Genomic DNA, 54,993 nt, shown 5'->3' with positions numbered 1-54,993 from the left:
TGCGCAGGATGCGCATGTGCAAGGGCGACCACATCCAGCCAATCAGCGAGCGGCACCCGGGCATCTACGCCGCCGCGCAGCGCCTGAAGATCAGCCGGTTCCTGCTGGAGATACTGCTCTACAACTATCACCGGCTGCGGGCGCTGGTGTCGGGCGAAACGGTGTTCTCGCTGTTCCCCAACTACTTCCTGCCGTTCACGCTTTTCGGGCGCCACCGCGATTCGATCGTGGTCGTGCACGACCTGCAGTACAAGGCCTACCCGCAGTATTTCAGCCGCACCAAGCGCCTGTGGCTCGACTGGTGCTTGCGGCGCGTGGCGCGCAGCGCGGCAGACGTGGTGTTCATCAGCAGAAGCAGCCAGCAGGATTTCGAGCGCTACTTCGGACGCTGCGAACACCCGACCGTCATCTTCAATCCGGTGGATGCAACCCGCTCGCCCGGCCCGCCGGGCCCGGTCAAGCCGGGGCGCGCGGCGGCCATTGGCGAGCGCTACCTCATCGCCTCGTACCACTACTACCCGCACAAGAACTTCGACGGCACGCTGAAGCTGTTCGAGCGCATGAAGCGCGAGGGCCTGGTCGATTGGCTGGACGTGACCGGCAACGGCGCGGCTGAGGTGACGAGAATGGTAGCTCGCATGGACCCTGCCATCCGCAGTTGCGTGCGCCACAGGGGAATGGTTTCGCGCAAGGAGCTGACTCAGCTTTACTGCGGCGCCGCGGCCTTCATTTCGCTGTCGGCCTTCGAGGGCTTCAACCTCTCCGCCGCCGAGGCCGCCACGCTGGGCGTGCCGCTCCTGCTGTCGGACATTCCGGTGCACCGGGAGCTGTTCGGCGACTATGCCTTCTTCATCGGCAACGGCTCCACCGACCTCGGCGGCTTGTCGCGCTACCTGGCCGAGCACCGGGCCAAGCAGCCGGCCTGGCCGCTCGCCGAAGCCTGCGCGCCGGGCACGGTGGCAAGGCGCTACCTCACGCTCAAGCATGAAGCCGTTTCGCTCGCGGGAGCCATGCAATGACCTGGCTTGCAGGCGCTCTTCGGCGGCTTCTCCCGGCATGGCTGCTGTGCGCGGCTTGCGCGGCGTCGGCCGCGCCGCCGGTGGCGGGCTTCGGCGTGATGGTGCATTACCTGCCCGACAAGCAAACCATTGCCGATGTGGCGCGATTCGATGCCGAAGCGCTTGCAGCGTCGCTCGCACGCATGCGGGCCTCCTACCTCATCCTGACGTTGGGCCAGAACAACGGCCAGTTCATCGCGCCCAATGCGGCGCTGGAGCTGCTGTGCCCCGGCAGCATCGAGAACCGCCCGCCGCGCGACCTGCCGATGGAAATCGGCCGCGCCTTGCAGCGCCGCGGCATCGGGCTGGTGCTGTACCTGCCCTTCCGCGCGCCGCAGGGCGACGCCTACCTGATGGATTGCCTGGGCGATGTTTCGGAGCAGAAGCCGCCGCCCGCGCGCTTCATCGCCGGATGGACTGCGGTGGTCCGGGAATGGTCGGAACACTACCGCGCGCTGGCCAAGGGCTGGTGGTTCGACGGTGTGTACAACACCAGGGGCATGTCGGCCGAAGACTGGAACGGGCTCTGCGCCGCCGCGCGCACCGGTGCGCCCAAGCGGTGGCTCGCCTTCAACTCCGGCGAGGGGCCGCAGCGCTTCAGCGCCAAGGCCGCACCGTGCCAGAACCTCATGGCCGGGGAGCTCCTGCAGCCTCCGGCGCCTTCGGGGCCTTCCACCACCCCTGCATCGGGCCTGGCGTTCCACGTGCTCACGCCGCTCGGCGCGTCGTGGGGCCAGACCACTGCGCCGCGCTTCACGGCCGCCCAGGTGCGCGACTGGATCGCCGACGCGAAGGCGCGCGGCGGGCTGTTCACGCTCGACCTGCCGCTGGACGCGGACTACCGCTTTCTGCCCACGCATGTCGCGCTGGTGCGCAGCGCCACCGCGCCGCGGCCCTGAGCACCGACCCACTACCAACGCCATCTTTTTTCCATAGCCCATGACCAACGCTCTCGCATTCATCGTGGTGGAAGACCGCCAGAACAAGACCCTGCTGCTGTGCCGCGAGTCCGCGGCCTTGGCGGAGGAGCACCTCGTCGTGCTGGCGGGCACCGACGCCGGTCCCGACTACGAGCGCCTGTGCAGCCACTATGTGCACCTGTCGAGCAACTCGCCGGAGTTCGAGAAGATCTGCTTCCGGCGCTACTTCCTCTTGGCCGAGTACCTCAAGGCGCATCCGGAGTGCCGCGAGTTCGTGCTGATCGACAGCGACGTGCTGCTGTTTCGCGGCGTTGGCGCGCACATCCGGCGCGTGGCCGGAAAGGCGGATTTCTCCGGCTCGTACGTGCGCCCCCGCGACGGCTGGGACCCGTGCCAGATATCGCCGCACGTGAGCTACTGGACCGCGATGGGCCTGCAGCGCTTCATCGCTTTTGTGCTCAACACCTACGCCACGCCCGCCGGCCGCCGCAAGCTGCGCGCGATTGCGGCACGGTTCACCGCCCGCGGCGTGCGCGGCGGCGTGTCCGACATGACGCTGCTCCACCTCTGGGCCCAGGCGAGCGGCAATGCGGACCCGATCAACCGCGTGTTCGGCGGACGGATGATCGACCACAACATCAACGGCGGCCACAACCTGCTGCTGAACGAATTCCAGGCACGGGGCGGCGCCAAGCGCATCGTGTACGTCGACGGCCAGCCCAGCGTGGTAACACCAGCCGGCGAGCTGGTGGGCGTGATGGCCCTGCACTTCCAGGGTAGCGCAAAGATGGCCATGTCGCACGTGCTGCATGGCCGCGTGCGCACGGCCGCCGCGCTGACGTACGCGCTGCAGGCGGCGCGCCGCGCCAAGAACTGGGCCTTCGGCCGCGGCCTGCTCGTGCAGCGTGCCGCCGGCGCCGGCCCATTCGCGGGCGCCTCAGCGCCGAAATGACGCACCTGGTACGCAACAGGCGCAGGCCATGAACCTCCTCGATCGCTCCATCACGCTGCCCGGCTTTCGCGCCGTGCAGCTGCGCGGCCTGGGTGCGCTGGCTTCGCGGCTGTATGCCTACATGTCGGGCTTCCTGGCCGTCTTTCTGATGGCGGCGTATGTCTCGCCCTCGGAGTTCGGCGAGTATTCGATCTACCAGTCGGTGCTGGAAGCGGCGCTGGTGGTGGGAACGCTGGGCAGTTCGCTCCTGTTCTCGCGCGAAGCCGCCAGCATGCCGCCGGGCGTGAGCCGGGGCGACGTGCTGCGCACGCTGGCCATCGGCATTCCGCTGGCTACGCTGCTGGCCGCGCTGATCCTCAAGGTTCAGCACCTGCCGGTGGCGGGCGTGCCGTTTGCGCTGATCGTCTGCACGCTGGCGGTTTTCTCGTTCATCAGCCTGCGCCTTTCCTACAGCCGGGGGCTGGGCTACGCGGGGCTGCTCAACCTGGAGACGGGCATCCGCTCGAGCATTCTGGTGCTGGGCATTGCGGCTCTCATCGTGCTGGGGTTCGAGCTGGGTGCCTGGCATCTGCTGCTCATCAACCTCGTGGCCTTTTTGCTCGTGGGCGCGGCCAGCATGCGCACGGGCTGGGCCGCGGGTCCGCCGCGCGGCCGACCGGCGCTGCGCCTGCAGTCGCAGGGCGGCGCCACCGTTTATTCGCTGCTGATGTTCCTGCTTCGCAAGTCGGACCTGCTGGTGGTCGCCTTCTTCATGCCGCTCGGATACGTGGGCGCTTTCAAGGTCGCCTTTCTGCTGGCGGAAGCACCGTCGCAGTTCGTGCAGGCGTTTCTCTATACGAAGACGCGCGCCATGCTGGGTGCCGAGGCCGGCAAGCTCGATGCGTCGACGCTGCAGCTCGCCAGGCAATCGTTCCTGCTGGGCTGCGTGCTCTTTGCCGGCCTGGCCGCGCTCATCACGGTGGCCGCGCCGCTGCTGAAGGTGGGGCACGAGGCGCTGGAGATCTTCTTGTGCATTGCGCCGTACTTCCTGCTGCGCACCTACACGATCCACCACGAGATGCTGCTCGCACTCAAGAGCCCGGTGGCCGCGCTCGGCGGCTGGGCATTGCTCGAAGTGGCGCTGCGGCTTGTGTCCTACGGCGCGGTGGTGTCGATTTTCCCCGGCAAGCCGCACTACGTTTTCTTCATCGCCTTCTTCACTGACTTTCTTCTCTATGAGGTGCGCATGCGCGCGCTGTTCGGCTTCTATCCGATCGTGCGGCTGGTCCGCGGTTCCTTTGAAAGGGCATCGTGAAAATTCTGCTTTATTCGATGAACTTCACGCCAGAGCTGGTCGGCATCGGCAAGTACTCGGGCGAGATGGCGCAGTGGCTGCATGCAAAGGGCCATGACGTGCGCGTGATCGCATCGCCGCCCTTCTTTCCGAACTGGGCAGTGTTCGAGGGGCATTCGGCCTGGGCCTACCGCAAGACGGACTGGAACGGCATCACCATCTGGCGCGCACCGACCTGGGTGCCGGCCCGGCCGCGGGCGCTCGCGCGCCTGGCGCATCTGTTCTCGTTCATGGTGTCGAGCTTGCCCTTGCTCTTCGCGCAGATCCGCTGGAAGCCGGACGTGGTCTTCGTGGTCGAACCGCCCCTTTTCTGCGCGCCGTCCGCGCTCCTCTTCTCGCGGGTCCTGGGCATCAAGTCGTGGCTGCACATTCAGGACTACGAGGTGGACGCCGCCTTTGGCATGGGCCTGGTGCGCGGCGCGCGGGTGCGGCGCTTCGCGCTCTCGATCGAGCGCTGGCTGCTTCGCCGGTTCAACCGCGTATCGACCATCTCGGCCGCCATGCTCGACAAGGCAAGGGACAAGGGCATCGACGAAACCCGGCTGGTGCTGCTGCCCAACTGGGTGGATGTGCGCTCGATCTTCCCGCAACCCGCCGGTGCATCGGATGCAGACGGCACCACCGGCTACCGGAACATGCTCGGCATTCCGGCGGACGAGGTGGTGGTGCTCTACGCGGGCAGCCTGGGGGCCAAGCAGGGCATCGAGCTGCTGGCCGATGCGGCGCACCGCCTGGTTGCGGCGGCGCATATCCACTTCGTGTTCTGCGGCAACGGCCCGAGCCGCGAGCCGCTGAAGGCCGCCTGCGCAAACCTGCCGCGCGTTCACTTCATCGACCTGCAGCCTGCCGAGCGGCTCAACGAACTGCTGGGCATGGCGGACATCCACGTGCTGCCGCAGCGCGCCGACGCCGCGGACCTGGTGATGCCGTCGAAGCTCGCCGGCATGCTTGCGAGCGGCAAGGCCGTGATCGTCACGGCCCATGCGGGCACCGAGCTGAGCAACGTGGTGTCCGGCCGCGGCATGGTGGTTGCCCCCGGCGATGCGGACGCACTGGCCGACGCCATCGCGCAGCTCGCGGTGTCTCGCCCGCAACGCGAAGCCATGGGCGCGGCCGCCCGTTCGTTCGCCGAAACAGAGCTGGACCGCAACGCCATTCTCCAGCGCCTGGACCGCGAGCTGACGCGCTGCGTGGCCGAGCCGCTCGCGGTTCCCGCCCCCACCGGATCCCGGCCATGACTCTTTCAAAGCTGCCTGCAAAGGCTCCCCAAGTGCCAGCCCCCGAGGGCCGGCGTATCTCGATGCAAACGTGAAACCTCCTCCAACCCTAACAACTCTCTAGGAACCTTCATGTCCGACACCGCGCCTCACTCTTCCGACTCCCCTGACTACGCTCGGGCGTCCGAGCGCCGCACGGTTTATCCGTCCGGCGTCTGTCCTCCAGCCGAACCGCTGTGGCCGCATTTCCTGACGGGGCAGGAAGATGCCCCGGTCCGCGTGCTGCTCGTCGACGACGACGAGTTCATGCGCCGCGTGATTGCCCAGGAGCTGCTGTCGGACATGCGCATCCAGCTGGAGGCGCAGGCCGGCAGCGTGCGCGACGGCCGCCGCCTGCTGACGACCCACGAATTCGACGTGCTGATGGTCGACCTGCGGCTCGGCGACGGATCGGGCTTCGAGCTCATCCGCGAGGCGCGCAAGCTGCATCGCTACTGCGAAATCATCGTGATCTCGGCCATGGAAGACGACGCCCATGTGATGCATGCCTTCGAGCTTGGCGCCACGGGCTACCTGCTCAAGCACGCCTGGTTGCAGAGCTTTGCGCAGGCCGTGCTGCAGGTGGTGAACGGCGGCGCGGCCATCACGCCCAAGCTGGCGCGCCGCCTGCTCACGCGCATGAACCAGCAGACAAGCGAACCGCCTCACGTCGAGGCGCCGCAGCGCGAGGTGACGCTGACGACGCGCGAGCGCGAGGTGCTTCGCTGCGTGGCGCGAGGCTGCGTGTCGAAGGAGATCAGCATGAGGCTCGGGATCTCAGGGCAGACGGTCAACGCCCACATCAAGAACATCTACAAGAAGCTGCAGGTGCATTCGCGTGCGCAGGCGGTGAGCTTTGCCACCAACACCGGGCAGCTCTGAGCGGGCCGGCCTTCACCTTTCATCAAGGACGTTGTCATGAACACCCCCACCATCCATCCCGTCGTGCTCTGCGGAGGCAGCGGCACGCGCCTGTGGCCGCTCTCGCGCAAGACGCTTCCCAAGCAGTTCGCACCGCTGATCGGCGACAAGAGCCTGCTGCAGATGACGCTGGAGCGCCTGTGCAGCCTGAACAGCAACATCACCTGCATCGCATCGGAAGAGCACCGCTTCCTGGTGCGCGAGGCCGTCGAGAAAGCCGGTGCCACCGGACGGCAGATCCTGGAGCCGATGGCGCGCAACACCGCGGCAGCCATGGCGGCGGCGGCACTGCTCGCCGGCAAGGACGACCTGCTTCTGTTCGCCCCCTCCGACCACCATATTCCCGACACGCCGCTGTTCGCCGAGACGATACGGCGCGGCGTCGTCGCGGCGCTGGCCGGGCATATCGTGACCTTCGGCGTGATGCCTTCCTTTGCGAGCACCGCCTATGGCTACATCGAAGCCGGCGCGGTGTCCGCCGACCGATTCAGCCGGGCCGTGGTGCGCTTCGTCGAAAAGCCCACGGCGTCGGTGGCCGAATCGCTGGTCCTGCACGGCGGCTACAGCTGGAATGCGGGCATCTTCCTGGTGCAGGCGAGTACGCTGGTCTCGGCCTTGAACGCCCATGCGCCCGATATCCTGCTGGCCTGCCAACGCGCAACCGCCGGTGTTTCGAGCGAGGGCAGCTTCGACCGCCTGGATCCCGAGGCCTTCCAGGCCTGCCGCAGCGACAGCATCGACTACGCGGTGCTCGAAAAGCAGCAGAACATTGCCGTGGTGAAGTTCGAAGGCGCCTGGAGCGACGTGGGAAGCTGGAACGCGGTGGCCACGCTGCACCCGGAAGACGGGACCGGCAACCGCCTGAGCGGCCAGGCCAGCACGCTGCGTTCGCGCAATACCTTCATTCATGCGCCGCACCGGCCGGTAGTGGCGCTGGGCACCGAGGACCTGATCATCGTGGACACGCCCGACGCCGTGCTGGTGGCGAAGGCGGATTGCGCCGAGCAGGTCGGCGAGGTGGTGCGCATGCTCGCGCAGCAAGGCAAGCCCGAAGCGACCGAACACCGGCGCGTGGTGCGGCCCTGGGGCGCCTACGACAGGCTCGACTTCGGCGACCGCTTCCAGGTGAAGCGCCTCACGGTGAACCCGGGCGCCAAGCTGTCGCTGCAAATGCACCACCATCGCGCCGAGCATTGGATCGTGGTGCGCGGCACCGCCAAGGCCACCTGCGACGGCCAGGTCAGCCTGGTGCGGGAGAACGAATCCATCTACCTGCCCTCGGGCGCGATCCACCGGCTCGAAAACCCGGGCAAGACCATGCTCGAGGTGATCGAGGTGCAGACCGGCAGCTATCTGGGCGAGGACGATATCGTGCGCTTCGACGACACCTACGGCCGCTGCGCCTCCATCAGAACGCAGCCCGAAACCGCGACGGCGATGCCGCCCGAGGCGCTGGCTGCAAGCGGCAGCGTGAGCGCGGGTGCACAGCTGGCGGCACACCCCTGAAACGCGCGGCAACAACGCCACCGGAGGACGGGGCTGTTGCCATCACGTAGCATCCGGCCCATGAGCTACACAGTGAACCTGATCGACTTCCCCGATGCACCGGCCGAAGTCATTTCCGCGGCGGAGTCGCGCTTCCGGCGCGAACTCGACAAGCTGCTGGGCGACAACGTGGCGCAGGCGCTGAAGGCCTTCGAAAACGCCAGCGAGTCGAGTGCCGACGAGCTGACGAAAGACGAGATCGCTCTGGCCGCAAACTGGGCCAAGGCCTACGACGCCGCCAAGACCGCGGGCTTTCGCGCGCTGGGCGAGGCCGACGAAGCGTATTTCGAAGTCCGGCCGGACTGACGGCCGAGGCAGCCACCCGTTTCAGGCAGGCCCTTCATGACGAAGCGTTGGCCTGCCTTGATCTTGACGGCCGCAGCCCTGCTCGCGGGCTGCACCGCGCCGGCCACGAAACCTCCCGTCGCCTCGGCTCCGGCCGCCAGTGCGGTGCAGTGGCAGTACGTGCGCTCGACCTCGTACGAGGCAGGTCAGCCCGGCCTGGGCGTCAGCCACCGGTACCAAAGCAACGTGGGCTGGGTTGACGTCTACGTGTACGGCATGAAGCGCAGCGACTGGGCCGCCGGCGTTGCCGACCCGAAGTTCGACGAGCACTTCAAGGCCGCCGTGGAAGAGGTCCGGCTTGCGGGCGCGAGAGGTGTCTATGCCAAGGTGGAAGTCGGCCCGGTGCGCGATGAGCTGATCGACGGACAGGCCTTCCGGCGCGTGAGCTTTCGCGTGGTTCACGCCCAGAGCCAGAAGACCTACGAGTCGTTCACCTTTCTCACGGGGCGCAACGGCCGGTTGCTGAAATACCGCATGTCCTTCGCCACGCCGGCGCCGGCCAACCTGGATGCCATTGCCCGCGAGTTCATCGAGCGCAACCTGCGCAGCGGGCCGGACACGCCACGGGCCATGCACCCGCTCCTCAGCATTTGAGACGGCGCAAATATACTGTACGTTCATACAGTGTTTCCTCTAGAATTACTCGTCTCCCAGAGCAACATTCGAGGCGACACCATGACCACCGCCAGCCCGCCAGCGCCTTCTGCGCGGATCCTGTTTTTTTCGCCGCTGAGGCGCCCGCAGCCGCGCCCGCATGCGGGCCGCATTTCGACCTGGCCTTTTCGCGTGGTCTCCGACAAGGAGCGCGACGACGACGGCAAGAACATCCGCCTGCAGGCGGCCCGCGTCATCCGCACCACGGCCGAACAGTGGTGGCCGCCTGCAGAGTGAGCCAGCCGTGGGCGAGCGAACGACACCGCCGCTGGCAGCACAAGCGTTCCTTATCGGCTTGTTCCCCGACGTGGCGGTGCAAGCCGCCATCAAGGCGCATTGCGCCGAATGGTGGTGGCCGGTGGGCCACTACTTTCCGCCGGGCCATCGCCTGCACCTGACGCTGCATTGCGTGGAAGACCGCGGCCATACCCTTGAAGCGCTGCTGCGGGAGGCCTTGGCCGAAGTGCCGACGCGGCCGCTGGAACTCACGCTCGACAGTTCATGCACCTGGCGCAACGACGTTTCAGTGGTGCAGCCGGCGGAGCATGAAAGCCTGCGCGCGCTTCACGACGACATCGTGCGGGCGGTGCGCAGAACGGGTCTTGCAGTACCCGCCAAAAACTGGACACCGCACGTCACCATCGCCAGGCAAACCGAGCGTGCCGCGCGGCCGATGCGCCTTGCTCCCATTCACTGGAAGGTGCGGGACTTCAAGCTGATTCGCTCGCATCGCGGCAACTTTTTTCACCACGAACTGCTGGCGTCCTATCCCATGCGGCGCTAAGCCTCGCCGGCCGCAAGTCCGCCCAGCATGTCCTGCGCATCGTCGTCGAAACCCGCAATGGGTTGCGCCTTTGCAAGCGCCAGCCACACACCGAACGGAATGCGGTCGAAGGCGCGGTGCACTGCCGCGCGCGCCACCACCAGCCGTTCGCCTTCGAGCACCAGCACGCCGCACTCCTGCGGAATTTCGTCGGGCGAGGCGATGCAGCGGCCACGCGCATCGTTGCCCAGCACATACCAGCACTCACCGCCCAGGTCGAGGTAGGCGGCGCGCTTGTCGGGCTTGCGCAGGTCGCCCAGCAAGTCGGCGCGGCTCACCTTCACCTCGTGCACGATGGGGTGCGCATAGGCTTCCACGCTGGTATTGCGGATTGAAAACACATCGGGCTTTGCAATGCACCAGCGCGGCTTGCCGCCCTCTTCGAGCGGCGGCAGGCGCGCCCGCAGGCCGAGGCCGCGCCAGGCGATGCGGCCGCCGCGCGTCATTTCGCGTGCCACGCGTTCAACCAACGCCTCGTGCGGCGAGAGCGCTGCACGGTTGATGGTGAGCGTGGTGGCAATGCGCGCAATGCCGGCGTCGGTGACGCGCAGAGTCTCGTGGCCGTGCGGCGTGCGAACGCGCTCGAGAAATCCGCCGGCCAGCAGCTCGACCTCGATGGCATCGCAGCAGGGCCAGCCCGCCGATCGATAGATTTCACGCAACCGACGCGCGTGCGCCTTTCCGAAAGGCACTTCGCCGGTTTTCTGCATGGGCGGCGGCGGATCGATCACCGGCGGCGGAAAGCCGGGGTCGGTGAACGGCGGCTCCACGGGCGGTGGATCGCCCTCGGGCGGCGGACCGGGCTGCGGTGGCGGCGGCATGGGAACGGGTACATCGGGCGCAGGCGGCGGCGGACCGATCGGCAAGGCGACGACGGGATCAAGTGCAAGTGCGGACATGGAAGAAGCAGGTTAGCGAAAAGTGGCCGGTTGCGCGAGCCATGGAACGATCGGTTGCATGCGGTGCCGTCAATGAAAATCGCGGCTGGTATTGCTCTGCGCCAGCCGGCCCATGAGCGGCGTCAGGTCCTTGAAGCCGGTGGCAATCAGGTGCTGCACCTTGCCGCCGGTCTCGTCGTCGCGCTGCCAGGTGCCCTGCACCGCCAGCAGGTGCGACTTGAGCAGCGGCTCGCGCCAGGATTCGATGACATGGCTCCAGACGATGACGTTGACGTTGCCGGTCTCGTCTTCGAGCGTGACGAAGATGGTGCCGTTGGCCGTGCCCGGGCGCTGCCGCCCCTTGACGATGCCGCAGGCGCGCGCGGTCTGGCCGCTGGGCAGGCTGCGCAGCTCTTCGGCGCTCATGAGCTTCATGCGCGCAAGGCGCGGGCGCAGCAGCGCGATCGGATGTCGCCGCAGCGTGAGGCCGAGCGCCGCGTAGTCCCCCACGATTTCCTCGCCCTCGGGGGCCGCGGGCAATTGCAGGACCTGCTCGTTGATCGGCACGCCCTTGAGCAAGGCCGGCGAACGTCTCTGCGCGGTGGCGTCCCACACCTGCTGGCGCCGATGCCCCGAAAGCGACATCAGCGCATCGGCGGCGGCCAGCGCAGCCATGTCCTTGCCGTCGAGCTCGGCGCGCAGGGCGAGGTCTTCGGTGCTGGTGAAAGGCGCTTGCGCACGCGCTGCGAGCAGGCGCTCGGCGCCCTCCTTGCTGAGGCTCGAAACCCGGTTCAGCCCGAGCCGCACGGCGGGCTGGTTCTGGTTGCCGAGGCGGTCGGCATAGCGCGCATCGGTGCCCGGCGGCATGCGCGGCGCGTCGGGGGCGCGGGCTTCGAGCGTGGTGTCGATGTCGCTGCACGTGACATCGACCGGCCGCACCTCCACGCCATGCCGACGCGCGTCTTGCACGAGCTGCGAGGGGCTGTAGAAGCCCATGGGTTGCGAGTCAAGCAGGGCCGCCAGAAAGCAGGCGGGCTCGTAGTTCTTGAGCCAGCTGCTCACGGTGACCAGCAGCGCAAAGCTCGCGGCGTGGCTTTCGGGAAAGCCGTAGTCGCCAAAGCCGAGGATCTGCTTGAAGATGGCTTCGGCGAACTCGGCCTTGTAGCCGTTGTCGGTCATGCCCTTTACGAGCTTGTCGTGGAACTTCTCGAGGCCGCCCTTGCGCTTCCACGCCGCCATCGCGCGCCTCAATTGATCGGCCTCGTCGGCGGTGAACTTGGCCGCGATCATCGCGATCTGCATCACCTGCTCCTGGAAAATCGGAATGCCCAGCGTGCGTTCCAGCGCGGGCTTCAGTTCTTCCTTCTCGTAATGGATTGGCAAGCGCTTGGCCACCCGCTCGCGCTGCTTGAGATAGGGATGCACCATGCCGCCCTGAATGGGCCCGGGCCGCACGATCGCAACCTCGATCACCAGGTCTTCATAGGTGCGCGGCTTCAGGCGCGGCAACATCGACATCTGCGCCCTGCTCTCGATCTGGAACACGCCGATGGTGTCGGCGTCGCAGATCATGTCGAACACTTTCTGGTCGTCGTTGGGGATGTGGTGCATCTCCATCATCGAGCCCCGCCAGCGGTTCATGTGGTCGAGCCCGCGGCGTATGGCGCTGAGCATGCCGAGCGCGAGCACGTCGACCTTGAGCATGCCCATGGCTTCGAGGTCGTCCTTCTCCCACTGGATGACGGAGCGGTCTTTCATCGATGCCTTTTCGACCGGCACCAGGCGCGTGAGCTTGGTGTGCGTGAGCACAAAGCCGCCCACGTGCTGGCTCAGGTGGCGCGGAAAGCCCTTGAGACGCTGCGTCATCTCGATCCATTGCACCAGCTTGAGCTCGTCTTCCTGCACGCCGACGCGCGCGGCCGCCTTGAACAATTGTTCGCCCAGCACGGTGTCGTCGAACCAGTAGTGGTCTTTTGCAAATTCGTCGATCAGGCGTTCGTCGATGCCCATGGCCTTGCCCACGTCGCGCAAGGCGCTGCGTGCGCGGTAGCAGATGACGACAGCCGCAATGGCTGCGCGCTCGCGGCCGTATTTCTCGTAGATGTACTGGATGACCTCTTCGCGCCGCTGATGCTCGAAGTCGACGTCGATGTCGGGCGGCTCGTTGCGGTGCCGGCTCAGGAAGCGCTCGAACAGCAGGTGGCCTTTTTCGGGATTGACCGCGGTAATGCCCAGGCAGTAGCAGACGACCGAATTGGCCGAGGAACCGCGCCCCTGGCAAAGGATGTGCTGCGAGCGCGCAAAGCGCACGATGTCTTCCACCGTGAGAAAGAACATCTCGTACTTCAGCTCGACGATCAGCGCGAGTTCCTTTTCGACCTGCTCGCGCACCTTGTCGGGAATGCCCTCGGGAAAGCGGACCGCCGCGCCCTCCCAGGTCTTGCGCACCAGTGTCTGCACGGGCGTCTCGTGGTTGCCCACGGTTTCGAGCGGGTACTTGTAGGTCTCGCGGATCACATTGGGATCGAACCGGCACCGCTCGGCCACCACCAGCGTGTTCGACAGCATCTCGGGCAGATACAGCTCGGCCAGCCGCACCCGCTGCCGCAGATGCCGCTCGGCATTCGACTGCAGTGCAAAGCCGCACTCGGCCACGGCCCGGCCTTCGCGCACGGCCGTGAGCACGTCGTGCAGCGGCTTGGCCGAGCGCGCATGCATGTGCACGTCGCCGGCCGCCACCAGCGGCACGCCCGTGTGCTCGCCCGCCTGCATCAGCGTGACGAACCACAGGTCGTCGTCGAGCTCGTTGAGCATTTCCACCGCCAGCCACAGGCTCTCTCCATAGAGCGCCTTGGCGGCCAGCAGGTCTTCATGCAGCGAGGCGACGTCCATGGCACCGCCCGGTGCCCTGTGCGGCACAAAAAGAACCTGGCAATGCTGCAGCGAAGCCACGTCGCTCTCGTCCCAGCGCACGCGGTACTCGCCCTTGGGCAGCTCGGTGTTGCGCGCGGCGGTGATGAACTCGCACAGGTTGCCCCAGCCTTCGGTGTCGTTGGCGATGACCACGAGCCTGAAGCGCTCGAAGCGGAACTCGCTGCCGAACAGCAGCCGGAACCCGGGGTTGCGCGGGAGCGGCGGCTCTTCGGGATGGTCGCGCTCGTGCTCCTCCAATTTGGCCGGCAGATCGCGCAGGCAAATGAGCGCGCGCACGATGCCGGCCACCGAGCATTCGTCGGTAATGGCAAGGGCCGTGTAGCCGAGCTGGTAGGCACGCTCGACCATCTCTTCGGGCGTGGAGGCGCCGCGCTGAAAGCTGAAGTTGGTCAGGCAATGCAGCTCGGCATAGTCGGGCAGCGTGGGCGGCGGCTTCTTGCGCAAGGGCAACGGCAGCGCATGCACCTTGGCGGAGTTGCGTCCGCGCAGCTGCTTTTCGCTCAGGTCAGGCATAGAACCCCTGCAGGTACCAGCGCACTTCGCCCTGGGAAAAGCGCGCGGAGAGCCGCTCGCGAAAGATCCACACCAGTCCGGCTTCGGGGCTTTCGGCCACGTAGTAGTCGCGCATTGCCGGCTGCCCGCCGTCTTCCTTGCCGCCCCACCAGCCGGCTTCGACGCGCTGCGGACCGATCAGCTTGCTGAGGGGGCCGCGGTAGCACGGGCGCTCGCCCTCCATCTTGAGCAGCAGCGGCTCGGGCAAGAGCCACGGCGGGTAGAGCGCATCGGGCTGCGAAGCCGCGGCCTTCGCCTTTGCGGTTTCCTTTGCTTCCTTGCGGGTCTTGTCTTGTGGCGCATTGTCTTTCTGCAACGCTGGCCGCCACGCCTGCTTGCGCTCGGGCCGGTGGTCGGCCTGCGCCACGGGCACCACCACCTGCTGCGGCCCGAGGCGCACGCTGAGCCGCTCGACCATTTCGTGCAGCTTGTCGCCCTTGCGGTTGTCTTCGGGCAGGAAGCTGGTGCTGGCGCCGGCCCACGGATCGGTTTCGAGCGTGCGCAGGCGCAGCCAGCTTGCGGGCGCCGCAAGCGTGGTGAGGGCGAGCTTTTCGGAGAGCAGGCGGCGCAGGTGCGCCATGTCCTGCGTGGGCTCGGCCGTGCGCACGATGACCTGCTGGTGCGGCGGCAGGTTCACGCCGTTGAAGCGCTTGAGGTCGAGCGTCCATTGCAGCTCGAGCGCACGCGCGCCGCGCTGGCGGGCACGCAGCCAGAACTGCAGCGCCGTGAGCAGCCGGTTGGCCGACCACATCAGTTCGGGCGCGGTTTCGGCCAACGCGGGCAGCTCGAGCTTCTGCTCAAACACGTCGGGCAGCGTGAGCCAGTGGTGGCTTTCGGGACGCAGGCCCCATGCCACGTCGAGCGCCTCGCGCAGCGCCGCGCCAAAGCGCCGCGTGAGGCCGCCGCGCGGCAAGGCCGCCACGTCGCCCCACGTGCGGCAGCCCAGGCGCGCCAGCAGGTCGAGGTGCTCGCGCGCGGCGCTCAGCGTGTCCAACGGCAGGCCGGCGGGAATGTCCTTGGGCCGGCTCTCTTCGCGCTCGAACAGGCGCAGCCGGGCCAGTGCGATGAGGCTGGTGGCGCCCTGCGCGCCGCGCATCACGGCGTCGGGCGCGGGGTTCTCGTGGGCCAGCTGGCGCATCAGCGACGAGCGCCCGCCCCACAGGCGCTCGCAAGCCGAAACCTCGAGCATCAGCGCCTCGTCTTGCCAGGCGACGTGCGGCGTGTATTGCAGCGCCCACCAGCCCAGCGCCTCGGGCGTGGGCAGGGGCTGCGCTTCGTCAGGCGAACTGGATTCAAGCGACCACCGCAATGCGATCCAGTGCATTGGGGCCTCCCTTCCATGCGTCGATGCGCACCACCGTGGCCGACGTTGCCGTTGCCGTTGCCGTTGCCGCTTCGCCGGCCGGCACCGTGCCCTGCTGCTGCAGCCGCAGCTTGCGGCGCAACCGGGCGGCCGCCAGCAATGCGGCCATGCGCTCGTTGCGCGCGGGCAGCATCACCGGCGCGGCCAAGGGCGGCCCGCGGCGCTTGAGAATGCGCAGTTCGATCTGCGAGCTGTCGGCCTCGCAGCTTTCCACCTGAAGGCGCAGCCGTGCCGGCGAAGCACCCTGCACGGCCGATTCGGGCCGGCACACGAAGAGCAGCACGTCATGCTGGGCGGCGGCCAGTTGCAACCGGCGCAGTTCACCCACCCGGGCCTGCGGCAGCCAGGCGAGCACGGCGGACACGTCCGCGCAGCGCAGCGCCTGCTCGCAGGCCCACAGCCGCGAGGCCGGCGCGTCGCTTCGGACCCACATCAGCGCTTCCACCGGCAAGCCTTGCGCCGCGAGCGACGGCCCGCAGGGTTCGTAGGGCGCGCCGATCAGCACCACCGGCCCGCCGCGCGCCTCTACAGCCTGCGCCAAGGCGGGCAGCAGCAGCCGCCAGACATGGGCCTCGGGCGCGGTTTGCAGCAACTCCGTCATGGCGCCTACAGGCCAGCCGCCACCGGGCAACTCGGCGTCGAGCGCGGCGTGGCCGGTGGCGACGACCTGCGCGTCGGCCAGGCCGAGCTCGTCGGCATGCCAGACGCCACGGCCCGCGGTGGCGGAAAAGGAGTTGAGGAAAGGGAGGCCCATGATGCAATCGTTAACTGTATTTTTATACAGTATTCCATGAGCCGCAACCAGCACGGGACAAATAGCGATTTACCCAAAGCGCCATGCCTCTTAAGATGGTCGAACAAACAATTTGTGACCATGCAATACAAAAAGATTCATTTGCTGGCTTCGGCCTTGGCTGCCCTCCTCCTTGCGGTACAGCCTGCGGTGCAGGCGCAAACCAAGCCGCTGCTGATCGGCCAGACCTATGTTCAGACGGGCCCGCTGGCAACGCTGTCGACCGAGCCGTTGGTCGGCATTCGCGCCTTGTTCACCGCGGTGAATGCGAACGGCGGCGTCAACGGCCGGCCCATCGAGCTGCGCCAGCTCGACGATGCGTACGACCCCGCCAAGGGCGCCGAGAACGTGAAGACTTTCGTGAAGGACGGCGCCGTGGGCATCCTGATGCCGATCGGCACGTCGTCGGCGGTCGGTGCCCTGAAGGCTGCCAACGAGCTCAAGATTCCGGTCGTGGGCTCGTACACAGGTGCGGCGCCGGTGGTCAAACCGTCCGAATACGGCTTTCCGGTGCGCATCAGCTTCGACGAGGAATACAGCCGCATCGTGAACCACCTGTTCACCATCGGCCTTTCGCGCATTGCCTTCGCGCACAACGACAACCCGGGCGCGCGCTCGGCGATGGAGAGCACGCAAAAATTCATTGCCGAGCGCGGCGAAAAAATGGTCGGCAGCGTGCCGATCAAGAACGACGGCTCGGACGCAGCCGAACGCGCGGCGGAACTGGTCAAGCTCAAGCCCAAGGCCGTGGTGCTGTCGGCCACGAACGACGTGGCGGCCAAGTTCATCACTGCCTACCGCGCGGCGGGCGGCGAAACGGCTTTCTATTCGTTCTCTTTCCTGAACGGCCAGAAGCTGTTTCAGGACATCAAGAAGGACGCGGCCGGCGTGGTCATTTCGCAGGTCGTGCCATACCCGTGGAACACGGCAATGCCGATGATTGCCGAGTACCAGGCAGCCATGAAGAAGATCGGCGCGACGGAGTTCAGCTACGCCAGCCTCGAGGGCTATGTGGCAGCCAAGGTGATGGTCGAGGGCCTGAAGCGGGCGGGCGCGAACCCGACGGCCGATTCACTGCACAAGGGCCTCGAGTCTTTCAAGACTTTGGACATCGGCGGGATTGCCGTGTCTTACCGGCCGGGGGAGCACCGTGGGCTGACCTTCTCTGAGCTTTCGATGCTGAAGGCTGATGGGCGCTATCTGCGCTGAGGGCTTTCTCCGGACGTGAATTCATTCGAGGCGCTGTTGTTCAGGGCGAGTGCAAAGGCCACCGGGTACTCCCCTCCGCGAATGTCCCCCGCCTTCGGCTCCTCCTTTATTTCGCTGCGGGGAGTACCCGATGCCCTGTGCACTTGGGCACGCTGCTGGTGTTCCGCTGATCAACGACCGCTCCTTACATCGCACCCGCTGGCGGGGTGCCTTGCGCAGCGAAATAAAGGAGGAGGCCGCAGGCCGGGGGACATTCGCGGAGAAAGGTACCCCGTCGGCGGGTGCGCCGCCCTGAAGCAACGCTCCCTGTACAACGCCCCCCAAAGATAGCCCCAGCAAGCGCCGAGAAAAAAAGCCCTGGCGCAAAATTTGATTCGTGACGCCACTCACGAACACCCCACACCTCCCCATCACGCGCGCCCGGCTGCTCAGGCTCGGCGCCGCACTCTGCGCCGGCGCCGCGCTCCCCTCCTTCGCACAGCAACAAGGCAGGCCTGCGATGACCATGAACACCCGCCCCATTCCTTCCACGCAGGAGGTCCTGCCGGTTGTCGGCTGCGGCACCTGGATCGGTTTCGACCAGCGCCCCGGTACCGAGGAATACAAGCGCCTGCCGGGTGTGCTCGACGCCCTCTTTGCCGCGGGTGGCAAGGTGATCGACAGTTCGCCGATGTACGGGCGCTCCGAAGAAACCACCGGCGAACTGCTGGCCTCATCGAAGCAGCGCGAGAACAAGGCTTTTCTTGCGACGAAGGTCTGGACATCGGGCCGCGATGCCGGCATTGCGCAGATGGAGCAGTCTTTCGCGCGGCTGCGCACCCAGCGCATGGACCTGATGCAAGTGCACAACCTGGTGGATTGGAAAACCCATCTCGCCACGCTGCGCGGCTGGAAAGAGAAAGGCCGCGTGCGCTACATCGGCATCACGCACTACACCGCTTCGGCCTACGACGAGGTCGAGGCTGTGCTGCGCGCCGAGAAGCTCGACTTCCTGCAGATCAACTATTCGATCGATGCGCGCGAGGCCGAGCAGCGACTGCTGCCGCTCGCGGCCGAACGCGGCGTGGCGGTAATCGTCAACATGCCGTTCGGCGGCGGCGGCCTCCTGCGCCGGCTGCGGGACAAGCCACTGCCCGCGTGGGCACCCGAGATCGGCTGCGCGAGCTGGGCGCAGGTGCTGCTGAAGTTCGTGCTGAGCCACCCCGCCGTGACCTGCACCATTCCCGGCACCAGCCGCGCCGAGCACATGGCCGACAACGCCGCGGCCGGCGCGGGCTCGTTTCCGGATGCGGCGTTCTGGCGCAGCAACGCGCGCTCGGTCGGCCTCTGAACCGCAGCCGCGGCTATTCGAACTTGACGTTGTGCTGCCGCACGGTGGCGCCGAAGGCGTCGTATTGCGCGCGGAAGAACTCGGTGAACTTTGCGGGGCTCATGCCGTAGCCCTCGAAGCCCTGCTGCACCAGTTGTGCATGCACGTCCGGCCGCTTCAGCGTGTTCTGCAGTTCCTGCGACAGCTTGGCGGTAATGGCCGGCGGCAGCCCCGGCGGGCCGAAGAAGCCGGCCCAGGGCGTGATGGTGAGCTTGCCCAATCCCAGTTCGCTGCCTGTGGGCACGTCGGGCAGCAAGGCGCTGCGCTGCGGCAGCAGCGTGACCAGCGCGCGAATGCGCCCCTCTTTCACGAAGCCCGGGGCCAGCGTGCCGGTGGTGAACATCATGTGGATCTGGCCGCCCAGCAGGTCGGTCATGGCTTGCATGTCGCCCTTGTAGCGCGCGTTCACCACCTTGCGTTCGCCCAGCAGCTGCAGCATGGCGAGTTCCGAAGCGCTGTTGCTCGATGCCGAGTTGTAGGCGCCGGGTTTGGCCGCGACCAAGGCCAGCAACTCGTTCACGCTCTTCGCCGGCAGGCTGGCCGGCACCACCAGGAACATCGAGAACTGGCCGGCCGAGCTGATCGGCGTGAAGGCCTTGAACGGGTCGTAAGGCGGCGTCGGCCGCAGCGTGGGCGCAGCCACCATCGCGGTGTTGGTGCCCATCAGCAGCGTGTAGCCGTCGGGCTTGGCCGATGACGTGGCCTGCGCCGCCAGAACGCCGTCGGCGCCGGGCCGGTTTTCCACGATCACCTGCTGGCCGAGCTGCTTCGACAGCCCCTCCGCGATGATGCGCGTGAGCGCGTCGGCGCCGCCTCCGGGTGCAAAGCCGACGATCAGGCGCAGCGGCTTGTCCGGATAGGTCTCCGCACTCCAGGCTGCCGCGCCGGGCAGCATGGCCAGCGTGCTGCCGGCAAGGGCCGCCAGGGTCAGGTTTCTGCGTCGCATTTTTTGCTCCTTTTTCAGAAGAGATGCCGCACGCCGAGCTCCCAGCCCGACGAGCGGCGGCCGCCGGCCGGCGCCACACCGCCGCTGACAACATAGCGCGCCTGGCCGCTGTTCATCAACCGCGCGTAGGTGCCGTAGAGCGCGGTGCGCTTCGAGAGGTTGTGCACATACCCGATGCCGAACTGGCGCGCATCGTCGCGATTGCGCGGCATGCCGTTGGCGTTGCGCAGGCTCTCGTCGCTGCGATCGTCCAGGTAGGCGTAGCTCACGCGGATGCGGCCGACCTCGAAGGCCGGAATGTGCGCGCCGATCTCGGCGGTGTTCTTGCGCACCGTGCCGGCGGCGAGCTTCACCGTTACCTTGTTGTAGAGCGCGAAGAACTTCGCAAACCCCGCGTCCCACGAGCCGCCGATGTTGGCGTGCGTGTAGTTGCCGATGGTGGCGGTGGCGTCGAAATGCGTGCGCGTAACGGCGGCGGCAATGTCGAATGCGCCCGAGGCGAAACCGAATCGCGCGCCGGCAAAGTTGCCGTCGTCGCGATTCGGTGCGGTGGAGTTGTTCTCCCCCGTGCCGATCATCGCCATGCCGTAGAAGCCGCCGAGTTTGGACGGCAGCCAATAGCTCACCGTGTTGCTGCCCGTGATGCCGGTGGGCAACGGCCCGGTGCCCGCGCCCGCGAACGTGAGGTTGCCCGCGCGCGCCACGCCGTTGGCGTTGAAGGGATCGAAGTAGATGCTGTTGTAGTGCGTGGGAATGAAGTCGCGGCCCAGGCGCAATTCACCGACCTTGTCGTGCGACAGGCTCACGAAGGACATGCGGTCGAAGGTGATCGGCCCCGCCACGCCCGCGCCGCTCGCCTGGTTGTTGCTGTTGCTCGCGCGGCCGGTGCCGGTGTCGGGGTTCAGGCTTCCTTCGAGCCAGAAGCCCGCGCGCAAGCCGCCGCCCAGGTCTTCGGTGCCGCGGAATCCGAGCCGGCTGGTCGAAAGCCCGCCGTTGGACAGCGCTTTTACCGAACCGCCGCCATCGCCGTTGGTGTACTGGATGCCGAGGTCCATCACGCCGAACACGGTGACGCTGGATTGCGCATGTGCCGCGCCGCTGCTCGCAAGCCCTAACGCCAGCGCCGGCCCCATCAAAATTTTCTTCATGGTTTTCTTGTCTCCTGCTTCTTCTCTTGGTTGAAAAACTGGGAACGCGCGCAGGGCTGCGCCACCGGGTGCGCACGGGGACGCGCACCGGTCGGCGAAGGCCGGGGTGAAAAGGTCTTGCTAGCCCGAAGGCTCGGGTCGTTCGGTACGCACGAGCACGGCGCCTTTGGACAGCGGGCTCACGTTGCGCCGGTACTGCTGCAGCCAGCCGGTATCGAAGGCGGGGGGCGGCGCCTGCCAATCGGCGCGGCGCGCCTGCAGTTCCGCATCGGTCAATGCAATGTCGAGGCGGCGCGCGTCCAGGTCGATGGTGATCACGTCGCCATCGCGCACCAGCCCCAGCGGCCCGCCGAGCGCGGCTTCGGGCGACACTTCCGCCACCACGAGCCCCTTGCAGACCAGGCCCGAAAGGTGCCCGTCGGTCAGGATCGCGACCTGGTCGCCGAGGCCCGCGCCGTCGATGGCGAACACCACGCGCGAGGCGCCGCCGCCCATCGCCGGTCCGCCGCAGGCACCGGCGCCGCGCATCACGACCACCTGGCCCGGCACGATCTCGCCTTTTTTCATTGCGGCAATGGCGGCATCCGAGGTCCAGAAGCACACCGCCGGACCGGTGAAGCTGCGCACCTCGCGTGGCGCGATGCCGGTCTTGATGAGGCCCGATTCGGGCGCGAGATTGCCGCGCAGCAGCACGATGGCGGGCAGCGGCGCCACCGGCCGATCCATCGGGCGGATCACCTCCGGGTCGGCGACTTCGACGCTCTGCAGGTTGTCGGCCACGGTGCCGCCCGTGACGGTGGGCGCACTCGTGTCGAGCAACGGTGCAAGCTGCTTCATCAGTGCACGGCAACCGCCCGCCGCCTCGAAGGCCTCGATGCTGTGTTCGCCGATCGGCCGCACGCCGGCCAGCACCGGCGTCGTCGGGCCCAGGCTTTCGAACAGGCCATACACATCGACGCCGCATTCCCCTTCGGTCGACACCGCCTGAAGGTGCTTGGCCGTGTTGAGCGAGCCGCCGATGGCCAGCACCGCGCGCACCGCGTTGGCAAAGGCGCCTGGCGTGAGGATGTCGCGCGGCTTCAGGTCGTCCCACACCATTTGCACGATGCGCGTGCCGGCCGCGCGCACGTCGGCCATCATCTTCGGGCTCAGCGCGGCCACGGGTGCGCTGCCCGGCAAGGCCAGGCCAAGGGCTTCGCAGACGATGTGCATCGAGTTGGCGGTGCCCAGGCCCGAGCACACACCCGGCCCGCGGATCGCTTCGCGGCTCATGCCCACGAGTTCTTCGACCGGCAGGTGGCCGGTGACGGCATGCATCGCACCGATGAACACTTCCTCGATGTCCATGTGCCGGCCCTGGTACTCGCCGCTGGGCTGGTAGCCGCAGGGCACGAGCAGGGTCGGAATGTTGAGCCGGGCGGCTGCCATGAGCTGGCCCGGCACGGTCTTGTCGCACGAGGTGAGGCACACCATGCCGTCGAGCTGCGCGCCCTCCACGGCCACTTCGATGTCGTTGGTGACGAGGTCTCGCGCACCGAGCATGTAGGCGCCGCGTGCGCCCGCGCCGGTGATGAAGTCGCTGGGCGCCGCGGTGCGGATCTCGAACGGCACGCCGCCCGCGGCGCGGATCGCGGTCTTGATTTCTGCTGCTACCTTATCGAGGTGGCTGAAGCACGCGGCCAGTTCCGACGAACTGTTGACGATGGCGATCTTCGGCTTCTCGCAGTCTTCTTCGGGGATGCCGAGCGCGCGCCAGTGCGCATTGCGCACCGACCAGAGGTACGAGCCGCGCGGAAAGTTGCTGCGCAGGGGGCGGGTGGTCATGGGCGGTCTCCGGGTTTGTTCTTCTTGGTGATCTCGATCACGCCGCGGTCGGCGTCCACGCGCACCCAGTCGCCGGTCTCGATGCACCCGAGCGGGTCGCGCTCGAAATCGGTCATCGAGGGCGAGTGCGTGACCACCGCGCCGAGCGCCATCTTGGTCGTCATCTCATTGAACAGGAAGGCCGCGGGCGCCGAGTTCATGAGCCGCGTCATGTGGAACATGGCCGACCAGCCCGACGAGCCCTTTGCGCCCGGAAACACCAGCACCTTGCCCGCAAAGCTCTGGCCACGCAGTTCGTGCCGCGTCTCGATGACGGTGCCGGTGCGCGGATCGATGCCGCCCCAGCCCGAGATGCGGTCGCGCGTGACGAGTGCCTCGCCTTCGGCCACGCCGCCGACCACCTTGCGGCCGCGGATGACCAGGGTGGATGTGTTGTCGCGTGCATTCATGGTTTTGCTCCTTCCCCCGACGGGGCTGAGGGCTGCGGCTCCAGTTCCGCCTGCGCGGAACTGGACAGCCCGAAGAGCGGCAGCCTCTGGCTGCCTGCACCGAGGTTGGGATGGGGGCAGGCAGAGCGCGCGATGGATGCGCCGCATGCCCCCACCCCTGCCCTCCCCCAGAGGGGGAGGGAGAAAATCCGGGGCCTCATTGCATGCCTCCATTCCACCGCCCAGTACACGCCGCATCGATGCACTCCGCCGTGCTGCCGAACCACGCCTGCACGCCAAGAATGGCGGGCAGGTAGTGCGCCTGCTTGGCCGAATCGAGCGCTACGGTCTTCGTGCCCTTGGGCACGGCGCGGCTCATGGCGGAGCAGCTGTCGGTCATGAGGATGCCGCCCGCGTCCTCGATGATCCTGGTGTAGCCGTTGCGGTCGGCCAGCGACTTGATGGCGCGCGGCGTGAAGATCCACAGCTCGCAATCCGGGTGCACCTTGCGCCCTTCGATGAGCTGCGCGGCCTCCCAGATCTGTTCGATGGTGTAGTGCGGGCAGCCGAGCATCACGTACTGCACCTCGGCTTCCTTGCCCGTCGCGTTGATCTTCTCGTAGGTAGCGCGGCGCTCGGCCTCGCCATAACGCAGCACCTCCACCGGCGCACGGCCGCCGAGCGCCTGCTCCAGCGTGAGCGCCTCGGGTGTGATGCCGGCGATGTGATACATCTCCACGCCGCCCGACGACGATGCCGCCGCGCCGAAGTGCTTGAGCCGCGGCAGGTTAGGCACACGGGCGATGCCGCGCTTGCTGTGCACCACCGGCACGCGCTCCTGCACGTGCTCGCCGATGTAGTAGCCGAGCAGGCCCCAGTCCTGCACCGATTCGACCTCGACGTCGAGCTCGACCACATGCGTGGCGCGGCGGTTCTCGTCGAGGTGGTAGCCCCAGTAGGGAATGCGCCCGGTGAGCATGGCCGCGCCGGTGCTCTCGCGCCCTTCGGTATTGGTGCGCGCGCCGAGCACCGAATTGCAATACACCACGGCCGACGATTCCATCCATGCGCAGTGCTCGCCGCGCGTGGGAATGTTGCCGACCTGGTAGGGCGTGCAGGTGTTCATGATCTGCGCACCGAGCCCCGCCGCATGGCGCTCGCTCTTGTTGTAGAACTGCACGATCTCTTCGCTCACGCCCATGCGCTCGGGCTGGCCGGGGTCGAAGCCCAGTTGCAGGTGGCTGGTGAAGACCTTGAATTTCGGAATCTCGACGGTCTCCTGGCTGTCGAGGCTGAATTCGGAGAACACCGCATCCATGCCGCCGCCCTTGGCCAGCGCAAAGTCGCGCTGGAACGGCGTGGTCGAGGTAATGGTGGCGCAGACGTTGCGCGTTTCCACCAGCCGCTCGGCGCCCAACGCTTCGCCGTAGCGCATCAAGAGGTCCATCGCCTTCTGCACGGCCGGTCCGTCTCGGCCGTCCATCATGGCTTTTTCTTCATCGCTCAGGTGCATGACCTGTGTCTCCGTTCTTATGTTTGCAGTCGTGGGGTCGGCCCGCGCCGGGCCGCTAACCCGGTGAAGGCGTAGGCGTGGGTACATGCCCGCCGATGTCGCGCGCAATGGTCAGCGCAATGTCATGCAGGCGCGGTGCCAGTTCGTTGCGCAGGCGCTCTTCGGAAAACACGAAGGCCGCGCCGCCGCCGTTGAGCGACATCACTTCACCGTCGGGCCCGATGAAGGGCACGGACACCGAATTGATCTCGCGGTGAAACTCGCCGAGCGAGAGGCAGTAACCCAGCCGCCTCGCTTCGCCGATGGCGCGGGTCATGCCGGGTGCGATGCCGTCCCATTCGGGGCCACGCAACAGGCGCATCGAATCGATGAGTTGGTTGCGCTGCGCCTCCGGCAGCGCCGAAAGGTACGCACGGCCCAGGGCCGAATTGGCCAGCGGCGCGCGCGAGCCCACGTCGAGCCGGGCCGACAGCATCGACGAGCGCGGCCGGCAGGCCTCGATCAGCACCATCTCCATGCCGTCGCGTATGGCCAGGTAGACCGAGGCGCCCACCTCCTCCGCCATGGCCTGCATGCTGGGCCGCGCCGCGGCGCGCACGTCGAGGCTGCCCAGGAACACGCGCGACAGCGACACCACGCCCGGGCCGAGCATGAAGCGGTCGGCCACCTGCGCGGCCTTGAGCATGCCCATGGAGAGCAGCGTGGCGACGAGCCGGTTGACCGTGGGCCGCGGAATACCGGTCATGCGCGCGATGTCTGCATGGCCCAGCACGGGGCGCTCTTCGCTGAAGCAGCGCAGCACCGAGATGCCGCGCTCCAGCGCGCTCACGGTGTCGGAGCGGTCGCCGCGCGCATCGGCGGCTTCGGAGGCGGAAAAAGAGGTGTCGTTTTTGTCAGTGGACATGGAAGAACCCTTTGCAAGACTCTGCAATGTAGAGGCTGGCGAAAGAGCGTCGGTCGGACTCATGGCGAAACGTTCAGGCGCCGGCTTCGGCAACGGCCGGTGCATGCGCGCCCTGCACGGCACCGCCCCGCAGGTACACGCCCTGCGCGAGCAGCGCCGACTGCAGCGTGCCCACGTCGACAAAGCGCGGCTCGATACCGCCCTGCGAGGCCAGCGCCGCCGCCACACCCGCGGCCTGTCCGGTGATCCAGCATTGCGGAATCTCGCGCATGAAGCCGTGCGAGTTGCGGTCGCATGAAATGTGGCGCCCGCAGGCCAGCAGGCCGTCGAGCTGCTGCGGCACCAGCGCGCCGTAGGGAATGGAGATGTTCGGAAACTTCGGCGACACCGCGGGCGTTACGCCCACTTCGTCGGCCAGCGCCACGCCGTCGGGCCACTGGCTGCGCAGCACCGCACCCACACCGGTGAGGCGCCGCGCATGGCGCACGCCGATCTGCGGTGCGCTGAGCATGAGGTACGCATCTTCAAAGCCAGGCGCATGCGCCTTGAAGTAGTCCAGGTGCGCGGCCATGGCCCGGTGCGAGCGCACCTCGACGGCCGTGAGGTCGTCCACGTCCAGCGCCGAGTAGCCCGACTGGCGCGGCCCCATGAACAGCGCCACGTCGTTGCGCCACGAGACGAAGGGCCGCTCGAACAGGCCGCACACTTCGCGCCCGCGCGCCATGAAGGCGCTGAACGCCTCGGGCTGGCCAGCCTTGAATTCGATCCAGCGGTTCATGTCCACGCCGCCGAAGAGCCATGAGGTATTCATGCAGTGGTGCACGTCGGCTTCCTCGATGTCGTTCACGTAGGCCGCACCGGCACGCGCGAACAGGTCGCCGTCGCCGGTGGCGTCGACCACCACGTCGGCCATGATGGCCATTCGGCCTTCCTTGCTCTCGAAGACCACGCCCTTCACGGTGCCGTCCTGCACGATGGGAATGGCAGCCCAGGAGTGATAGATGAGCTTGACCTTGCGCTCCAGCACGATCTCTTGCGACAGGAGCTTGAGCCGCTCGGGGTCGATGGTGGGCGACCAGGTGACGACGCCGTGGTAAGCGGCCGTGCGCTGCGACCAGTGCGCGGCCTTGGCCGCGTCTTGCGAGCCCCAGTCTTCGCGCGCGGGGCCGGCAATGGCATCGGCCGGCAGGCGGTCGAACAATTCTTCGGCAAAGCCGCGGATCACCAGCTTGCCCTCCCAGTCGGTCATGCGGTCGATCCAGATCACGAGGCCGCCGGTGGAAAGCCCGCCCAGGTGGTTGTAGCGCTCGAGCAGCGCCACGTCGGCACCGGCACGGGCGGCAGCCGCGGCGGCCGCGGTGCCCGAAGGCCCGCCGCCCACCACCAGCACGCCGCAGCGGTGATAGACCGGAATGTTCTTGCCGGGCTCGGCCCAGGTGCCGTGGTCAGGACGCTTGACGCGGCTGTCACGGTCGAAGATGTCGGAGCTGAGGATGCGCTCGTCGGTGCGGACGATAGTTTTCATGGATAGGTGTCTTGGATAGGCTGTTTCGTCGTATTTTGATTTCTATGTTCATTTTGTCAAACACAAAAGCTTGAAAACAGCTCCACTTCGGGGTATTCCCTAGGTAATGTGGATTTTTATGGATTTCTAAATCAATATAAGAAGAACATTCATAAACGGAGACATCGATGAAGAAACCTCGCGGCACCCGCCGTGCGTTCGGCGCTGCACTCGGCGCGGCGGCCTTGCTGGGCTTGGCGCCGTTGGCCCTGGCGCAAGACTTTCCGGTGCGCGGCGGCAAGCCGATACGCATCGTGGTGGGCTTTACCGCCGGCGGCGGCACCGACGCGCAGGCGCGCATCGTGGCGCAGAAGCTCGGCGAAGTGCTGGGTACCGGCGTGATCGTCGACAACAAGCCCGGTGCCAGCACCATGCTCGCCGCAAGCGAGGTGGCGCGTGCGCTGCCCGACGGCTACACGCTGCTCTACGCGCCTTCTTCGACCATGGCGCAGAACCCCCACACCTTCTCGCAGGTGCCCTACGACCCGTTCAAAGACTTCACCGCCATTTCGATGGGCGGCCGCGGCCCGCTGGTGCTGTCGGTGAGCACCACCGTGCCCGCCAGCAACGTGAAGGAGCTCATCGCCTACGTGAAGGCCAACCCCGGCAAGGTGAGCTACGCCTCCTTCGGCGCGGGCACCTCGTCGCACATCTATGGCGAGGCCTTCGTCAAGAAGGCCGGCATCGACGCGGTGCACATTCCCTACAAGGGTGGCTCGGACGCGGCCAAGGACCTGATCGGCGGCCGCGTGCAGTACATGTTCGATTCGGCCTCGTCGGCCCTCATCACCGCGGGCACCGGCAAGGTGAAGATCCTGGCGATTGCCGCCAACGCGCGCATTGCCGCCCTGCCCGACGTGCCCACCTTCGCCGAGCAAGGCGTGACGGGGCTCGACCTGCCGAGCTGGCTCGGCTTCTACGGCCCCGCGCACATGCCGGCGCCGGTGGTCGCCAAGCTCAACACGGCGCTCACGCAGGTGCTGGCAATGCCGCAGGTGCGCGAGTTCTACCGCTCGGGCGGCTACGAGGCCGGCGCCTCCACGCCGGAGGAATTTGCAAGCGTTACGCGGTCGAGCTACGAGCGCTGGGGCGCGATGGTGCAGCAGGTGGGGCTGGCAAGGCAATGAACCGCTCGCCCTTCTTCATCCGTCGCCGCATGGCCGCGTGCCTTGGCCTCGGCATCGCACTTGGCGCAACCGCAGTGCCGCACAGCGTGCTCGCGGCCGAGCCCGCGGCCTTCCCTGAAAAGGGCCGCAGCATCCGCATCGTGCTCGGCCTGGCAGCGGGCGGCGCCTCCGATGCGCAGGCACGCTTTGTCGCCAACAAACTCGGCGAGGTGCTGCAAACGCCGGTCATCGTCGAGAACCGGCCGGGTGCGAGCTTCATCCTTGCCACCGAGGAAGTGATTCGCGCCGCACCCGACGGCTACACGATGATGTACGCGCCTTCTTCCGTGGTCGCGCAGAACCCGCAGACGCTGGCGCAAGTGCGCTACGACCCGTTCAAGGACCTCACGCCCATCTCGCTCGGCGCACGCGGGCCGCTGGTGCTGACCGTGCATGCGAGCGTGCCGGCGCGCACGGTGCAGGAGTTGGTGGCCTACATCAAGGCCAACCCGGGCAAGATGAGCTATGCGTCCTTCGGCACCGGCACCTCGTCGCACATCTACGGCGAGGCCTTCGCGCAGAAGGCGGGGCTGGACGTGGTGCACGTGCCCTACAAAGGCGGTGCCGATGCCGCGAAGGACTTTCTTGCAGGCCGCGTGCAGTACTACTTCGATGCCGCGCCCAACGCCATCCAGAACACCGCCACGGGCAAGGTTCGCATGCTGGCGGTGGCCGCGCCGAAGCGCAGCGCAATGCTGCCCGACGTGCCCACGATGACGGAACAAGGCGTTGCCGGCGTCGACATGCCGAGCTGGCTCGGCTTCTACGGGCCCGCGCGCATGCCGGCGCCTATCGTCGCCAGGCTCAACGGCGCGCTTGCGCAGGTACTGGCGATGCCCGCCACGCGCGACTTCTTCCGCCAGGGCGCCTACGAAGCCGAGTCATCGAGCCCCGCCCAATTGGCCGAGCTCACGCGAGCCACTTACGACCAGTGGGGCGACATGATCCGCAAGCTGGGGCTGGTGAAGCAATAGCAAAAGCTCCAGCTTAGAAAGATATTAAAAACTCTGGGGCATCATCCGCACTGCTTTTCACGCGCCATACCCACGCCCCTCCAATGCACCTGCTCCTGGTCGAAGACGATGCCATGCTGGGAGAGGCGGTGTGCGACGGCGCGCGCCAGGGCGGTTGGACCATTGACCATGTCTGCGATGCGCCCACGGCCCGGCTCGCGCTGATCGACCATGCCTATGCCGCCGTGCTGCTCGACATCGGGCTGCCCGGCGAGTCGGGGCTCTCGGTGCTGCGCGCGATGCGCGGCCGCTACGACCCCACGCCCGTGCTGATGCTGACTGCGCGCGGCCAGCTCAGCGAGCGCATCCACGGGCTCGACGCGGGCGCCGACGACTACATCGTCAAGCCCTTCCAGTTCGACGAGCTCTGGGCGCGCGTGCGCTCGGTGATCCGGCGCAGCCAGGGCCGCGTGATCCCGGTGTTCTCGCACGGCGACATCGAGGTCGACCGCAGCCGCCGCGTGGTGTCGAAGGCCGGTGTCGAGGTGACGCTGAGCGCGCACGAATACCGCACGCTGCTGGCATTGCTCGAGCGGCCCGGCCACGTGGTCACGCGCGACCATCTGCAGGACGCCGTCTACGGCAACGCGAGCGCGGTCGAGAGCAACACCATCGCTGTGTTTATCCACCAGCTGCGCCGCAAGCTCGGCGACGACCTGATCCGGACCGTGCACGGGCACGGCTACGTGGTGGGCCAGCCGCGTCCATGAGGCTGAACTCGCTGCAGGCGCGGATGATCATGGTGATCGCCGCGACCATCGCGCTGTGCTGGGCGGTGGCGCTCGCGGTGCTGTTCGTCTATCTCACGCACAACAGGAACAGCATCTGGGACGACAAGCTCCAGACCATCGCCACGCGCATCCTGCTGACCATCCCCGGCGAAGACAAGCTCAAGGGGCTGCGGCCGCGCGCCAACGGCCTTCAGCTGCGCGACGAGGCACTGCCCGAGAGCGAGGCGCTCGCGTTCCAGATCTGGCTCGACGGCAACCGCCTGCTCGTGCGCTCGCCCGGCGCGCCCGACACCCCGCTGCGGCCCGGCTTCGCCGGGGGCGCGGCCACCAGCGTGATCGGGGGCGCGCGATGGCGCGTCTACTCCGTCTCGGACAAGACCGGCCGCGTGCATGTGCAGGTGGGCAATCTGCACAGCGTGGTGGACGCCGAGCTGCGCGCGGACGCGATGACCGCGCTGGTCATCAATACGCTGTTGCTGCTGCTCGTGGGCGCGCTGATGTGGTTTGTGGTGCGCCGTTCGCTCAAGCCGGTGCTGGCGCTGGGCGAGCAGATGCGCCAGCGGCGCAGCTTCGACCTCACGCCCCTGTCTCCGGCGCCGCTGCCGCGCGAACTGCATCCGCTGGTCGCGTCGTTCAACCATGCGCTGCGGCAGCTCGACGAGGCGGTCGAGGGCGAGCGCCGCTTCATCGGCGACGCGGCGCACGAGCTGCGCACGCCGCTCTCAGCGCTGCAGGCGCAGGCCCAGATCGCGCTGCGCGCGCCTACCGCGGCCGAGAAGGACATCGCCCTGGCCAAGCTGCTCGCCGTGGCCGAGCGCAGCACGCGCCTGTCGGAGCAGCTGCTCGACCTGGCGCGCCTCAATGCGGGCGCCAACGCGCCGCAGCATGCGCCGGCCGACCTCGGCGCGCTCGTGATGCACGTGGCGAACGAGTTCGACGTGCATGCGCTCCAGCACGCGCGCACCATCCTGCTCGACGCGCAGCCGTGCACCATCCGCTGCGACATCGACGAGATCGGCATCCTGCTGCGCAACCTGGTGGACAACGCATTGCGCTACACGCCCAAGGGCGGGCGCGTGCGCGTGAGCTGCGGTGAGGAACCGGGCACGGCGCCGCCGCAGGAACGGCGCGTGTACCTCGAGGTGACCGACGACGGGCCCGGCGTGCCCGCGTCGGAGCGCGCGGCCATTTTCAAGCGCTTTCACCGCGTGGCCGGCGCGCCGTCGCGCGGCAGCGGCATCGGGTTGTCGCTGGTGGCGGGCATCGCCGAGGTGCACCGCGCAACCATCGAGACCGGCGCCGGGCTCGACGGCCGCGGCCTCGGCATTCGCGTGATGTTTCCGGCGTTGGGCTCCGCCGAGGCTCCTGCGCTTCAGAACCTGTAGAGGTAGCCAACGCGCACGCCGGTCTGGCTCGACCGGCCGACCAGCGGGCTGTTCTTGATGCCGCTGCCGAGGCTGGTGCCGCTGACGTCCAGGAAGATCGTCTGCTTGGGCGCGACGGCGTAGTCCACGCGCAGGCCCAGCTCAATGTTCGCGGCGGATTTGCCGTCGTACTGGGCGCGGTCCGCGCGCGATTCCGCTGCGCGTACGCCGTAGTAGTAGTCCACATACTTGCGATCGGCCCACTGCACCGCGACCCGCGGCGTGAAGCTGAAGGCACCCGAAGTGAAGCGACGATCGACCTGCAGCTTGACCCGTGTGCCCTTGCTGTGCCCGGAAGCGTCGGCCAGCAGCTCGGCCGACAAATTGGCGAGCTCGTTGTGCCAGATTGCCGCACCGCCGAGCCAGATGCTGGCCTTGCGCTCGTCCATGCCGGTCAGGTAGGGAGAGTCTTCGGCCTCGTAGCCGTCGGACGTGTAGCGCGCACGCAGCCGGAAGGACACCGGACCGGCGGAAGGAAGCTTCAGGTCAAGGCTCGGACCCGCAACGCTGACCCACCGGTTCTCGTAGGTGACCATGGGAATGACGACCCCTTTGTCGTCGAATTCTCGGTAGGGCTTGCGGTCCGTTCCCGCTGCAATGCCAAGGCCCCACTGGGAGCCCCCGGCCCGGAATTTCTCTTCGTCGGACTGTGCCCATGCGGGTGCCAGGCAAGTGGCGGAGACGACGCCAACGGCAATTGCCGTGAAGGCCGGGCGGCCATGAAAACGGGAGCCTCGGGCGGCAAGGCGGGTTTGCTTCTTCATCAGGATCCTCAGGTGAAAAGTCGAAGGTTCGAAGCGGCACAGCCGCCTCGCCGCCGGATGCTGACCCTGAGGCTTTAATAACTCTTTAGGCTTTTTAAGATTCGATGAATGCGCACGAAGCAGGTGCGAGGCTGCGGGCGCTCAGCCCAGAAAGCGCAGCAGCAGCCGGTTGAACTCGTCAGCGCGCTCGTATTGCGTCCAATGCCCTGCCCCGTCGATCACCACGCCTTCGCGCTGCGGCTGCCCGGCGGTGAGCTGCGCCACCAGCGGCCGCGGATCGGCGGTGACGTCGTACTCGCCCCACAGCAGCAGTTGCGGCCCACCGATGGTGTCGAGCGCGGCCTGCAGCCCGCCGGCCTGCGACACCTCCTTGCTGCGAAAGCGCGTGCCGTGGCAGGAAATGTCGTGAATCTCGAAAGCCAGCGCGTCGATGGCGGCCTTGTCGTGCAGCATGAGCGCGGCCAGGTTGTGCAGCAGCGCGGCGCGTTCTTCGTCGCGGTTGGGTGCCGCGCGCCAGTTGATCATTTGCGCCGCCATGCGCCGCAGGGTGCCGTGGCCTCCGCTGCCCACCAGCGCCAGGCGCCGGATGGCACCGCGCCGCACGGCAAAGCGCGCGGCGGTGAGTCCGCCGAAGGAGAAGCCGCCCAAGTCGATCGGTGTGCCGGCGCCGATCAGCTGGTCGAGCGATCCGCCCAGCGCATCGAGCAAGGGGCCGAGCGGGTCTTCGCCGGGCGCTGCCCGAGGCGGCGCATCCGAATCGTTGAAGCCCGGCATGTCGGGCAGCCACAGCGTGCGGCCGGCCGAAAGCGCTTCGACATTGCGCAGCCAGTGCATCCAGCTGCCATGGCCGCCGTGCAGCAGAACCAGCGGCGCATGAGGGCTTTCTTCAGCGCCGAAGCGGCGCCAGCAGACGCGGATGCCGCCGTGCACCACGTCGTGGCGCGTGCCGGTGGCGGCGATGCGTTCGATGAGCAGGCGGGCTTCGCCGCTCGAGCCTGGAGTGGATTTCGAATCGGGGATGGAAGGCATCGCCCGATTCTGCCAACGGGCGGTTCTTCTAGCTGGCGGCCGCGCCAAAGCGGTAGCTCGACACCACCAGCCCGCCCATGAAGTCGTCTTCGTGATAGATGCGTTCGCCCGCTTCCTGCTCGGCCGCGCCGACCGCCACCATGAGCGGAATCAGGTGTTCCTCGCGCGGATGCGCCATGCGGGCCGATGGGGCCGAGGCCCAATCCTGCAGCTGCCGCACGCGTTCTTGGGGCGATGCCTGCACAGCGGTGTCGTCGAGCCAGTCGCCGAACGCCTTCGAAACGCCGTGCGCCTGCGGGCCGAAGTTGCGCAGGTTGTGATAGCTGAGGCCGCTGCCGACGATGAGCACGTTTTCACCCCGCAACGGCGCAAGCGCGCGGCCGAGCGCCAGGTGCTCCGCCGGGTCGAGCCCGCGCTTGAGCGACAGCTGCACCACGGGCACGCTGGCGTCCGGGTACATGGCCGCCATGGGCGAGAACATGCCGTGATCGAAGCCGCGCTCGGGGTCGATGGCCGCTGGCTGCCCGGCCGCGGTCAGGAGCGACTGCACGCGCTGCGCGAGCTGGGGCGAGCCGGGCGCGTCGTAGCGCACTTCATAGGTGTGGGCCGGAAAGCCGCCGTAGTCGTAGATCATCGGCGGGCGCGGATTGCCCTGCACGGTGAAGACCGGCGCCTCCCAGTGGGCCGACACCATGAGGATGGCGCCGGGCGTGCGGCCGATCTGGCGCGGCATGTCGGCCAGCGAGGCGGCCAGCTGGTCGTAGACGCCGCCCATCTCTTTCTTCATCCAGGGCCAGGGGCCGCCGCCATGCGAGATGAAGTACGTAGGCAGGCGGGAGGTGTTGTCGTCGTGGGTCAAGCCGATGCTCCGTGAAGGCGTTGCGTCGACTGTAGCTCCAGACATTCCCCATCAGGATTCGACAGACCAGTAGACCATCACAGCGCGGGGGGAAGGCATCGCGAGCGGGCTTCGTACGCCTCCCATTCACGCATGCGGTTCTCGAGATCTTCATGATCGACCGATTGCGAGAGGTAGCGTTCCCGCGGGTCGGCTGTGTCGGCAGCGCAGCGCCGCACAAGACTTTCGAAAGCACGCTTGAAAGCGTCGTGTACGGACGGGCTCGGCACGTTGACTGCGTCGGCCGGCAGCGGCAACGGGAAGATTCGGCTTGTGTTCACAGTGGACTCCTCGAGTTGGAACCGCCTGTGAGGTCTTGGCCCGGCGGAACGGTAGGTCCCGAGCCTAGGGAGATCGCACGCTCAAGGAGTCATCGGAAACAATGACGCGTGAGGTCGCCGCGCGATGGAATCGATGTTGGATCAGCGGGATTCGGGCAGGCGCCCGAGCCAGAGGGATGTCAGCGCCGCCCGGTTATGCACGCCGAATTTGGCATAGATCGACTTCACGTGAATGTGCGTCGTATTCGGGCTTTGACCCAGATTGGCTGCGATCACTTTCTCCGCCCTTCCCTCGAGCAACCCCAGCAAGACCCTGCGCTCCGTTGCGGTGAGCGGCGCGTTCGCAATGAGGAGCCCGCGGCTGAGCAATTGCTGGCGATAGAACCACCGCAACCCGCGAAGCGCCAGGCCGAAAGGGTTCTTTTCCGCCGATGAGAACCGGGGAGTTTCCGTGCTTCGGAAAATGAAAAGATGCACCCGCACATCGGCATTGATCGCGCAACGCATCGACATGCTGTCCGCGTGTCCGACACCCAGGTAATGGCGCTGGTAGTGGGCGCCGTTGAACCACTCGGGAGGCAGCGCTTCAAACAGCAGCTGTGTGCGGAACGGTGCCTCGCCCGACACGGCAAGGATTTGCGAGAGGTCGACAGCCGGCAACCACAAGGTGTCGAACTGCTCCTGGACGATTCTGTTGAAAAACTCGGTCGCAGCGTTCACCGCTGCACCGTGGCGAAAATCGACCTCTCAGATCGACCCAGGATCGACGATCGCGGCCCAGGGAATGGTTTGACCACCCCTGCAAATGTGCCCAAGAGAGCGCAATTCGAGTTTTTCAACAGAATCGGACCGAAGCGGCCACCGGCGGCAAGGGCCGCAAAAGCCGGACGTACAGCGGACGCCAGCCGTTCAACGCGTCGCCCACCGCGGGGCTGGGCAGCCGCACGACCACCGACCAGAGTGCGTTGTGCGCGCCGAAGATCGAACAGAGGCTGCCGAGGAGGTGCTCCAGCGCTTCATCGCCATCGCCGATGGGGTAATTCGCGAGCTTGTCCCACAGGGCGTAGATCTGTTCGGTGCAATCGGGCATTGAAGGCTGGGCGGGGAGCGCAACTCCTAAATTCAATTGATCACCTGTTTAGGTTATTACGCGACGCAGCCCGCCTGCCTACGATCCGTCGATGAATCAACCCGGCATCGTATGGCATTCAATCATGCTTCGGCTCTCCAATCGGTCGCAGCTCATCGGGTCCTTCGCGACAGGGGCGGTCGTCTCCGGCGCTCTCCTGACCTTCGCGATGAACAGTCCGGCCGTCGGCGTCACGCCACCGATTGAACCGGCACCTGCAGCCGCGGCAGCCCCGTTCAGTGCCGCGGCGCAGTCCAGACTCGACCTGCTGCGCAACCAGGCGGCAAGCGGCGACGAATTTTCGAACTGGGCACTCTCCAATGCCCTGCTGGACAAGTTCGACTCGACCGGCGACTCGGACGACCTCTACGAAGCCATGCTTTGGGTCGACAGGCGTGCGGACATGTACGCCAATCAGGAGCTGGCTGCGCGCGTCGTTGGCCGCTACTGCGGGCACCGCGTGGTGCGCTGGCACTGGTTCTGTGTTCTGGGCGAATGACACGGGCACTGCAGGGCGCAACGCCGTAACGCACCCTTTCGGGGCAAGGACACGCCGCCCGGGATAAAGTCGCAGCTTCTCCCTGGAGACTGCACGCCTTGTTCCGTTTTTTCGAAAAACTCCTCCCCCCCTATCCCGCTGCCGAACCGGCGCTTCCCCCCACGGGCTTCTTCGCCTTCTTGTGGGCCTGCACGCAGGGCCTGCGTCTCAAGATGGCCGCCATGGCGGCGCTCACCGCGGCCATTTCCACATTCGAAGCGCTGCTGTTCGCCGTGCTCGGGCGCGTGGTCGACTGGCTCGGCGGCCAGGTGCCGTCGCGGCTGTGGGCAGACCGCGGCGACACGCTGATGTGGCTGGCCGCGCTGCTGGTCATCAGCATCGGCGTGGTCGCGCTGCAAACCATCGTCAAGCACCAGACGCTGGCGGTGAACCTGCCGATGCGCCTGCGCTGGAACTTTCATCGGCTGATGCTGGGCCAGAGCATGGCCTTCTACCAGGACGAATTTGCGGGCCGCATCACGGCCAAGGTGATGCAGACCGCGCTCGCGGTGCGCGACACCCTCTTTGTGCTGGCCGACGTGGTGGTGGCCATGGGCGTGTACGTGGTGACCATCATCGTGCTGGTGAGCGTGCTCGACCTGCTGCTGGTGGTGCCGTTCATCATCTGGCTCGTTCTGTATGCGGTTTCGCTGATGTACTTTGTGCCGCGCCTGGGCAAGGTGGGCAAAGCGCAGGCCGATGCGCGCGCGCTCATGACCGGCCGCGTGACCGACGCCTACACCAACATCGCCACGGTCAAGCTGTTCTCGCACACGCAGCGCGAAGCCGGCTTTGCGCGCGAGGCGATGCGCGAATTCATGTACACGGGCTACGGGCAGATGCGGCTGGTGAGCGCGTTCGAAATCGTCAACCACACGCTCAGCATGGGCCTGACGGCCGGCATGGCCGGCACGGCGCTGTGGCTCTGGTCGAACGGCACCGTGGGCGTGGGTGCCGTGGCCGCGGCCACCGCCATGGCACTGCGCCTGCAAGGCATGTCGCACTGGATCATGTGGGAGATGACCAGCCTGTTCGAGAACATCGGCACCGTGCAGGACGGCATGAAGACGCTGTCGCGCCCGCGCATCGTGCTCGATGCGCCCGATGCCGGCGTGCTCCATGTGCCGCGCGGGGAGGTGCGCTTCGAGCATGCGAGCTTCCGCTATGCGGATGCGGGCCGCCGCGTCATCGACGACCTGAACCTGGTGGTGAAGCCGGGCGAAAAGATCGGCCTGGTCGGCCGCTCGGGTGCGGGCAAGTCGACGCTGGTCAACCTGCTGCTGCGCTTTCATGACCTGGAGAGCGGCCGCATCCTGATCGACGGGCAAGACATTGCCCATGTGACGCAGGATTCGCTGCGCAGCCACATCGGCATGGTCACGCAGGACACCTCGCTCATGCACCGCTCGGTGGCCGACAACATCGCCTACGGCCGCCCTGACGCCACGCAGGAGCAGATCGAGGCCGCCGCCAGGCGCGCCGAGGCGCACGAATTCATCCAGACGCTGGGCGACGCCACCGGCCGGCGCGGCTACGAGGCGCACGTGGGCGAGCGCGGTGTGAAGCTGTCGGGCGGCCAGCGCCAGCGCGTGGCCATTGCACGCGTGATGCTGAAGGACGCGCCGATCCTGCTGCTCGACGAGGCCACCAGCGCACTCGACTCCGAGGTGGAAACCGCCATCCAGCAAAGCCTGTACCGGCTGATGGAAGGCAAGACCGTGATTGCCATTGCGCACCGCCTCTCGACCATTGCGGCGATGGACCGGCTCATCGTGCTCGACGAAGGCCGCGTGGTGGAAGAAGGCGACCACCGCTCGCTCATGGCGCAAGGCGGGCTGTACGCGCGACTGTGGGCGCACCAGAGCGGCGGCTTTCTGGGCGATTCGCTCGACGAAGACGAAGGCGAAGCGCTGCGGGCGTAGCCAGCTTCAGGTGGGCAAGGCGCCGGCCTCGTATTGCGCCGCGAACTCGGCGCTCGGCGGAATCGGCTTGACGATGTCGATCAGCACGCCGTTCGGGTCGCTGGTAATGAAGTGGCGCTGGCCGAAGTCCTCGTCGCGCAGCGGCAGAAGAATCGGCAGGCCGGCCGCGGCGAGCCGGTCGTGAACGGCATCTGGGTCGTCCACTTCGAAGTTGAGCAGCAGCCCGCCCGCGACCTGGCCGCGCGCGGGTGCGGGAATGGTCTCGTGCCGGCCGTCGAGCACGGCAAGGTTCACCGACGGATGTTCTGCCAGCTGCAGGTGCACGTACCACTCGCTGGTGAACAGCGGGGTAAAGCCGAAATGCGCCTGGTAGAAGCCGGCGGTTCCGGCCACGTCGTTGGTCATGATCACCGGGTAGTAGCTCGTCACTTTCATGGCGTCCGTCCTTTCAATTAACATACAGCCTGCATGTAAGTTGAATATTAATCTACAGACAGCCTGTATGTAAATGCCTAAATCACTCGCCGACGCTCATCAATCCAGAACCAACCGCGAACGCACGGAAGCCACGCGCCTTGCGCTCATCGACGCTGCGCGCGAACTGTTCGTCAGCAAGGGGTACGGGGACACCTCGACGCCCGAGATTGCTGTTGCCGCCGGTATCACCCGTGGCGCGCTTTACCACCATTTCGCGGACAAGCGCGACCTGTTCAGGCAGGTGCTGGTGCGCGAAGCCGAAACCGTGGCCGCCGACATCGAAGCGGCCACGCCGGGGCAGATGACGCCGCGCGAAGCCCTGCTGGAAGGAAGCAAGGCCTACCTGAACGCGATGAGCGTGCCGGGCCGAACGCGGCTGCTGCTCATCGAAGGCCCCGCCGTGCTGGGCCTGGAAGAACTCACGGCCATCGACGAAGCGACCTCGGCCGGCTCGCTGCGCCAAGGGCTGGAAAAAGCCGGCCTGGGCAAGGGAGAAGTCTCGCTCGACGCCCTCTCCCGGCTGCTCTCCGCAGCCTTCGACCGGGCCGCACTCGAGATGGATGCAGGCGCCGACGCGCAAGAAATCCATTCGGCAATGCGCTGGCTGCTCGAGCAGGCGCTGGGCCCCGAGCCGCGCCGCAAGCCCGCGGCCTGAGGCTGCGCCGGCGGGGCACATGCGCTCGCCTGGGTCTTGGCGAGTCCTACAGCACAGGCCGCCCCTCGCCGACAGTAACCGGCCTCCTCAGGCGCGATGCTGAAGCTGTCGTCAACAACGAGGAGTCCTCGCGTGAATTCAATCATCTATATCGTCGGTCTGGTCGTGGTTGTCGTGGCCGTGCTTTCGTTCTTCGGCCTTCGCTAGAACCAGCCATTCCTCCAGGCTTCGCACACTTCGTGCCGCTTCTCCTCCCCCTCGCCAGGGGGCAACGCCTGCGGCCCGGCAGAGCCGGTTCCGCGGTGTTGCACGAAAGGGATCGCTTGCGGTCCCTTCTCTAGCCGTTCGCACAGAGTCCTTCGCAGCGCGCCGGGCATAATTTGCGCGCTTTCCGCCATCGCGGAACGCCACTTGCGAAGGGACCCTGTTGACCAACACCGCGTTGCGCGAATCTGCTTTTCCGGACGCGGTCATTACCGAGGCGATCCGATGGACCGAAGAGAAAGGTCCACTCGACGATGCGCAAGCCATGCGCACCGCCGCCTCCCGCTCAGCTGATGCGCATGCGCGCATCACGTCGCGCGCGCTCCAGCTCGGCGAGCGCATCGGCTTTCAATCCGAACTGTCACGCATCCGACAATGGGGGCCGTGGGTGCTGCTTGGCCTGGTGGCGCTGGTCGTCGTTGCCGGCCTGGGGCTGGCAGGCAACGTGGTCGGCGGCGGCGAACGGCACATCAACGTGATCGTCGCGCTTGTCAGCCTGCTGGGCATTCACCTGCTCACGCTGCTGCTGTGGCTGGCCGGCCTGTGGCTGCCCTTCGGCTCGTTCAATACAAGCTCGCTCGGATGGATCTGGCTTTCGCTCACCGCGCGCGTAGCCGGCGGCAAGCGGGGCCAGGCACCGGTGCTGCTGCGGGCGGCCACCGGCCTCTTGAGCCGGGCCCGGTTGCTGCCCTGGGCGTTCGGGCTCGTGAGCCACGGCATCTGGGCGCTGTCTTTCGCGGTCGTGCTGGCCGCGCTGCTGTTCGCGCTTGCATTCCGCAGCTACACGCTGAGTTGGGAAACGACGATTCTCGATCCCGCCTTCTTTGTGCGCGCGGTCCATGCGCTGGGCTGGGCGCCGGCGCAACTCGGCTTTCCGGTTCCCGATGCCGCGACCATTCTCTCGGTCACCCCTGGTGCCGCGGGCCAGCGCACATGGGCGATGTGGCTCACGGGCTGCATTGCCGTGTACGGGCTGCTGCCGCGCGTTGCGCTGGTATTGCTGAGCGCCGCGGTGTGGCACAGGCGCAGGGCCGCACTGCAGCCGGACTGGAGCGAGCCCTACTACCGCAAGCTCATCGCCAGGTTCGCCGCACTCGCGCCGCCGGCCATCGTGGATGCCGACCCAGGCCGCGCGCCCGGCACCCCACCTGCCGGCCTCGCGCCTTCGGAACTGCAGGATGCGCTCTTCGTCATCGGGTTCGAGCTGCCTGCCGACCTGACATGGCCGCCCGAGGGATTGCCTGCCGCGCAGGTGCAGCGGATCGACGGCAGCGCCCCTGCTCGCCGCGCACTGGTCGACCAGCTGGCGCTGGCACGCCCGCGTGCGGTGCTGCTGGTGTGCCATGCCGCATCGAGCCCCGACCGCGGCACCGAGCGCTTTCTGCGCGAAGTGCTGGCCCATTGCGGCGAATGCCGGCTGTGGCCGGCCCATGCGGCAGAAGACGCGGCTGACGCCGGGCTGGCCCAGCGCTGGGTGGACTGGCTACAGGGCACAGGCCTGCAACGCGTCGCGGCCACGCACCGGCTCGAAGACGCCCTGCAGCAACTCGGCACGACACCATGACGCAGCAGCAAGCCATCCTCATCGCCGTCGTCGGTCACACCAACGCCGGCAAGACCTCGCTGCTGCGTACGCTCACGCGGCGCGCGAATTTCGGCGAGGTGTCGCAGCGCCCCGGCACCACGCGCCACGTGGAATCGGCCGACCTTGAAGTGAACGGCCAGGCTGCCGTGCGCTTCTTCGACACACCGGGGCTCGAAGATGCGGTGGCCCTGCGCGAGCACCTGGCCGGGCTCGATCCGCAGGCCACGCCGCCCGAGCGCATTCGCAACTTTCTGCAGGGCCCCGAGGCGCACGGCGTGTTCGAGCAGGAGGCCAAGGTGCTGCGCACCATGCTCGGCATCGATGCGGCCTTTCTCGTCATCGATGTGCGGGAGCCGGTGCTGCCCAAGTTTCGAGACGAGATCGAACTGCTCAACTCCTGCGCGCGGCCCGTACTGCCGGTGCTCAACTTTGTACGCGATGCGGCAAGCCGCGAGTCCGCATGGAAAGAGCTGCTCTCGGCTTATGGCCTCCACGTGCAGGTGCGCTTCGACGCCGCTGCGCCTTTCGTCGGGGCCGAGCGCGAGCTCTACACCGATCTTTCGACACTGCTGCGCGGCCGGCGCGAACTGCTGCACAGCGTGGTGGATTCGCTGGCCGCCGAAGCCGCCGAGCGGCGCCGCGTGGCCTCTGCGCGCATCGCCGAACTGCTGGTCGACGCCGCGGCATTGCGCCGCACCGTGCCGGCCGAAGAATTCGCGGACACCGCGCGCCGGAAGGCGCTCGTCGCCGCATTGCAGAAAGACGTTTTCGACAAGGCGCAGCGCTGCACGGACGACCTGCTCGCGCTCTACGGTTTTCGCCAGGGCGATGCCGGCGAAGCGCCGCTGCCGCTCGTCGAAGGCCGCTGGACGCTGGACTTCTTCAGCCCCGAGGCAATGAAGGACGCGGGCCTGCGTCTCGGCAAGGGCGCGGTCATCGGCGCCGCTGTGGGCGTGGTGGCGGACCTTGCCGTCGCCGGCATTTCGTTGGGCGCGGGTGCCGCGGTGGGCGGTGCCATCGGCGGCGCCGTTTCGCAGGGGTGGGGCCCCTTCGGTCGCAAGCTGGTGAACAAGCTGCGCGACGTGCACGAGCTCACCATCGAAGACGGCGTGCTGTTCACGGTGGTGGCATGGCAACTGAAGCTCACGCGCGCGCTGGAGCAGCGCGGGCACGCGGCCACCGGGCGCATTGCGGCCGAAACCAGCGCAACGCAGGACGCGCCGACACGCGCCACCGCGGCTGCCGTTCGCGCGGCGCGGCCGGCGCGCAATCATCCGGAGTGGGAGTCGAAGGGCGTGGCGGTGCGCGGCTTCTGGCGCCCTGCGCCGCAGCGCGAGGCACTTGCGGCCGAGCTCGCGCGCACGCTCCAAGGTGCTTTCGAAAACTGAGCGTCCAGCCTTCGCTTGCCTTCACTTGCAGCGTGAGGCGACGGATTCCTACGCACCGGCACTGGCACGAGCGCCAGTCTTTTTTCACGACATCGACGGCACACAGGGTGCCGTTTGTTTTGTCGCCCTCAAGAAAAAGGAGCACCCATGTCCGTTGAATGCAAACTGCTCGCCACCCCTTTGATCGGACGCGTGTGGCAAGGCCGCACGCCCATTGCGCGGGCCGACGAATACCTGCGCTACAGCTTCGAGCACGGCATCCAGGAGATCGCGAAGAAACCTGAATGCCTGGGCGTGCAGTACTTTCGCAAACTGAACGGCGACACCGCCGAATTCAGGACCGTGTCTTACTGGCAATCGATCGAACACATGCACGCCATGCACGCGCAGCGCGGCGATCCGCTGCGCGTCGCACCGCTGGCACGAGACCCCGAATTCCTGCTGGAGCTGCCGGAGTTCGTGGACATCGTCGAGGTGCACGTCAATTCGTTCGGCACCACGGGCAAGTAGCGCCCGGGCTCAGCTCTCCAGCAGGTCTTCCAGCCGCAGCGGCAGCCGGCGCAGCCGCTTGCCCGTGGCATGGAACACCGCATTCACGATGGCGGGTGCCACGCCCACCATGGCTACTTCGCCCAGGCCCTTCACGCCCATGGCGTTGAGCCGCGTGTCGGGCTTGCCGACAAAGTCGACGTCGATGCGGCCGATGTCCGCCGCAACGGGCAGCACGTATTCCGCAAGGTCGGCGTTGAGAAAGCCGCCGTAGCGCGGATCGACCTCGCTCGCCTCGCGCAATGCGGCGCCTATGCCCCACACCACGCCGCCCTCGACCTGGCTGCGCGCGGTGCGCAGGCTGGCCACGGTGCCGCAGTCGGCCACGCTGAGCACGCGCGGCACGCGGATGCGGCGCGTGGTGGGTTCGATGCGCACCTCGACGAAATGCGCAATGAAACTGAAGGCGACGAAGTCCGGATAGACCGGCCCCGCCGCAGCGGGCAGGCCGCCGGTGAGCCGGCCGAAGACCTGCTCGGGCTGGCCCGGCGCACGCATCCGGCTTTCGGCCTCGGCAAAGGGGCGGCCGGAGGCGCGCAGCAGCGCTACCGCCGTGGCGCCATTGGCATCCGCCTGCACACCGGCTTGCCCGCCGGCGTTCTGCCGCAGGTCTTCCATGAGCCGCTGGGCGGCTTCCTGCACCGGCGGCAACGCCGTGGCCGTGCCCCAGGAGCCGGCGGTCAGGTGCTGCGGCGCGGCGGTAGTGTCGCCCAGCACAATTTCCACCGCGGCCACCGGCGCGCCCAGCGTGCGCGCCACCGTCAACGCAATGGCGGTGCGAATGCCCTGCCCCATCTCGTGGCCGCCCACGGCCACCCTCACCGTGCCGTTGGCGTCCAGCCGCACCTTGGCAACAGCCGGTGCAATGGCCGCCTTGTAGGCACCGGCCGCCACGCCCCATCCGATGAGGCTGCCGTCGGCGGCGCGCATCGAGCGCGGCGCCATCGTGCGGCGCGCCCAGCCGAAGGCGGTGCTTCCCTTGACCAGGCATTCGGCCAGGTGGCGCGATGAAAAAGGCTTGCCGCTGATCGGGTCTGCAGCCGCATCGTTCGCAAGGCGGAACGCGACGGGATCGCGGCCGAGCACGCAGGCCATCTCGTCGACCGCGCTTTCGAATGCAAAGGCGGCCGGATGCTCGAACGGCGCGCGCATGTAGCCGGGCGTCTGCACGTCGGTGCGCACGAGCCGTTCGCGGCCCAGGAAGTTGCCGATGCCGTAGAGCCGCGATGTGATCTCGGTGCCGCTCGACGGAAACAGGTCGTGCCGCGAGGTCTGCTGGTCGATCTCGTGAATGGCTGCCGTCAGCTTGCCGTTGCGGTCCGCGCCCAAGCGCACATGGTGGCGGCTCGCGGGCCTGAAGCTCGCGTTGTGGAACAGCTGGCTGCGCGACAGCACGAGCTTGACCGGCTGGCCCAGTGCGCGCGCCGCCATCGCCACCAGCGCGGTGTGCGACTGCAGCGAGTTCTTCTGGCCGAAGCCGCCGCCCACGGTGGGCGACAGCACGCGCACCCTGGCGGGCTCGATGCCGAGCTGCTTGGCGAGGCCGTGGCGCACGCCTTCGGCATTCTGGGTCGGCTCGCGAACGGTCAGCACGCCGTCTGCGCTCCACTCGGCCACGGTCGCGATGATCTCCATCGGGTTCTGGTGCTGGGTCGGCAACTCATACGCCGCATCCACCGTGAATGCAGCGCCCTGGAGCGCGGCCTCCGCATCGCCCGCACGCCGGTCGGCGAACATCGGCTGCGGCAGCAATGCCGATTGCGCCTGCGGCTGGGCATCGGGCGCATCGATGCCGGCAACGAAGGGAACGGCTGCATAGGTCACCTGCACCAGCGCCGCCGCCTCGCGCGCGGCCTCCAGCGTTTCGGCCACCACCATCGCCACGGTCTGGCCACGGTAGGCGACTTGCGGCGAGCGCAGGGGATAGAAGCTCTGGAAACCGAAACCGCCGCCCATCAGGAAGCCGCCTGTGTCGAAGGCACCGACGTTCTCGTGCGTGAACACTTGCCGAACGCCGCGCACGCGCTGCGCCGCAGCGGTATCGATGCCGGTGACGGTGCCGCGCGCAATGCGCGAAGGCACCAGCGCGGCGTGCAGCAGCCCGGCGCGTGCATCGTCCGCCGCATAGCGCGTGGCGCCGCGCACCTTGTCGCGCGCGTCGACACGCTCGGCACCCGCGCGAGGCGTGTTCCTTGGCGCTGTCTTGAGGTGGGTTGCCATCTTCAGTTCCTTTCCCTGGCCAGCATCAGCGCGTCGGTCACCGTTTCGATGCCGAGCGCCACCTTGAATGCGTTGTGCTCGAGCGGCCTTGCGCGCTCGAAGGCAAGTTCGGCGGCACGCCGCGCGGCCGCCCGTGTGAACGGCTGGCCCACAAGGCTGCGCTCCGCCTGCACGGCGCGCCACGGATGCGTGGCCACGCCGCCGAGCGCAATGCGCGCGTCGGCCACACGGTTGCCCCGGATCTCCAGTGCAACAGCCGCCGATGCAAGCGCAAAGGCGTAGGACTCGCGGTCGCGGATCTTGTGGTACGTGGAGCCGCGGCCGATGGGCCCGCGCGGTATGCGAATGCGCACGATCAGTTCGTCGGCCGCGAGCACCGTTTCCAGGTGCGGCGTGGTGCCCGGCGCGCGATGGAGTTCGCGCACCGGCACCGTGCGTTCGCCGCGCGGGCTCACGGTGTCGACCTGCGCATCGAAAGCCACCAGCGCAACCGCCCAGTCGCCCGGATACACGGCCACGCAGGCTTCGCTGCCGCCAAGCACCGCGTGGCCGCGGTTCTGCCCGCCCAGCGCCGCGCAACCGCTGCCGGGCACGCGCTTGTTGCATGCAAATTCGGGCCCGCCGCGGAAGTAGGCGCAGCGCGTGCGCTGCAGCAGGTTGCCGCCCACCGTCGCCATGTTGCGCAGCTGCTGCGAGGCGGCCTTCCAGAGCGATTCCGACAAGGCCGGGAATTCGCGCTGCACCGTGGCGTTCTCGGCCACGTCGCTCATGGCCGCGAGCGCGCCGACGCGCAGTTCGGCGCGGCTCGACGTATCGACTTCGCGCAGCCCTTCGATGCGGGTGATGTCGATCACCGTGGCCGGCGCTTCAACGCCGAGCTTCATCAGGTCGAACAGCGTGGTGCCGCCTGCGAAGTAGCGCGCGCCGGGCTGGTGCCGGGCCAGCAGCTGCACGGCTTCGCCGGTGCTGCGCGGGCGGAGGTAGGCAAAGTCATGCATGGCGGCGGCCCTCCATGCGGCCTTCCATGCGAAGCACTTGCGGCGCAGCTTCGCGGATTGCTTCGACGATGCCGGTATAGGCGCCGCACCGGCAGATATTGCCGCTCATGTATTCGCGGATCTGCGCCTCGCTGGTGGCGTGGCCCTCGCGCACGCAGGCGATGGCCGCCATGATCTGGCCGGGCGTGCAGTAGCCGCACTGCAGCGCATCGTGGTCGAGAAATGCCTGCTGCATCGGGTGGAGCGTGCCGTCGGCCGACTCGATGCCCTCGATGGTGGTCACGGCGCAGCCGTCGGTCTTCACGGCCAGCGTGAGGCACGAGGCGACGCGGCGGCCGTCCACATGCACCGTGCAGGCGCCGCACTGGCCGTGATCGCAGCCTTTCTTGGCGCCGGTAAGGCCGAGCTGCTCGCGCAGCACGTCGAGCAATGAGGCGCGCGGCTCCAGCTTCAGCGGGTGGGGCTTGCCGTTGATGGTGACCCGGGTCTCGTGGGAGCCGGCGCCGGAGGGCGGTGCCGCGCTGCCGGTTTCCGCGGCCGTGCCGGTGGCGGCCGAAGCGGCGGCACCCGCGCCGGCCGCGGTGGTCATCATGAACGTGCGGCGGTTGAGGGTATGGATGGCAGGCACCGGGCCTGCCGCGTTCTGCTGGAGTTGGTTCATGGGGCTTCTCCTTTTTTTTTGGTCTTCAGAATTCGCGGCCGAGGCGCGCGTCGATCGAGACCGGCCCGCCGCCGCGCGCAGCGATGCAAAGCGCGGCGAAGACCAGCATCAGCGGGTATTCGTAGCCGCGGTCGATCCAGGGGAAGGTCGGTGCCAGCAGGTAGCAGATGACCAGCATCTGCACCACCACCATCGGCGCGACGATGCGCGTCAGGAAACCCAGCGCCAGCATCAGCCCGCCCACGCCTTCGAGCAGCGCAATGAACCACCCGATCAGCGGCGCGAAAGGCAGGTGCAGCACGTTGGCAATCAGGTTGACCGAACCTGCCATCGGGTCGCCCATGCTGCCGTGGCTGCGGCCAAGCAGCTTGGGAACGCCGTGCGTCATGAGCATCAGCCCGAACGCGATGCGCAGCAGGGCATAGCTCAGCGGCTCCAGCCGGTCGTAAACACCGCGCAGCTGCGGAAAGATCAAATGCATGAGAGCGCTCCTTGGATGTCGAAGGGGTGAGCGGAGAGTCTCTCTGTTCTGTATGGGCGAATAAATACGCAAATCTCGCCAATACAATTCAATGAAACTCAACAATCCCAGGAACACATGGACCGCTTCGACGCCATGCAGCTGTTCACCCGCATCGTCGATCTGGGCAGCTTTACCCAGGCCGCGGCCGCGCTCGACATTCCGCGTGCCACGGCCACGCATGCCATCAAGGAGCTGGAAGCCAGGCTGCACGTGCGCCTCCTGGAGCGCACCACGCGGCAGGTGCGCACCACCGTCGACGGGCAGGCTTTCTACGAGCGCTGCCGCCATCTGCTGCGCGAACTGGAGGAGGCGGAGTCTTCGCTGTCGGAGCTGGCGGTCAACCCGCGCGGGCGCCTGCGCATCGACATTCACGGCGCGCCGGCGCAGGCCATCGTGCTGCCGCGCATTCGCGAATTTCACGAGCGCTATCCGCACATCGAGCTTGTCATGGGCAGCGGCGACCGTCTGGTGGACCTGCTGCGCGAGGGGGTCGATTGCGTGGTGCGCGCGGGCGAGCCCAAGGATTCATCGCTTGTCACCCGCCGCCTGGCGCTGCTGCCGCAAGTGACCTGCGCAAGCCCGGGCTACCTGGCCGAATACGGCACGCCCACGCAGCCTTTGGAGCTTGCGAGGCACCTGGGCGTCAATTTCTTCTCGGCTTCGCGGCCCGAGGTGTTTCCGTACGAGTTCTTGGTCGACGGCAAGCTCGAGACGTACATGCTGAAGGACTGGATCAGCGTGAACAACGCCGACCTCTACAAGATCTGCGCCGAACAGGGCTGCGGGATCATCCAGGTGCCGCGCTTCAGCGTGGAGCGCCAATTGCGCGAGGGTTCGCTGGTCGAGATATTGGCGCACACGCCCTGCCCACCCATGGTCTATTCGGTGCTGTACCCGCACCATCGGCAGCTGTCGCCGCGCGTGCGGGTGTTCATCGACTGGATTGCGCAGCTCTATGCGGAGCGCTTCGGCACGGCCGCGTGAACACGCACCGGAGTCACCGTGCGGTCATGGGGGCGGCCTAGCATCCGCGGCCTCCGCCTCCCCTTTCCGACCAGAACTGCTGCACTCACGCGATGTACCCCGGCGAACGTCTCAATGGGTACAGCCATCTGCTGGGCCTGGTGCTTGCCCTTGTGGCCACCGTTCTCTTCCTTGCCAAGACCTTGCCCACGGGTGATGCCGCGCGCATTGGCGGTGCGCTGGCGTTCTCGCTCTCGGCCGTGCTGCTGTATGCCGCATCCACGCTGTTCCACAGCACGCGCGGGCGGCTGAAGCGCTTCTGGGAGCGGGCCGACCACTGCGCCATCTACCTGCTGATTGCGGGCACCTACACGCCCTTCGCGCTCGTCACGCTGCAGGGCACCTGGGGCTGGCTGCTGCTTGTTGCGGTATGGGGCGCCGCGTTCTTCGGTATCGGGCGTGAACTGCTGCAGCCGGACAGCGCGGCCTCCAAGCCCCCGCTGGCGCTCTACATCGGCATGGGCTGGCTCGGCGTGCTGGCGGCCGCGCCACTCGCGGCGCGGCTCGACGTCGGCGGGCTGGCCTGGCTGCTGGCGGGCGGCGTGCTCTATACGGTGGGCACGGTGTTCTACCGAAACCGGCGCGGCTTCCGGCATGCGCACGGCACCTGGCACCTGTTCGTGGTGGCGGGCACGGTGAGCCATTTCATCTCGGTGGGCCGGTACGTGCTCTGACCAAAAAAATAAGCATTTTTCATTACCTTCCGGTCCACCTTGGCACAAGGTGTGCAAAATGCGCCCATGCCAAATATTGCCTCCATCCTCAAAACCGAGATTTCCCGTGTCGCCCGCAAGGAAGTTCGCACAGAGATCGAAACGCTGAAAAAAGCTTCAACGCACCATCGCGCCTCGATCGCCGCACTGCGCCGGCAGGTCGAGAAACTTGAGAAGGAATTACGGCGTGCGCTGAAGATGTCTTCAAGCACCCCCTCCGCCGGCGATGCGGACGATGGCGCCGAATCGGGCCCGTCCCGCCGGTTCAGCGCCACCCGGCTGGCCGCGCACCGCGAAAAGCTCGGCCTCTCGGCGGCGGCTTATGGAAAGCTGGTGGGGGTTACCGGCCAGACCATCTACAAGTGGGAACAAGGCAAGGCGCGGCCGCGCAAGGCGCAGCTGGAGGGTCTCGCATCTGTGCGGGGCCTGGGCCGGCGCGAAGTGGCGGAACAGCTGAACGCGGAATAGTTCACTTTCGCGCTCTACAACGCAAGCCGCCCGGCGGGTACAGTTCCGGCACTCATTTCCCCGGTTCTTTTCCGCCCTGTATTCCCATGTCCAATCTCATCGTGCACGGCGGTACGCCGCTTCGCGGCCGCATCACTCCCTCCGCCAACAAGAACGCCGTGCTGCCGGTGCTGTGCGCCACGCTGCTCACGCGTGAGCCGCTGCGGCTGCACGGCGTGCCCGACATCACCGACGTGCGCAAGATCCTCGACATCTTCCGCAGCCTCGGCAGCGAAGCGCGCATGGACCACGCCACCGGCACGCTGGAGCTGCACCACCGCGACACCGCATTCGACGCCGCTCGCGACCGGCTGCCCGAGGAAATGCGATCGTCGATCATGCTGGTGCCTCCGCTCCTGGCGCGCTTCGGCATTGCGCGGCTCGAAGACAACGTCAAGGGCTGCACGCTGGGCGTGCGCGAGATCGATCCGCACGTGGACGTGTTCCGCCGCTTCGGCGGCAAGGTGGAACGCGCCAGCGGCTCGCTGCTCGTGCGCTGCGACGGGCCGCTTGCGCCCACCGAGCACTGGCTCGACTACGCCTCGGTCACCACCACCGAAAACTTCGTGCTGTGCGCCGCGGCGGCCAAGGGCACGTCGACGCTCACCAACGCAGCGTCAGAGCCGCATGTGCAGGAGTTCTGCCGCTTCATGACGATGCTGGGGGTGCGCATCGAGGGCATCGGCACCTCGCGGCTCACGGTGCACGGCGGCAATGCCCTGGGCGGCGGCGAGTTCCGCTTCGATGAAGACTTTCACGAGATCACCACCTTCCTGGCGCTGGGCGCCATCACGGGCGGCGACGTGGTCGTGCGCAACAGCGCGCCCGAGAACTTTCCGCTGATCGACCGCACCTTCGCCAAGTTCGGCGTCACGGTCACGCACCAGGACGGGTGGTCGCGCGCCACCTGCGCCGGCCCGCTGAAGGTGCAGACGCCCTTCACGAGCAACGTGCTCACCAAGGTGGAGGCCGCGCCGTGGCCGTACTTTCCGGTCGACCTGCTGCCCATCTTCATTGCGCTGGGCGTGCGTGCCCAGGGCAATGCGATGTTCTGGAACAAGGTGTACGACGGCGCCCTGGGCTGGACCAGCGAACTCTCCAAGTTCGGCGCCCATGTCTTCTCTTCGGATCCGCACCGGCTCATCAGCTTCGGCGGCAGCCCGCTGACGCCGGCCGTGGTCGAAAGCCCCTACATCATCCGCGTGGCAATTGCGCTCTTCATGGTTGCGGCCAGCATCGAAGGCCGCTCCGAAATCCGCAATGCCGCGCCCATTCGCCGTGCCCACCCCCGCTTCGCCGAGAACCTGCGCAGCCTGGGCGTGCAGGTGGAGTGGACGAGCGAAGAATAGATAAGCGCCGGGCTCAGCCCCGCAGCGCATTCACCACGATGCGCGCCGCCGATGCGATGACGTCGTTGCGGGCCGGCGCATCCTCCTTGGGAAAGGTCAGGTACACCGCCAGCACCACCGGAGCGCCCGAGGGCGGCCACAGGACGCCGGTGTCGTTGTTGGTGCCGTAGGAGCCCAGACCGGTCTTGTCGCCGACCTTCCAGTCCGCCGGCACGCCGGCGCGAATGCGGGCGGCGCCGGTGGTGTTGCCCAAGAGCCAGGCTTCGAGCTGGCTGCGCTGCGCCGCACTGAGCGCGTCGCCCAGCACCAGCCGCTGCAGGCTCGCGGCCATGGCCTCGGGCGTGGTCGTGTCGCGCAGGTCGCCCGGAATGGCACTGTTGAGTTCCGTCTCCCAGCGGTCGAGCCTGAAGGTCTGGTCGCCGATGGAGCGCGCGAACGCGGTCACCGCGGCAGGCCCGCCAAGGATCTTCATCAGCAGGTTGGCGGCCGCGTTGTCGCTGTACTGCATGGTGGCTGCGCACAGGGCGGAAACCGTCATCCCCTGCCCCAGGTTTTTCTCCGTGATGGGTGAATTGGTCAGGATGTCGCTCCTGCTGTAGCTCACGCGGCGCTCCAGCAGGCTGCTGTCGCGTGCGCTGCGCGCGAGGATGGCCGCAGCCAGCATGGTCTTGAAGGTGCTGCACAGCGCAAAGCGTTCGGTTGCGCGGTGCTGCACGCGCGCGCCGCTACCGGTGTCCAGCGCGGCCACGCCGAGCCGCGCGCCCACGGAGCTTTCGAGCGCCGCGAGCTGCGCCTCAGCCGATGTGGCCTGTTGCGCTTTCGCGGACCAGGCGGTGCAGGCACTGGCCAGCGGCAGCGCGGATGCGGCAAGCAGGAAGATGCGGCGGTTGGCGGAGGGTTTCATTTGTCTGTTTTTTCAGCGAGTGGATGGAACGAGGGGAATCGTAGGAGCGCCACCTCGCAAGCTCCAGCGCGAGGCGGCGCAACTGCGTCTCTCCTGTATCGGGTGTAACGGCACAATTCATTCAACTTTTTGGTTGAATAACTTTTTGCGCGCGGCTATATTCAACCTCATGGTTGAACTAGACGACGAACGGCTCGACGCCGTGTTCCATGCCCTGGCCGACAGCACGCGGCGCACGATGCTGCAGCTGCTGGCGCAGGGCGAGTGCAGCGTGGGCGAACTCGGGGCGCCGTTTCGAATGTCCTTTGCGGGCGCCTCCAAGCACGTCAAGGCGCTGGAGCGCGCCGGCCTGGTCTCCCGCACGGTGCAGGGCCGCGCGCACGTCTGCCGGCTGGAGCCGGCGGCGCTCGCCTCGGCCAACGCATGGCTGCGGTACTACGAAGGCTTCTGGAACAGCCATCTGGACGCGCTGGAGCAGGAGCTGCGGCGCGACAACGCATCCCGCAAGTGAACTTCTTTCCCTTCTTCAAGGAGCAAACGATGATGACAAGCAGCCTCGGAACCCTGATCGAACCCGGCACCGTGCGCATGGAGCGCACCCTGCCCGCGCCGGTGGAGCGCGTGTGGGCCTATTTCATCGACCCCGACAAGCGCGCGAGGTGGCTGGCCGGCGGCACCATGGCCGAGAAAAGCGGCGGCGTGTTCGAACTGCGCTTCGACCACACCAGCCTTTCCGGCGAAGTGGCGCCCGATCGCTTCGCCGACTGCCGCAGCCCCATCTCCCAGAAATCGCGGTTGGTCGAGATCGAACCACTGAAACGCCTGACCATCAGCTGGGGCAGCGAAAGCGCCACCGCATCCGAGGTGAGCTTCGAGTCACGCCCCGGGGCGATTCGACGCACCTGGTGCTCACCCACCGCCGCCTGCCCGACCGCAAGGAAACACTCAGCGTTTCGAGCGGCTGGCACGCGCACCTGGACGTGCTCGACGACGTGCTGCACGAGCGCACCCCCCGGGGGTTCTGGAGCAACCACGCGGAACTCGAAAAAGCCTATGAGGCCCGGTTTCCGGCCTGAGCCGGAGTCGGATGCCGACTACAGGCAAGCGGCCCCGCTTGCGTTAAGGTGCGGTGCATTCGCAGACTCCGAAGCACCCCCATGACCACCCCCTCCTCCGCACCGGCCCGCAAGCATTTCTCGATGATCCGCAGCTTTCACCTGGCCGATGCGTTCACGCTCGGCAATGCCGCGTGCGGCGTGGGCGCGGTGTTCCTTGCCATGGCCTTCATGGCGAGCCAGTCGCTTGCGCAGTTCTTGTGGGCCGCCGCGCTCGCGCCCGCGGCCTTCGTGTTCGACGTGTTCGACGGCCGCATTGCGCGCTGGCGGCAAACCCACTCGGCCCTCGGGCGCGAGCTCGACTCGCTGGCCGACGTAATCTCTTTCGGCGTGGCGCCCGCCGCGCTCGCCTTTGCGGCGGGCCTGGACGGCGGCTGGGACTGCGTGCTGCTGATCTACTTCGTCGGCTGCGGCGTGAGCCGGCTCGCACGCTACAACGTCACGGCCGAAGCGCTTTCCGCGGGCGCCGACAAGGTCAAGTACTTCGAAGGCACGCCCATTCCCACCAGCGTGGTGCTGGTCGGCGTGCTGGCCTGGGCGGCTTGGCAAGGCCGCATCGGCGATGCGGTATGGGGTGGCGCATGGATGCTCGGCCCGTGGCAGCTGCATCCGCTCACGCTGCTCTTCGCGCTCTCGGGCACGCTGATGATCAGCAAGACGCTGCGCATTCCCAAGTTCTGACCGTCCATCCGCTGAAAGGAGACCTTCAATGCTGAAGCTGTATTTCGATCCGCAAAGCCGCTCGCAGGTTGCGAAGTGGATGCTCGACGAAGCCGGCGTGGAATACGAGATCGTGCAGACCCTCATCCGCGAAAAGGCGCACAAGAAACCCGAATACCTGAAGATCAACCCCGCGGGCAAGCTGCCGGCGCTGGTGGACGGCCGAACACGCGTGTTCGAGAACGCGGCCATCTGCATGTATGTGGCCGACAAATTTCCGCAGGCCCGGCTGGCGCCGCCCCTGAATTCCCCCGACCGTGGCCGTTACCTGTCGCTCATGGTCTATTCGACGGCGCAGCTGGAGCCCGCGATGGGCGACAGCCTGCTGGGGGTGCGCAGCAACAACAGCGCGCGCGGCTGGACCAACTTCGAGCAGGCCAAGGACGCGGTGGAGCGCGAACTGGGTGAGGGGCCGTATCTCTTCGGCGCGCGGTTCACCGCGGCCGACGTGATGATCGGCTCGATGTTCATCTGGCACCGTGCCTTCGGCGGGCGCTCCAACCGGCCGAAGATCGATGCCTACATCAACCGACTCCAGGCCCGGCCCAAGGGCATGAAATTCGGTTGAGGTTGATTCACACCGCATGGCACAAGCACAATTCCCCCATGGCGCAACCGCCGGCCTCGACCAGCTGGTAAGCATTGCCGCCGCGCAGCCGCTGTCGCCGGCCTGCGATCACTTCTACTTCTTGCGCCACGGCCAGACCGGCCGGAATGCGCAGCGCATTTTCCAGGCCGTGGACGAGCCGCTGAGCGAGCTCGGACTCCAGCAGGCGGCCCGCGCCGCCCAACTGCTGGCCGGCGAGCCGATCCGCACCATCGTCTGCAGCGACGCGCGGCGTGCCCACGACACCGCGCACACCGTGGCGGCGGTACTCCGCATCGAGCCCACGCCGCAGGCCGCACTGCGCGAGCGCAACTTCGGCGCGCTGATCGGCACGTCTTCAGTCAATATCGACTGGGCCTGCGAGCCCGATGGCGGCGAAACCCTTTCGCAGTTCGTGGCGCGCAAGAGGCAGGCACTCGACGACGCACTGGCGCAGCCTGCGCCGGTTCTGGTGGTGGCCCACGGCGGCACGCTCTACGCGCTGGCCGCGCTGATCGGCGTACCCATCGACCTGGGCCTGCTCGGCAATGCGCAGCCATTGCGTTTTTCGCGCAGCGGCCCTGCATGGGCTGTAACGCCGCTGCTGCGGCATGCCGACGGGGATTCCG

The 54,993-nt window shown here is 67.3% G+C and carries 55 protein-coding genes and 1 pseudogene (2 of these 56 running past the window's edge); 33 read left to right on the top strand and 23 right to left on the bottom strand.

All coding sequences use genetic code 11. From position 1 onward, the window contains the following. The 11 genes from EJI00_RS07785 to EJI00_RS07735 all read left to right on the top strand — a co-directional run. A protein-coding gene (locus EJI00_RS07785) for a glycosyltransferase (RefSeq protein ID WP_126746894.1) crosses the window boundary here: on the top strand, positions 1-1,019 show its 3' portion. 79 nt of this gene lie to the left of the window's left edge; the window shows 1,019 of its 1,098 coding nt (coding positions 80-1,098); its start codon lies off the left edge, out of view; its stop codon occupies positions 1,017-1,019. Further along, complete coding sequence (locus EJI00_RS07780; RefSeq protein ID WP_126746893.1) at positions 1,016-1,957, top strand: hypothetical protein; 942 nt, start codon at positions 1,016-1,018, stop codon at positions 1,955-1,957. The genes EJI00_RS07785 and EJI00_RS07780 overlap by 4 nt, the downstream gene beginning before the upstream one ends. 40 nt (positions 1,958-1,997) lie before the next feature. Continuing rightward, on the top strand, positions 1,998-2,930 hold the full coding sequence (locus tag EJI00_RS07775; RefSeq protein WP_126746892.1) for a hypothetical protein: 933 nt from the start codon (positions 1,998-2,000) through the stop codon (positions 2,928-2,930). A 28-nt stretch (positions 2,931-2,958) separates the two neighbouring features. Continuing rightward, positions 2,959-4,224, top strand: a complete 1,266-nt coding sequence (locus EJI00_RS07770) for a polysaccharide biosynthesis protein (RefSeq protein ID WP_126746891.1) — start codon at positions 2,959-2,961, stop codon at positions 4,222-4,224. Further along, entirely contained in the window at positions 4,221-5,501 is a 1,281-nt protein-coding gene (locus tag EJI00_RS07765) for a glycosyltransferase WbuB (RefSeq protein WP_126746890.1), read from the top strand. Before EJI00_RS07770 ends, EJI00_RS07765 begins: the two co-directional genes overlap by 4 nt. Before the next feature lie 111 nt (positions 5,502-5,612). Next, positions 5,613-6,401, top strand: a complete 789-nt coding sequence (locus EJI00_RS07760; RefSeq protein WP_126746889.1) for a LuxR C-terminal-related transcriptional regulator — start codon at positions 5,613-5,615, stop codon at positions 6,399-6,401. 36 nt (positions 6,402-6,437) lie between these two features. After that, complete coding sequence (locus tag EJI00_RS07755; RefSeq protein ID WP_126746888.1) at positions 6,438-7,946, top strand: mannose-1-phosphate guanylyltransferase/mannose-6-phosphate isomerase; 1,509 nt, start codon at positions 6,438-6,440, stop codon at positions 7,944-7,946. Between the two features lie 60 nt (positions 7,947-8,006). Beyond that, positions 8,007-8,291, top strand: a complete 285-nt coding sequence (locus EJI00_RS07750) for a hypothetical protein (protein WP_126746887.1) — start codon at positions 8,007-8,009, stop codon at positions 8,289-8,291. A gap of 36 nt (positions 8,292-8,327) precedes the next feature. After that, on the top strand, positions 8,328-8,924 hold the full coding sequence (locus EJI00_RS07745; RefSeq protein WP_126746886.1) for a hypothetical protein: 597 nt from the start codon (positions 8,328-8,330) through the stop codon (positions 8,922-8,924). An 81-nt stretch (positions 8,925-9,005) separates the two neighbouring features. Then, positions 9,006-9,221, top strand: a complete 216-nt coding sequence (locus EJI00_RS07740) for a hypothetical protein (protein WP_126746885.1) — start codon at positions 9,006-9,008, stop codon at positions 9,219-9,221. 7 nt (positions 9,222-9,228) lie between these two features. After that, on the top strand, positions 9,229-9,768 hold the full coding sequence (locus EJI00_RS07735; RefSeq protein ID WP_260590503.1) for a 2'-5' RNA ligase family protein: 540 nt from the start codon (positions 9,229-9,231) through the stop codon (positions 9,766-9,768). On the opposite strand, the gene EJI00_RS07730 is transcribed toward EJI00_RS07735, so the two are convergent. The 4 genes from EJI00_RS07730 to imuA form a co-directional block, all read right to left on the bottom strand. Then, positions 9,765-10,706: a hypothetical protein gene (locus EJI00_RS07730; RefSeq protein ID WP_126746884.1), complete on the bottom strand. Its 942-nt coding sequence runs from the start codon at positions 10,704-10,706 to the stop codon at positions 9,765-9,767. The genes EJI00_RS07735 and EJI00_RS07730 overlap by 4 nt on opposite strands. Before the next feature lie 69 nt (positions 10,707-10,775). Beyond that, positions 10,776-14,132 carry an error-prone DNA polymerase gene (locus tag EJI00_RS07725; RefSeq protein ID WP_126746883.1) on the bottom strand — a complete coding sequence of 1,119 codons (3,357 nt, stop codon included), beginning with the start codon at positions 14,130-14,132 and terminating at the stop codon, positions 10,776-10,778. Further along, a complete protein-coding gene (locus tag EJI00_RS07720) occupies positions 14,125-15,495 on the bottom strand; it encodes a Y-family DNA polymerase (protein WP_126746882.1) in 1,371 nt (456 codons plus the stop codon). The genes EJI00_RS07725 and EJI00_RS07720 overlap by 8 nt, the downstream gene beginning before the upstream one ends. Continuing rightward, entirely contained in the window at positions 15,464-16,288 is an 825-nt protein-coding gene (gene imuA, locus EJI00_RS07715) for a translesion DNA synthesis-associated protein ImuA (protein WP_126746881.1), read from the bottom strand. Before imuA ends, EJI00_RS07720 begins: the two co-directional genes overlap by 32 nt. Before the next feature lie 120 nt (positions 16,289-16,408). Here imuA and EJI00_RS07710 point away from each other — a divergent pair, with 120 nt between their 5' ends. Continuing rightward, positions 16,409-17,536, top strand: a complete 1,128-nt coding sequence (locus EJI00_RS07710; RefSeq protein ID WP_126746880.1) for an ABC transporter substrate-binding protein — start codon at positions 16,409-16,411, stop codon at positions 17,534-17,536. Between the two features lie 409 nt (positions 17,537-17,945). Beyond that, positions 17,946-18,866, top strand: coding sequence for an aldo/keto reductase (locus EJI00_RS07705; RefSeq protein ID WP_409514010.1), 921 nt, complete (start codon positions 17,946-17,948; stop codon positions 18,864-18,866). 13 nt (positions 18,867-18,879) lie between these two features. On the opposite strand, the gene EJI00_RS07700 is transcribed toward EJI00_RS07705, so the two are convergent. The 7 genes from EJI00_RS07700 to EJI00_RS07670 all read right to left on the bottom strand — a co-directional run bounded on the left by EJI00_RS07700 (position 18,880) and on the right by EJI00_RS07670 (position 27,193). Then, complete coding sequence (locus tag EJI00_RS07700) at positions 18,880-19,851, bottom strand: Bug family tripartite tricarboxylate transporter substrate binding protein (protein ID WP_126746878.1); 972 nt, start codon at positions 19,849-19,851, stop codon at positions 18,880-18,882. 14 nt (positions 19,852-19,865) lie between these two features. After that, positions 19,866-20,999, bottom strand: a complete 1,134-nt coding sequence (locus EJI00_RS07695; RefSeq protein ID WP_126746877.1) for a porin — start codon at positions 20,997-20,999, stop codon at positions 19,866-19,868. Between the two features lie 120 nt (positions 21,000-21,119). After that, positions 21,120-22,823 carry a dihydroxy-acid dehydratase gene (locus EJI00_RS07690; protein WP_126746876.1) on the bottom strand — a complete coding sequence of 568 codons (1,704 nt, stop codon included), beginning with the start codon at positions 22,821-22,823 and terminating at the stop codon, positions 21,120-21,122. After that, positions 22,820-23,272: an aconitase X swivel domain-containing protein gene (locus EJI00_RS07685; protein WP_126746875.1), complete on the bottom strand. Its 453-nt coding sequence runs from the start codon at positions 23,270-23,272 to the stop codon at positions 22,820-22,822. The genes EJI00_RS07690 and EJI00_RS07685 overlap by 4 nt, the downstream gene beginning before the upstream one ends. Positions 23,273-23,468: 196 nt before the next feature. Then, on the bottom strand, positions 23,469-24,764 hold the full coding sequence (locus EJI00_RS07680; RefSeq protein WP_126746874.1) for an aconitase X: 1,296 nt from the start codon (positions 24,762-24,764) through the stop codon (positions 23,469-23,471). A gap of 55 nt (positions 24,765-24,819) precedes the next feature. Further along, complete coding sequence (locus EJI00_RS07675) at positions 24,820-25,668, bottom strand: IclR family transcriptional regulator (protein WP_126746873.1); 849 nt, start codon at positions 25,666-25,668, stop codon at positions 24,820-24,822. A 73-nt stretch (positions 25,669-25,741) separates the two neighbouring features. Then, positions 25,742-27,193 (bottom strand): FAD-dependent oxidoreductase, encoded by a 1,452-nt coding sequence (locus EJI00_RS07670; protein WP_126746872.1) that lies wholly within the window; start codon positions 27,191-27,193, stop codon positions 25,742-25,744. A 167-nt stretch (positions 27,194-27,360) separates the two neighbouring features. Here EJI00_RS07670 and EJI00_RS07665 point away from each other — a divergent pair, with 167 nt between their 5' ends. From EJI00_RS07665 to EJI00_RS07650, 4 genes are all read left to right on the top strand, one after another. Further along, complete coding sequence (locus tag EJI00_RS07665) at positions 27,361-28,359, top strand: Bug family tripartite tricarboxylate transporter substrate binding protein (RefSeq protein ID WP_126746871.1); 999 nt, start codon at positions 27,361-27,363, stop codon at positions 28,357-28,359. Next, positions 28,356-29,372, top strand: coding sequence for a Bug family tripartite tricarboxylate transporter substrate binding protein (locus EJI00_RS07660; RefSeq protein ID WP_126746870.1), 1,017 nt, complete (start codon positions 28,356-28,358; stop codon positions 29,370-29,372). Before EJI00_RS07665 ends, EJI00_RS07660 begins: the two co-directional genes overlap by 4 nt. Before the next feature lie 83 nt (positions 29,373-29,455). After that, a complete protein-coding gene (locus tag EJI00_RS07655; protein ID WP_126746869.1) occupies positions 29,456-30,121 on the top strand; it encodes a response regulator transcription factor in 666 nt (221 codons plus the stop codon). Next, positions 30,118-31,527, top strand: coding sequence for an ATP-binding protein (locus EJI00_RS07650; RefSeq protein WP_126746868.1), 1,410 nt, complete (start codon positions 30,118-30,120; stop codon positions 31,525-31,527). The genes EJI00_RS07655 and EJI00_RS07650 overlap by 4 nt, the downstream gene beginning before the upstream one ends. Here the strand turns inward: EJI00_RS07650 and EJI00_RS07645 are convergent. The 6 genes from EJI00_RS07645 to EJI00_RS07620 form a co-directional block, all read right to left on the bottom strand. After that, on the bottom strand, positions 31,515-32,330 hold the full coding sequence (locus EJI00_RS07645) for a MipA/OmpV family protein (RefSeq protein WP_126746867.1): 816 nt from the start codon (positions 32,328-32,330) through the stop codon (positions 31,515-31,517). The genes EJI00_RS07650 and EJI00_RS07645 overlap by 13 nt on opposite strands. Before the next feature lie 141 nt (positions 32,331-32,471). Further along, positions 32,472-33,359, bottom strand: a complete 888-nt coding sequence (locus tag EJI00_RS07640; RefSeq protein WP_126746866.1) for an alpha/beta fold hydrolase — start codon at positions 33,357-33,359, stop codon at positions 32,472-32,474. Between the two features lie 28 nt (positions 33,360-33,387). Beyond that, the gene (locus tag EJI00_RS07635; RefSeq protein ID WP_126746865.1) at positions 33,388-34,218 is read right to left on the bottom strand and encodes a DODA-type extradiol aromatic ring-opening family dioxygenase; all 831 of its coding nucleotides are present in this window, start codon (positions 34,216-34,218) and stop codon (positions 33,388-33,390) included. 77 nt (positions 34,219-34,295) lie between these two features. Then, complete coding sequence (locus EJI00_RS07630) at positions 34,296-34,538, bottom strand: hypothetical protein (protein WP_126746864.1); 243 nt, start codon at positions 34,536-34,538, stop codon at positions 34,296-34,298. Between the two features lie 141 nt (positions 34,539-34,679). After that, a complete protein-coding gene (locus EJI00_RS07625) occupies positions 34,680-35,258 on the bottom strand; it encodes a helix-turn-helix transcriptional regulator (protein WP_260590500.1) in 579 nt (192 codons plus the stop codon). A 115-nt stretch (positions 35,259-35,373) separates the two neighbouring features. After that, a complete protein-coding gene (locus EJI00_RS07620) occupies positions 35,374-35,628 on the bottom strand; it encodes a hypothetical protein (RefSeq protein ID WP_260590498.1) in 255 nt (84 codons plus the stop codon). A gap of 208 nt (positions 35,629-35,836) precedes the next feature. Here EJI00_RS07620 and EJI00_RS07615 point away from each other — a divergent pair, with 208 nt between their 5' ends. Together EJI00_RS07615 and EJI00_RS07610 are read left to right on the top strand one after the other, a co-directional pair. Further along, positions 35,837-36,166, top strand: a complete 330-nt coding sequence (locus EJI00_RS07615) for a hypothetical protein (protein WP_260590496.1) — start codon at positions 35,837-35,839, stop codon at positions 36,164-36,166. A gap of 98 nt (positions 36,167-36,264) precedes the next feature. Continuing rightward, the gene (locus EJI00_RS07610) at positions 36,265-38,127 is read left to right on the top strand and encodes an ABC transporter ATP-binding protein (protein WP_126746863.1); all 1,863 of its coding nucleotides are present in this window, start codon (positions 36,265-36,267) and stop codon (positions 38,125-38,127) included. Positions 38,128-38,133: 6 nt separating this feature from the next. Here EJI00_RS07610 and EJI00_RS07605 read toward each other — a convergent pair whose 3' ends face one another. Further along, positions 38,134-38,562, bottom strand: coding sequence for a VOC family protein (locus EJI00_RS07605; RefSeq protein WP_126746862.1), 429 nt, complete (start codon positions 38,560-38,562; stop codon positions 38,134-38,136). Positions 38,563-38,635: 73 nt separating this feature from the next. Between EJI00_RS07605 and EJI00_RS07600 the strand changes: the two genes are divergently transcribed. From EJI00_RS07600 to EJI00_RS07580, 4 genes are all read left to right on the top strand, one after another. Next, a complete protein-coding gene (locus EJI00_RS07600) occupies positions 38,636-39,259 on the top strand; it encodes a TetR/AcrR family transcriptional regulator (RefSeq protein ID WP_126746861.1) in 624 nt (207 codons plus the stop codon). Positions 39,260-39,686: 427 nt separating this feature from the next. After that, positions 39,687-41,087: a DUF2868 domain-containing protein gene (locus tag EJI00_RS07590; protein WP_126746859.1), complete on the top strand. Its 1,401-nt coding sequence runs from the start codon at positions 39,687-39,689 to the stop codon at positions 41,085-41,087. Further along, positions 41,084-42,496: a GTPase/DUF3482 domain-containing protein gene (locus EJI00_RS07585; RefSeq protein WP_126746858.1), complete on the top strand. Its 1,413-nt coding sequence runs from the start codon at positions 41,084-41,086 to the stop codon at positions 42,494-42,496. The genes EJI00_RS07590 and EJI00_RS07585 overlap by 4 nt, the downstream gene beginning before the upstream one ends. Before the next feature lie 147 nt (positions 42,497-42,643). Next, positions 42,644-43,006, top strand: a complete 363-nt coding sequence (locus tag EJI00_RS07580; RefSeq protein ID WP_126746857.1) for a hypothetical protein — start codon at positions 42,644-42,646, stop codon at positions 43,004-43,006. Between the two features lie 9 nt (positions 43,007-43,015). Here EJI00_RS07580 and EJI00_RS07575 read toward each other — a convergent pair whose 3' ends face one another. From EJI00_RS07575 to EJI00_RS07560, 4 genes are read right to left on the bottom strand one after another with little or no spacing between them, the layout of a single operon-like run. Continuing rightward, a complete protein-coding gene (locus tag EJI00_RS07575; RefSeq protein ID WP_126746856.1) occupies positions 43,016-45,265 on the bottom strand; it encodes a xanthine dehydrogenase family protein molybdopterin-binding subunit in 2,250 nt (749 codons plus the stop codon). 2 nt (positions 45,266-45,267) lie between these two features. Further along, on the bottom strand, positions 45,268-46,263 hold the full coding sequence (locus EJI00_RS07570; protein ID WP_126746855.1) for an FAD binding domain-containing protein: 996 nt from the start codon (positions 46,261-46,263) through the stop codon (positions 45,268-45,270). Beyond that, positions 46,256-46,924 carry a (2Fe-2S)-binding protein gene (locus EJI00_RS07565; protein WP_221885029.1) on the bottom strand — a complete coding sequence of 223 codons (669 nt, stop codon included), beginning with the start codon at positions 46,922-46,924 and terminating at the stop codon, positions 46,256-46,258. The genes EJI00_RS07570 and EJI00_RS07565 overlap by 8 nt, the downstream gene beginning before the upstream one ends. Positions 46,925-46,949: 25 nt before the next feature. Then, on the bottom strand, positions 46,950-47,405 hold the full coding sequence (locus EJI00_RS07560; RefSeq protein ID WP_126746854.1) for a DoxX family protein: 456 nt from the start codon (positions 47,403-47,405) through the stop codon (positions 46,950-46,952). A gap of 117 nt (positions 47,406-47,522) precedes the next feature. Here EJI00_RS07560 and EJI00_RS07555 point away from each other — a divergent pair, with 117 nt between their 5' ends. The 4 genes from EJI00_RS07555 (at position 47,523) to EJI00_RS07540 (ending at position 51,039) form a co-directional block, all read left to right on the top strand. Then, positions 47,523-48,431, top strand: coding sequence for a LysR family transcriptional regulator (locus tag EJI00_RS07555; RefSeq protein ID WP_126746853.1), 909 nt, complete (start codon positions 47,523-47,525; stop codon positions 48,429-48,431). A 92-nt stretch (positions 48,432-48,523) separates the two neighbouring features. Next, positions 48,524-49,144 carry a PAQR family membrane homeostasis protein TrhA gene (gene trhA, locus EJI00_RS07550; protein WP_126746852.1) on the top strand — a complete coding sequence of 207 codons (621 nt, stop codon included), beginning with the start codon at positions 48,524-48,526 and terminating at the stop codon, positions 49,142-49,144. Between the two features lie 66 nt (positions 49,145-49,210). Continuing rightward, positions 49,211-49,651: a helix-turn-helix domain-containing protein gene (locus EJI00_RS07545; protein WP_126746946.1), complete on the top strand. Its 441-nt coding sequence runs from the start codon at positions 49,211-49,213 to the stop codon at positions 49,649-49,651. 86 nt (positions 49,652-49,737) lie between these two features. After that, the gene (locus tag EJI00_RS07540; protein WP_126746851.1) at positions 49,738-51,039 is read left to right on the top strand and encodes a UDP-N-acetylglucosamine 1-carboxyvinyltransferase; all 1,302 of its coding nucleotides are present in this window, start codon (positions 49,738-49,740) and stop codon (positions 51,037-51,039) included. A 13-nt stretch (positions 51,040-51,052) separates the two neighbouring features. Here the strand turns inward: EJI00_RS07540 and bla are convergent, their stop codons facing one another. Then, positions 51,053-51,943 carry a class A beta-lactamase gene (gene bla, locus EJI00_RS07535; protein WP_126746850.1) on the bottom strand — a complete coding sequence of 297 codons (891 nt, stop codon included), beginning with the start codon at positions 51,941-51,943 and terminating at the stop codon, positions 51,053-51,055. Between the two features lie 169 nt (positions 51,944-52,112). Between bla and EJI00_RS07530 the strand changes: the two genes are divergently transcribed. The 6 genes and pseudogenes from EJI00_RS07530 to EJI00_RS07510 form a co-directional block, all read left to right on the top strand. Continuing rightward, positions 52,113-52,454: an ArsR/SmtB family transcription factor gene (locus EJI00_RS07530; RefSeq protein WP_126746849.1), complete on the top strand. Its 342-nt coding sequence runs from the start codon at positions 52,113-52,115 to the stop codon at positions 52,452-52,454. Next, positions 52,367-52,786 (top strand): annotated as a pseudogene (locus EJI00_RS25580) (SRPBCC domain-containing protein); the annotation flags it as partial. The gene EJI00_RS07530 and the pseudogene EJI00_RS25580, both read left to right, overlap by 88 nt. A gap of 62 nt (positions 52,787-52,848) precedes the next feature. Further along, the gene (locus tag EJI00_RS25360; protein ID WP_260590492.1) at positions 52,849-53,019 is read left to right on the top strand and encodes a hypothetical protein; all 171 of its coding nucleotides are present in this window, start codon (positions 52,849-52,851) and stop codon (positions 53,017-53,019) included. Between the two features lie 81 nt (positions 53,020-53,100). Beyond that, the gene (locus EJI00_RS07520) at positions 53,101-53,739 is read left to right on the top strand and encodes a CDP-alcohol phosphatidyltransferase family protein (RefSeq protein WP_126746848.1); all 639 of its coding nucleotides are present in this window, start codon (positions 53,101-53,103) and stop codon (positions 53,737-53,739) included. A gap of 28 nt (positions 53,740-53,767) precedes the next feature. Then, on the top strand, positions 53,768-54,346 hold the full coding sequence (locus EJI00_RS07515) for a glutathione S-transferase family protein (RefSeq protein WP_126746847.1): 579 nt from the start codon (positions 53,768-53,770) through the stop codon (positions 54,344-54,346). Positions 54,347-54,362: 16 nt separating this feature from the next. After that, positions 54,363-54,993, top strand: the 5' portion of a protein-coding gene (locus EJI00_RS07510; protein WP_126746846.1) for a histidine phosphatase family protein. The gene runs 11 nt beyond the window's last position; the window shows 631 of its 642 coding nt (coding positions 1-631); it begins with the start codon at positions 54,363-54,365; its stop codon lies off the right edge, out of view.

This window comes from Variovorax sp. DXTD-1 (genome assembly GCF_003984625.1).
Classification (GTDB): domain Bacteria; phylum Pseudomonadota; class Gammaproteobacteria; order Burkholderiales; family Burkholderiaceae_C; genus Variovorax.
The sequence above is the reverse complement of the archived record's forward strand: the minus strand, read 5'-3'. Positions and strand labels throughout refer to the sequence as shown.

Excerpts from the sequence above, each read along its gene's own strand:
- EJI00_RS07640 (WP_126746866.1), bottom strand. The coding sequence starts at position 33,359 with ATGCCTTCCATCCCCGATTCGAAATCCACTCCAGGCTCGAGCGGCGAA.
- EJI00_RS07760 (WP_126746889.1), top strand. The coding sequence starts at position 5,613 with ATGTCCGACACCGCGCCTCACTCTTCCGACTCCCCTGACTACGCTCGG.
- EJI00_RS07725 (WP_126746883.1), bottom strand. The coding sequence starts at position 14,132 with ATGCCTGACCTGAGCGAAAAGCAGCTGCGCGGACGCAACTCCGCCAAG.
- EJI00_RS07555 (WP_126746853.1), top strand. The coding sequence starts at position 47,523 with ATGGACCGCTTCGACGCCATGCAGCTGTTCACCCGCATCGTCGATCTG.
- EJI00_RS07605 (WP_126746862.1), bottom strand. The coding sequence starts at position 38,562 with ATGAAAGTGACGAGCTACTACCCGGTGATCATGACCAACGACGTGGCC.
- EJI00_RS07710 (WP_126746880.1), top strand. The coding sequence starts at position 16,409 with ATGCAATACAAAAAGATTCATTTGCTGGCTTCGGCCTTGGCTGCCCTC.
- EJI00_RS07520 (WP_126746848.1), top strand. The coding sequence starts at position 53,101 with ATGACCACCCCCTCCTCCGCACCGGCCCGCAAGCATTTCTCGATGATC.
- EJI00_RS07780 (WP_126746893.1), top strand. The coding sequence starts at position 1,016 with ATGACCTGGCTTGCAGGCGCTCTTCGGCGGCTTCTCCCGGCATGGCTG.
- EJI00_RS07565 (WP_221885029.1), bottom strand. The coding sequence starts at position 46,924 with ATGAACCAACTCCAGCAGAACGCGGCAGGCCCGGTGCCTGCCATCCAT.
- EJI00_RS07750 (WP_126746887.1), top strand. The coding sequence starts at position 8,007 with ATGAGCTACACAGTGAACCTGATCGACTTCCCCGATGCACCGGCCGAA.
- EJI00_RS07645 (WP_126746867.1), bottom strand. The coding sequence starts at position 32,330 with ATGAAGAAGCAAACCCGCCTTGCCGCCCGAGGCTCCCGTTTTCATGGC.
- EJI00_RS07530 (WP_126746849.1), top strand. The coding sequence starts at position 52,113 with ATGGTTGAACTAGACGACGAACGGCTCGACGCCGTGTTCCATGCCCTG.
- EJI00_RS07695 (WP_126746877.1), bottom strand. The coding sequence starts at position 20,999 with ATGAAGAAAATTTTGATGGGGCCGGCGCTGGCGTTAGGGCTTGCGAGC.
- EJI00_RS07680 (WP_126746874.1), bottom strand. The coding sequence starts at position 24,764 with ATGCACCTGAGCGATGAAGAAAAAGCCATGATGGACGGCCGAGACGGA.
- EJI00_RS07740 (WP_126746885.1), top strand. The coding sequence starts at position 9,006 with ATGACCACCGCCAGCCCGCCAGCGCCTTCTGCGCGGATCCTGTTTTTT.
- EJI00_RS07560 (WP_126746854.1), bottom strand. The coding sequence starts at position 47,405 with ATGCATTTGATCTTTCCGCAGCTGCGCGGTGTTTACGACCGGCTGGAG.
- EJI00_RS07655 (WP_126746869.1), top strand. The coding sequence starts at position 29,456 with ATGCACCTGCTCCTGGTCGAAGACGATGCCATGCTGGGAGAGGCGGTG.
- bla (WP_126746850.1), bottom strand. The coding sequence starts at position 51,943 with ATGAAACCCTCCGCCAACCGCCGCATCTTCCTGCTTGCCGCATCCGCG.
- EJI00_RS07665 (WP_126746871.1), top strand. The coding sequence starts at position 27,361 with ATGAAGAAACCTCGCGGCACCCGCCGTGCGTTCGGCGCTGCACTCGGC.
- EJI00_RS07685 (WP_126746875.1), bottom strand. The coding sequence starts at position 23,272 with ATGAATGCACGCGACAACACATCCACCCTGGTCATCCGCGGCCGCAAG.
- EJI00_RS07650 (WP_126746868.1), top strand. The coding sequence starts at position 30,118 with ATGAGGCTGAACTCGCTGCAGGCGCGGATGATCATGGTGATCGCCGCG.
- EJI00_RS07675 (WP_126746873.1), bottom strand. The coding sequence starts at position 25,668 with ATGTCCACTGACAAAAACGACACCTCTTTTTCCGCCTCCGAAGCCGCC.
- EJI00_RS07620 (WP_260590498.1), bottom strand. The coding sequence starts at position 35,628 with ATGCCCGATTGCACCGAACAGATCTACGCCCTGTGGGACAAGCTCGCG.
- EJI00_RS07570 (WP_126746855.1), bottom strand. The coding sequence starts at position 46,263 with ATGCATGACTTTGCCTACCTCCGCCCGCGCAGCACCGGCGAAGCCGTG.
- imuA (WP_126746881.1), bottom strand. The coding sequence starts at position 16,288 with ATGGGCCTCCCTTTCCTCAACTCCTTTTCCGCCACCGCGGGCCGTGGC.
- EJI00_RS07690 (WP_126746876.1), bottom strand. The coding sequence starts at position 22,823 with ATGACCACCCGCCCCCTGCGCAGCAACTTTCCGCGCGGCTCGTACCTC.
- trhA (WP_126746852.1), top strand. The coding sequence starts at position 48,524 with ATGTACCCCGGCGAACGTCTCAATGGGTACAGCCATCTGCTGGGCCTG.
- EJI00_RS07585 (WP_126746858.1), top strand. The coding sequence starts at position 41,084 with ATGACGCAGCAGCAAGCCATCCTCATCGCCGTCGTCGGTCACACCAAC.
- EJI00_RS07575 (WP_126746856.1), bottom strand. The coding sequence starts at position 45,265 with ATGGCAACCCACCTCAAGACAGCGCCAAGGAACACGCCTCGCGCGGGT.
- EJI00_RS07670 (WP_126746872.1), bottom strand. The coding sequence starts at position 27,193 with ATGAAAACTATCGTCCGCACCGACGAGCGCATCCTCAGCTCCGACATC.
- EJI00_RS07580 (WP_126746857.1), top strand. The coding sequence starts at position 42,644 with ATGTCCGTTGAATGCAAACTGCTCGCCACCCCTTTGATCGGACGCGTG.
- EJI00_RS07615 (WP_260590496.1), top strand. The coding sequence starts at position 35,837 with ATGAACAGTCCGGCCGTCGGCGTCACGCCACCGATTGAACCGGCACCT.
- EJI00_RS07755 (WP_126746888.1), top strand. The coding sequence starts at position 6,438 with ATGAACACCCCCACCATCCATCCCGTCGTGCTCTGCGGAGGCAGCGGC.
- EJI00_RS07775 (WP_126746892.1), top strand. The coding sequence starts at position 1,998 with ATGACCAACGCTCTCGCATTCATCGTGGTGGAAGACCGCCAGAACAAG.
- EJI00_RS07540 (WP_126746851.1), top strand. The coding sequence starts at position 49,738 with ATGTCCAATCTCATCGTGCACGGCGGTACGCCGCTTCGCGGCCGCATC.
- EJI00_RS07545 (WP_126746946.1), top strand. The coding sequence starts at position 49,211 with ATGCCAAATATTGCCTCCATCCTCAAAACCGAGATTTCCCGTGTCGCC.
- EJI00_RS07660 (WP_126746870.1), top strand. The coding sequence starts at position 28,356 with ATGAACCGCTCGCCCTTCTTCATCCGTCGCCGCATGGCCGCGTGCCTT.
- EJI00_RS07700 (WP_126746878.1), bottom strand. The coding sequence starts at position 19,851 with ATGCGACGCAGAAACCTGACCCTGGCGGCCCTTGCCGGCAGCACGCTG.
- EJI00_RS07600 (WP_126746861.1), top strand. The coding sequence starts at position 38,636 with ATGCCTAAATCACTCGCCGACGCTCATCAATCCAGAACCAACCGCGAA.
- EJI00_RS07770 (WP_126746891.1), top strand. The coding sequence starts at position 2,959 with ATGAACCTCCTCGATCGCTCCATCACGCTGCCCGGCTTTCGCGCCGTG.
- EJI00_RS07720 (WP_126746882.1), bottom strand. The coding sequence starts at position 15,495 with ATGCACTGGATCGCATTGCGGTGGTCGCTTGAATCCAGTTCGCCTGAC.
- EJI00_RS07745 (WP_126746886.1), top strand. The coding sequence starts at position 8,328 with ATGACGAAGCGTTGGCCTGCCTTGATCTTGACGGCCGCAGCCCTGCTC.
- EJI00_RS07515 (WP_126746847.1), top strand. The coding sequence starts at position 53,768 with ATGCTGAAGCTGTATTTCGATCCGCAAAGCCGCTCGCAGGTTGCGAAG.
- EJI00_RS07730 (WP_126746884.1), bottom strand. The coding sequence starts at position 10,706 with ATGTCCGCACTTGCACTTGATCCCGTCGTCGCCTTGCCGATCGGTCCG.